This window comes from Streptomyces sp. NPDC111656 (genome assembly GCF_055656965.1).
In genome coordinates, this window is record NZ_JBVKCA010000006.1 from 455,011 (window position 1) to 511,352 (window position 56,342).

Annotated in this window: 54 protein-coding genes, 1 pseudogene and 1 riboswitch (2 of these 56 only partly in view); of the genes and pseudogenes, 44 read left to right on the top strand and 11 right to left on the bottom strand. The window is 69.7% G+C overall.

Going from position 1 to position 56,342, the window contains the following annotated elements; all coding sequences use genetic code 11:
- Positions 1-904, top strand: the 3' portion of a protein-coding gene (locus ACZ7M3_RS21065; protein ID WP_472065066.1) for a UDP-glucuronic acid decarboxylase family protein. The gene continues 152 nt to the left of window position 1, outside the view; the window shows 904 of its 1,056 coding nt (coding positions 153-1,056); its start codon lies beyond the left edge, outside the window; it ends in the stop codon at positions 902-904.
- A 55-nt stretch (positions 905-959) separates the two neighbouring features.
- Here the strand turns inward: ACZ7M3_RS21065 and ACZ7M3_RS21070 are convergent, their stop codons facing one another.
- A complete protein-coding gene (locus ACZ7M3_RS21070) occupies positions 960-1,277 on the bottom strand; it encodes a hypothetical protein (protein ID WP_472065068.1) in 318 nt (105 codons plus the stop codon).
- A 506-nt stretch (positions 1,278-1,783) separates the two neighbouring features.
- On the opposite strand from ACZ7M3_RS21070, the gene ACZ7M3_RS21075 reads away from it, so the two are divergent.
- The 13 genes and pseudogenes from ACZ7M3_RS21075 (at position 1,784) to ACZ7M3_RS21135 (ending at position 12,805) form a co-directional block, all read left to right on the top strand.
- A complete protein-coding gene (locus ACZ7M3_RS21075; protein ID WP_472065070.1) occupies positions 1,784-3,292 on the top strand; it encodes a prenyltransferase/squalene oxidase repeat-containing protein in 1,509 nt (502 codons plus the stop codon).
- A 5-nt stretch (positions 3,293-3,297) separates the two neighbouring features.
- Positions 3,298-3,930 carry a hypothetical protein gene (locus ACZ7M3_RS21080; protein WP_472065072.1) on the top strand — a complete coding sequence of 211 codons (633 nt, stop codon included), beginning with the start codon at positions 3,298-3,300 and terminating at the stop codon, positions 3,928-3,930.
- A gap of 14 nt (positions 3,931-3,944) precedes the next feature.
- Entirely contained in the window at positions 3,945-4,286 is a 342-nt protein-coding gene (locus ACZ7M3_RS21085) for a cupin domain-containing protein (protein WP_351310593.1), read from the top strand.
- A 118-nt stretch (positions 4,287-4,404) separates the two neighbouring features.
- The gene (locus tag ACZ7M3_RS21090) at positions 4,405-4,890 is read left to right on the top strand and encodes a hypothetical protein (RefSeq protein WP_472065074.1); all 486 of its coding nucleotides are present in this window, start codon (positions 4,405-4,407) and stop codon (positions 4,888-4,890) included.
- A 24-nt stretch (positions 4,891-4,914) separates the two neighbouring features.
- Complete coding sequence (locus ACZ7M3_RS21095) at positions 4,915-5,736, top strand: aminoglycoside 6-adenylyltransferase (RefSeq protein WP_472065076.1); 822 nt, start codon at positions 4,915-4,917, stop codon at positions 5,734-5,736.
- A gap of 158 nt (positions 5,737-5,894) precedes the next feature.
- Positions 5,895-6,944: a glycosyltransferase gene (locus ACZ7M3_RS21100; RefSeq protein WP_472065078.1), complete on the top strand. Its 1,050-nt coding sequence runs from the start codon at positions 5,895-5,897 to the stop codon at positions 6,942-6,944.
- A gap of 22 nt (positions 6,945-6,966) precedes the next feature.
- Positions 6,967-7,638, top strand: coding sequence for an O-methyltransferase (locus ACZ7M3_RS21105; protein WP_472065080.1), 672 nt, complete (start codon positions 6,967-6,969; stop codon positions 7,636-7,638).
- A 51-nt stretch (positions 7,639-7,689) separates the two neighbouring features.
- A complete protein-coding gene (locus ACZ7M3_RS21110; RefSeq protein ID WP_472065082.1) occupies positions 7,690-8,481 on the top strand; it encodes an ATP-grasp domain-containing protein in 792 nt (263 codons plus the stop codon).
- 56 nt (positions 8,482-8,537) lie between these two features.
- Positions 8,538-8,636: pseudogene (locus ACZ7M3_RS21115) on the top strand (ribonuclease domain-containing protein); the annotation flags it as partial.
- Positions 8,633-9,019, top strand: coding sequence for a barstar family protein (locus ACZ7M3_RS21120; RefSeq protein ID WP_351310605.1), 387 nt, complete (start codon positions 8,633-8,635; stop codon positions 9,017-9,019). The pseudogene ACZ7M3_RS21115 and the gene ACZ7M3_RS21120, both read left to right, overlap by 4 nt.
- 107 nt (positions 9,020-9,126) lie before the next feature.
- Entirely contained in the window at positions 9,127-10,569 is a 1,443-nt protein-coding gene (locus tag ACZ7M3_RS21125) for a GuaB1 family IMP dehydrogenase-related protein (protein ID WP_472065243.1), read from the top strand.
- 306 nt (positions 10,570-10,875) lie between these two features.
- A complete protein-coding gene (locus ACZ7M3_RS21130; protein ID WP_472065084.1) occupies positions 10,876-12,342 on the top strand; it encodes an amino acid permease in 1,467 nt (488 codons plus the stop codon).
- 10 nt (positions 12,343-12,352) lie between these two features.
- On the top strand, positions 12,353-12,805 hold the full coding sequence (locus ACZ7M3_RS21135) for an Lrp/AsnC family transcriptional regulator (RefSeq protein WP_015661832.1): 453 nt from the start codon (positions 12,353-12,355) through the stop codon (positions 12,803-12,805).
- An 85-nt stretch (positions 12,806-12,890) separates the two neighbouring features.
- On the opposite strand, the gene ACZ7M3_RS21140 is transcribed toward ACZ7M3_RS21135, so the two are convergent.
- On the bottom strand, positions 12,891-13,631 hold the full coding sequence (locus ACZ7M3_RS21140; RefSeq protein WP_472065086.1) for a GntR family transcriptional regulator: 741 nt from the start codon (positions 13,629-13,631) through the stop codon (positions 12,891-12,893).
- A 212-nt stretch (positions 13,632-13,843) separates the two neighbouring features.
- Between ACZ7M3_RS21140 and ACZ7M3_RS21145 the strand changes: the two genes are divergently transcribed.
- The 10 genes from ACZ7M3_RS21145 (at position 13,844) to ACZ7M3_RS21190 (ending at position 25,468) form a co-directional block, all read left to right on the top strand.
- Positions 13,844-15,001: an ABC transporter substrate-binding protein gene (locus ACZ7M3_RS21145; protein WP_472065088.1), complete on the top strand. Its 1,158-nt coding sequence runs from the start codon at positions 13,844-13,846 to the stop codon at positions 14,999-15,001.
- Positions 14,998-15,909 carry an ABC transporter permease gene (locus ACZ7M3_RS21150; RefSeq protein WP_351310612.1) on the top strand — a complete coding sequence of 304 codons (912 nt, stop codon included), beginning with the start codon at positions 14,998-15,000 and terminating at the stop codon, positions 15,907-15,909. Before ACZ7M3_RS21145 ends, ACZ7M3_RS21150 begins: the two co-directional genes overlap by 4 nt.
- Positions 15,894-16,772: an ABC transporter permease gene (locus ACZ7M3_RS21155; protein ID WP_472065090.1), complete on the top strand. Its 879-nt coding sequence runs from the start codon at positions 15,894-15,896 to the stop codon at positions 16,770-16,772. Before ACZ7M3_RS21150 ends, ACZ7M3_RS21155 begins: the two co-directional genes overlap by 16 nt.
- Before the next feature lie 3 nt (positions 16,773-16,775).
- Positions 16,776-17,852 carry an ABC transporter ATP-binding protein gene (locus ACZ7M3_RS21160; RefSeq protein WP_472065092.1) on the top strand — a complete coding sequence of 359 codons (1,077 nt, stop codon included), beginning with the start codon at positions 16,776-16,778 and terminating at the stop codon, positions 17,850-17,852.
- Positions 17,853-17,897: 45 nt separating this feature from the next.
- Positions 17,898-19,373: an HAD-IA family hydrolase gene (locus ACZ7M3_RS21165; RefSeq protein ID WP_472065094.1), complete on the top strand. Its 1,476-nt coding sequence runs from the start codon at positions 17,898-17,900 to the stop codon at positions 19,371-19,373.
- A 140-nt stretch (positions 19,374-19,513) separates the two neighbouring features.
- Positions 19,514-21,826, top strand: a complete 2,313-nt coding sequence (locus ACZ7M3_RS21170) for a sensor histidine kinase (protein ID WP_472065096.1) — start codon at positions 19,514-19,516, stop codon at positions 21,824-21,826.
- Entirely contained in the window at positions 21,816-22,286 is a 471-nt protein-coding gene (locus ACZ7M3_RS21175) for a roadblock/LC7 domain-containing protein (protein WP_472065098.1), read from the top strand. The genes ACZ7M3_RS21170 and ACZ7M3_RS21175 overlap by 11 nt, the downstream gene beginning before the upstream one ends.
- 7 nt (positions 22,287-22,293) lie before the next feature.
- The gene (locus ACZ7M3_RS21180) at positions 22,294-22,674 is read left to right on the top strand and encodes a DUF742 domain-containing protein (RefSeq protein WP_472065100.1); all 381 of its coding nucleotides are present in this window, start codon (positions 22,294-22,296) and stop codon (positions 22,672-22,674) included.
- 252 nt (positions 22,675-22,926) lie between these two features.
- On the top strand, positions 22,927-23,715 hold the full coding sequence (locus tag ACZ7M3_RS21185; RefSeq protein ID WP_472065102.1) for a carbon-nitrogen hydrolase family protein: 789 nt from the start codon (positions 22,927-22,929) through the stop codon (positions 23,713-23,715).
- 58 nt (positions 23,716-23,773) lie between these two features.
- A complete protein-coding gene (locus tag ACZ7M3_RS21190; protein ID WP_472065104.1) occupies positions 23,774-25,468 on the top strand; it encodes a flavin monoamine oxidase family protein in 1,695 nt (564 codons plus the stop codon).
- A 27-nt stretch (positions 25,469-25,495) separates the two neighbouring features.
- Here the strand turns inward: ACZ7M3_RS21190 and ACZ7M3_RS21195 are convergent, their stop codons facing one another.
- A complete protein-coding gene (locus ACZ7M3_RS21195) occupies positions 25,496-26,428 on the bottom strand; it encodes an LLM class F420-dependent oxidoreductase (protein ID WP_261686348.1) in 933 nt (310 codons plus the stop codon).
- A gap of 58 nt (positions 26,429-26,486) precedes the next feature.
- A complete protein-coding gene (locus ACZ7M3_RS21200; RefSeq protein ID WP_472065106.1) occupies positions 26,487-27,191 on the bottom strand; it encodes a DUF5995 family protein in 705 nt (234 codons plus the stop codon).
- Positions 27,192-27,331: 140 nt separating this feature from the next.
- Between ACZ7M3_RS21200 and ACZ7M3_RS21205 the strand changes: the two genes are divergently transcribed.
- Entirely contained in the window at positions 27,332-28,522 is a 1,191-nt protein-coding gene (locus ACZ7M3_RS21205) for a glycoside hydrolase family 6 protein (RefSeq protein WP_472065108.1), read from the top strand.
- Here ACZ7M3_RS21205 and ACZ7M3_RS21210 read toward each other — a convergent pair.
- On the bottom strand, positions 28,504-29,904 hold the full coding sequence (locus ACZ7M3_RS21210) for a uracil-xanthine permease family protein (protein ID WP_472065110.1): 1,401 nt from the start codon (positions 29,902-29,904) through the stop codon (positions 28,504-28,506). The two genes, ACZ7M3_RS21205 and ACZ7M3_RS21210, sit on opposite strands and share 19 nt — an antisense overlap.
- Positions 29,905-30,025: 121 nt before the next feature.
- On the opposite strand from ACZ7M3_RS21210, the gene ACZ7M3_RS21215 reads away from it, so the two are divergent.
- Both ACZ7M3_RS21215 and ACZ7M3_RS21220 read left to right on the top strand, forming a co-directional pair.
- On the top strand, positions 30,026-31,291 hold the full coding sequence (locus tag ACZ7M3_RS21215; RefSeq protein WP_472065112.1) for an alginate lyase family protein: 1,266 nt from the start codon (positions 30,026-30,028) through the stop codon (positions 31,289-31,291).
- A 98-nt stretch (positions 31,292-31,389) separates the two neighbouring features.
- Positions 31,390-31,851: an acyl-CoA thioesterase gene (locus tag ACZ7M3_RS21220; RefSeq protein WP_472065114.1), complete on the top strand. Its 462-nt coding sequence runs from the start codon at positions 31,390-31,392 to the stop codon at positions 31,849-31,851.
- Here the strand turns inward: ACZ7M3_RS21220 and ACZ7M3_RS21225 are convergent.
- Positions 31,811-33,013, bottom strand: a complete 1,203-nt coding sequence (locus tag ACZ7M3_RS21225; RefSeq protein WP_452970691.1) for an MFS transporter — start codon at positions 33,011-33,013, stop codon at positions 31,811-31,813. The two genes, ACZ7M3_RS21220 and ACZ7M3_RS21225, sit on opposite strands and share 41 nt — an antisense overlap.
- Before the next feature lie 129 nt (positions 33,014-33,142).
- Here ACZ7M3_RS21225 and ACZ7M3_RS21230 point away from each other — a divergent pair, with 129 nt between their 5' ends.
- The 10 genes from ACZ7M3_RS21230 (at position 33,143) to ACZ7M3_RS21275 (ending at position 42,418) form a co-directional block, all read left to right on the top strand.
- Positions 33,143-34,372 (top strand): ROK family transcriptional regulator, encoded by a 1,230-nt coding sequence (locus ACZ7M3_RS21230; protein ID WP_472065116.1) that lies wholly within the window; start codon positions 33,143-33,145, stop codon positions 34,370-34,372.
- 316 nt (positions 34,373-34,688) lie between these two features.
- Positions 34,689-34,819, top strand: a riboswitch (FMN riboswitch).
- Positions 34,820-34,972: 153 nt separating this feature from the next.
- Positions 34,973-35,608 (top strand): riboflavin synthase, encoded by a 636-nt coding sequence (locus tag ACZ7M3_RS21235; protein WP_054236274.1) that lies wholly within the window; start codon positions 34,973-34,975, stop codon positions 35,606-35,608.
- Positions 35,605-36,249 (top strand): nicotinamide riboside transporter PnuC, encoded by a 645-nt coding sequence (pnuC, locus tag ACZ7M3_RS21240; RefSeq protein ID WP_472065118.1) that lies wholly within the window; start codon positions 35,605-35,607, stop codon positions 36,247-36,249. Before ACZ7M3_RS21235 ends, pnuC begins: the two co-directional genes overlap by 4 nt.
- Positions 36,246-37,583, top strand: a complete 1,338-nt coding sequence (locus ACZ7M3_RS21245) for a bifunctional 3,4-dihydroxy-2-butanone-4-phosphate synthase/GTP cyclohydrolase II (RefSeq protein ID WP_472065120.1) — start codon at positions 36,246-36,248, stop codon at positions 37,581-37,583. The genes pnuC and ACZ7M3_RS21245 overlap by 4 nt, the downstream gene beginning before the upstream one ends.
- Before the next feature lie 22 nt (positions 37,584-37,605).
- Positions 37,606-38,091: a 6,7-dimethyl-8-ribityllumazine synthase gene (ribH, locus tag ACZ7M3_RS21250; protein WP_452970612.1), complete on the top strand. Its 486-nt coding sequence runs from the start codon at positions 37,606-37,608 to the stop codon at positions 38,089-38,091.
- Positions 38,092-38,125: 34 nt separating this feature from the next.
- On the top strand, positions 38,126-38,398 hold the full coding sequence (locus ACZ7M3_RS21255; RefSeq protein WP_054236279.1) for a phosphoribosyl-ATP diphosphatase: 273 nt from the start codon (positions 38,126-38,128) through the stop codon (positions 38,396-38,398).
- 57 nt (positions 38,399-38,455) lie between these two features.
- Positions 38,456-39,313 carry an ATP phosphoribosyltransferase gene (hisG, locus tag ACZ7M3_RS21260; RefSeq protein ID WP_099940276.1) on the top strand — a complete coding sequence of 286 codons (858 nt, stop codon included), beginning with the start codon at positions 38,456-38,458 and terminating at the stop codon, positions 39,311-39,313.
- A gap of 17 nt (positions 39,314-39,330) precedes the next feature.
- Positions 39,331-39,786, top strand: a complete 456-nt coding sequence (locus tag ACZ7M3_RS21265; protein WP_472065123.1) for a PH domain-containing protein — start codon at positions 39,331-39,333, stop codon at positions 39,784-39,786.
- A gap of 203 nt (positions 39,787-39,989) precedes the next feature.
- A complete protein-coding gene (locus tag ACZ7M3_RS21270) occupies positions 39,990-41,324 on the top strand; it encodes a hemolysin family protein (protein ID WP_351310649.1) in 1,335 nt (444 codons plus the stop codon).
- A complete protein-coding gene (locus ACZ7M3_RS21275) occupies positions 41,321-42,418 on the top strand; it encodes a hemolysin family protein (protein ID WP_095855832.1) in 1,098 nt (365 codons plus the stop codon). The genes ACZ7M3_RS21270 and ACZ7M3_RS21275 overlap by 4 nt, the downstream gene beginning before the upstream one ends.
- Before the next feature lie 188 nt (positions 42,419-42,606).
- Here ACZ7M3_RS21275 and ACZ7M3_RS21280 read toward each other — a convergent pair whose 3' ends face one another.
- Together ACZ7M3_RS21280 and ACZ7M3_RS21285 are read right to left on the bottom strand one after the other, a co-directional pair.
- Complete coding sequence (locus ACZ7M3_RS21280; protein WP_472065125.1) at positions 42,607-44,472, bottom strand: AAA family ATPase; 1,866 nt, start codon at positions 44,470-44,472, stop codon at positions 42,607-42,609.
- 436 nt (positions 44,473-44,908) lie between these two features.
- Complete coding sequence (locus tag ACZ7M3_RS21285; protein ID WP_472065127.1) at positions 44,909-45,652, bottom strand: uridine kinase family protein; 744 nt, start codon at positions 45,650-45,652, stop codon at positions 44,909-44,911.
- Between the two features lie 119 nt (positions 45,653-45,771).
- On the opposite strand from ACZ7M3_RS21285, the gene ACZ7M3_RS21290 reads away from it, so the two are divergent.
- Positions 45,772-47,130 carry a peptidase C39 family protein gene (locus tag ACZ7M3_RS21290; RefSeq protein WP_472065129.1) on the top strand — a complete coding sequence of 453 codons (1,359 nt, stop codon included), beginning with the start codon at positions 45,772-45,774 and terminating at the stop codon, positions 47,128-47,130.
- Positions 47,131-47,179: 49 nt separating this feature from the next.
- On the opposite strand, the gene ACZ7M3_RS21295 is transcribed toward ACZ7M3_RS21290, so the two are convergent.
- The gene (locus ACZ7M3_RS21295) at positions 47,180-48,679 is read right to left on the bottom strand and encodes a M1 family metallopeptidase (RefSeq protein WP_472065131.1); all 1,500 of its coding nucleotides are present in this window, start codon (positions 48,677-48,679) and stop codon (positions 47,180-47,182) included.
- Between the two features lie 246 nt (positions 48,680-48,925).
- On the opposite strand from ACZ7M3_RS21295, the gene ACZ7M3_RS21300 reads away from it, so the two are divergent.
- Both ACZ7M3_RS21300 and ACZ7M3_RS21305 read left to right on the top strand, forming a co-directional pair.
- Entirely contained in the window at positions 48,926-49,072 is a 147-nt protein-coding gene (locus ACZ7M3_RS21300; RefSeq protein WP_351310657.1) for an SCO1431 family membrane protein, read from the top strand.
- Between the two features lie 170 nt (positions 49,073-49,242).
- Positions 49,243-49,902, top strand: coding sequence for a TetR/AcrR family transcriptional regulator (locus ACZ7M3_RS21305; RefSeq protein ID WP_351310659.1), 660 nt, complete (start codon positions 49,243-49,245; stop codon positions 49,900-49,902).
- Between the two features lie 51 nt (positions 49,903-49,953).
- Here ACZ7M3_RS21305 and ACZ7M3_RS21310 read toward each other — a convergent pair whose 3' ends face one another.
- The gene (locus ACZ7M3_RS21310; RefSeq protein ID WP_382141926.1) at positions 49,954-51,201 is read right to left on the bottom strand and encodes a glycoside hydrolase family 18 protein; all 1,248 of its coding nucleotides are present in this window, start codon (positions 51,199-51,201) and stop codon (positions 49,954-49,956) included.
- Between the two features lie 351 nt (positions 51,202-51,552).
- Here ACZ7M3_RS21310 and ACZ7M3_RS21315 point away from each other — a divergent pair, with 351 nt between their 5' ends.
- The 3 genes from ACZ7M3_RS21315 to ACZ7M3_RS21325 all read left to right on the top strand — a co-directional run bounded on the left by ACZ7M3_RS21315 (position 51,553) and on the right by ACZ7M3_RS21325 (position 55,421).
- The gene (locus ACZ7M3_RS21315) at positions 51,553-52,746 is read left to right on the top strand and encodes an acyl-CoA dehydrogenase family protein (RefSeq protein ID WP_472065134.1); all 1,194 of its coding nucleotides are present in this window, start codon (positions 51,553-51,555) and stop codon (positions 52,744-52,746) included.
- 423 nt (positions 52,747-53,169) lie between these two features.
- A complete protein-coding gene (locus tag ACZ7M3_RS21320; protein WP_472065136.1) occupies positions 53,170-54,297 on the top strand; it encodes an Rv3169 family protein in 1,128 nt (375 codons plus the stop codon).
- Between the two features lie 11 nt (positions 54,298-54,308).
- Positions 54,309-55,421, top strand: a complete 1,113-nt coding sequence (locus ACZ7M3_RS21325) for a phosphotransferase family protein (protein ID WP_472065138.1) — start codon at positions 54,309-54,311, stop codon at positions 55,419-55,421.
- A 13-nt stretch (positions 55,422-55,434) separates the two neighbouring features.
- Here ACZ7M3_RS21325 and ACZ7M3_RS21330 read toward each other — a convergent pair whose 3' ends face one another.
- On the bottom strand, positions 55,435-55,872 hold the full coding sequence (locus tag ACZ7M3_RS21330; protein WP_472065140.1) for a hypothetical protein: 438 nt from the start codon (positions 55,870-55,872) through the stop codon (positions 55,435-55,437).
- Between the two features lie 267 nt (positions 55,873-56,139).
- Here ACZ7M3_RS21330 and ACZ7M3_RS21335 point away from each other — a divergent pair, with 267 nt between their 5' ends.
- Positions 56,140-56,342, top strand: partial view of an Lrp/AsnC family transcriptional regulator gene (locus tag ACZ7M3_RS21335; RefSeq protein ID WP_028803629.1) — the 5' end (the start) only. It continues 238 nt past the right edge of the window; the window shows 203 of its 441 coding nt (coding positions 1-203); the start codon lies at positions 56,140-56,142; its stop codon lies beyond the right edge, outside the window.

Here is a 56,342-nt window from a genome sequence, read left to right on the forward strand (position 1 = left end):
GCGACTGACCGTCAAAGTGGCCGACGTCGCGGACGGCTGCGATGTGCCGGGCCCGGTTGACGCAGTGCTGCATCTCGCTTCGCCCGCGTCCCCGACGGACTACCTGAGAATGCCGTTGGCCACCATGAAGGCCGGTTCTTCAGGCACCTTCCACGCACTGGATCTGGCTCGGCGCAAAGGGGCCCGATTCGTGCTGGCATCGACCAGCGAGACATACGGGAACCCACAGGTGCATCCGCAGCCGGAGACCTACTGGGGCAATGTCAATCCGGTTGGCCCGCGCAGCGTGTACGACGAGTCGAAGCGCTTCTCGGAAGCACTGACCATGGCCTGTCACAGGAGCCAGGGCGTCGACACTGCCATCGTCCGGATCTTCAACACCTTCGGACCACGGATGCGTAAGGACGACGGCAGGGCGATACCCACCTTCATCACCCAGGCGCTCGCCGGGAAGCCCATCACTGTTACGGGCTCCGGCACCCAGTCCCGCTCGCTCTGCTATGTGCACGACCTTGTCGAGGGCGTCGTCCGGATGCTCCATTCGGACCTCGCCGGCCCCGTCAATCTGGGCAACCCCGAGGAACTGACCGTCCTGCAGATCGCCGAGCTGGTCAGAGACCTCACGGGATCCAGCTCGCCCATAGTCTTCGTGGATCGTCCCACGGACGATCCCGACGTTCGCTGCCCGGACATCACACTCGCCCAGCGGCGACTCGACTGGGCACCGCGATTCTCTGTCATCGACGGCTTGAAGCAGACCATTGCCTGGTTCCGGGAGAACGAACAGGCTCCGCTGGAGCAGCCCACCGGCCGGGCGCCCTTTCTCATCACGGCCGTTGGTGGCATCGGACCGCTGTCCGATGCCACCGGGACCAAGCCGGAACCTACGTGCGGCACCCCCTGACCGTCAGGCACCTCCCGACCGCCAGGGCATGCGAACTCCGCTGTGCCGTGCCCGGCTACCGCTTCCGATCACCCTGAGACGGGTGCCTGCGGCGACGGAGGCGGCGGGCATTGGTGCGGGGCCTCTTCACGCGGGCTCGCGGAGACTTTCCGGCACGGACCAAGTAACGGACGAGCATGGTGAGTCCGTCCTGGACATTCGGCAGGAGCAGCACCACCACGGCGTCCACCAGTCCGTCCCCGGCCTCGACGCGAGCCATGACGCACAGGGCCCTGATGGCGACCCCGGCAATCCAGCCGATGTCGAAACGGGTCGACATCCGACCGATGCGGCCGCGTAGGGCACGGGCACGTACAGCGATCTTGGCGAGCATGTTCTCGGGTTCCCTTCCATGAGGAGTTGGAAAGGAGGCGCCTCCCGGGAATCAACGTGCCAGGCAATGGCTGGGAATTGCCGGGAAGGTTCGTCGAACTGCGGGAGAAAGCGCCTAGTCCCGGTTGCCGCACAGTCGGTGCCCGACGCCCCCGCGACGGCCGGACCGGCAGGCCGTGTCCGCGCCGCCGACATGATCGCCTGCCGAGCGCACTTGCGCTCACCGGGGACCGAGCGGGCCCGGCGATGACCGCTTCCCGATCTCGTTCGAGACGGCAGATGGGGAGTCAGACATGCCGTAGTGGCTGGTCACAGCTTTCTCGACCGTGCGGAAATGCAGCGCTCTGTCTCAGCAACATCAAACGCCCCGGTGGTCACCTTGAGAACAATTTGAACGAACCGGACTACTTTGAGTACGAAGGGAATCCAACATCGACGATTTCGGGTATAAAGAGCAGACAAGAGTAGGGTCGTGGGGTAACCTCCCGTCAGGAGCTCGAGAGCCGCATGGAAGAGACTCCAGCTGTCGACAACATCGATATACACATAGAGGCCCTGAAAGCGCTCATCTCGCCTGGGGTATATGCGGCTGCGCTGGAGGATTCACCTCTCATCGATCTTCCTGCGGTGGTCAAGAGGGTCGGACTGGGATCCGCTCCGGGAGTGAGAGCCCGAGGGTTCATTGATGTCCTGGAAAGGGTGGTAGCCGAGCAGCTCAAGATGAATGATCGTAAAGCGGCAGAGATGTTGTTCGCCCTTGGGGAATGGACCGGAAAACCTGCACAGGAACGCCGTGTCGCTGTGGCCAAGCTCCGGGACAAGCACTGGACGTGGGAAAAGAATTATCGGAAGGAACCACTCCACCTTGACTTGCGTAAGGTCTACCTGGCACTGAGCCGGGAGGTCGACACCCTCAAGGCCGTGGGCCCGGTCCGGAACCCCCTCCAACCGGTTCACGAAATGGTTCAGGCAGCTGAGGAACCGCACTATCGGAACGTGGACTCGGTTGTTCGACGATCGTGCGCGTGGGTCCAGCGGGTGCAGAACATGGACGGCGGCCTCCCATCCGACAACGAGGGATCCTTGAGCTGTACGTGGACGACCGCTGGTCTGCTCTGGGCCATGGCCGAGGCGGGGGAGGACGCCGCCGCTCTCTGGAGGCAACGTGCCCTGATCTGGGTCCTCGACCACGGAAACCAGGACCGGGGGATTCCGATCGTCGGTAAGGGGGATCCGTCGATTACGGATGCCACCGCGCAGGCACTCCTGGCCATATGCGCCTGTTATAAGTCGACCGGTGATGGTTTCTACCGGGACAAGATGACTGACCTCACGAACTGGCTGGTCCTGCATCAGGAACCTGGTTCAGGATGGGCGTGGAGACCCGGCAGGGAACCAAGCTGGACCGCATCGACCTGCTTCGGTCTGATCGCCCTGGGCGCTGTGCTTCCCCTGCTCCCCGATCAGCGAGAAAATATTCAGGAGTCGATCCGAGTCGCACAGCAGTGGTTGCTGACGACACAGAACAACGACTGCGGATGGGGATCCCATAAAGGTGATCGCTCGCGGGCGGCGATTACCGGAATAGTACTTTTCACGCTGTCACGATTGGCTGCGGTGCCTCAGGTCGATTCCGCCGATCTCATCGGCGGAGCGCTCGATTTCATCGGCGGAGCGCTCGATTTCATCAAAGAGAGCCAGCGGCCGGATGGTACCTGGGCCTCTACGATTGACCGGCCTATGGGGCATACGATAACAAGATTCGGTGACGCCTATTGTCTGCTGGGAATATCAGCGGCGTCGTCAAGGGAATACGAGCCCTCCATACTTCACGGCGTCCGGGCACTCATGAAGTGGCATCGGGGCTCCTATTTCCAGTACGAAGACACCGTCATGCACAGCTGGCCGACAAGAGACGGGATCCTGGCTCTCTCGGCGGCTCGGGAGAGGCTCCGGCCGGAGAAGCGGCCCAATGGGGATGAGAGTGGGGGAGCATGGGATTACGTCGGCAACTGACGAGTATGAACCAGGAGCAGGCCGACTGGGAGGAAGTCGCACAGGTAACACGTAGGCTGGTTGCCCGCGCTGACGCGGAGGACCTTGTAGCCAGATGGCATCCGCTCGGATTCATAGACATTCCCATATCGGAAGGCGTTGCGGCTGCGCGCCGCAAGAGCACCCACACCACGATCCATGTGTGGCATCCGGAATTCTCTCGTCCGCAGGACCCGCCCGATATTTGCCACTCACACGGCTGGCATCTGGACAGCGTGGTTCTTCATGGCAGTTTCGTGAACGAAACATATGATGTGGAGGTCGACGAGGCAGCCCCTTACATGCTGTACGAGGTGTCCTACGGCGCCGGTGTCTCCATTTCGCAATCTACGGGTCGGCGTGTCACCGTTAGGATCGGAAATGAAGAGCGGATGCAGCAGGGGAGGCGCTACCAGATTCCGGCTGAATTCTTTCACTGGACACGAACGAACGGTGACGATCTGGTCATTACCGTGATGTCTAGCAGCAGTTTCACGGGAAAATCGCCCATGATCGTTCGGTCGGCCGAGTCCCGACGCGCCCATGAGTACGAACGCACATTCTGTTCGAATGGGGTGCGAAAAACGGTGTTCAAAGATATCCTGGGCAGGCTTACTTAACAGGCGAAAAAGGGATGAGCATGTACCACTTTCCGCATTCAGACGGTGTGATTCGCCGGTTCGCGGACGTAGAGATCACAAACCTGATCACCGGAGCGGCCAAGTCGGCCTTCAGTCTGTCCGTCGCAACCTTGCGGGGTGTGCACCCGCCGACCGTGAGCCGGCTCAGTGACCGGGCGTACTACATCATCGAGGGCTCTCTCACCTTCACGGTGGCCACAGAGAAATTCCAGGCGGCCGCGGGGGACGCCGTCCTGGTGCCCAAGGGGGCGACACATGCGATGGAAGGAACGGCGCAGTACGTGGTGGTGAACGCACCCCCCTTTGATGCGGCTGCCGAAGATGCAGCTTCATGACCGGGCCCGTGCCTGCTGGCCTGTGGCCATCAAACCTACTGCCGCAACGCGAGAAGGGTCGTGTTACCGCTGCCCGGACAGTGCCTTCGTCCCGGATCGCGGAACGATGAGGCGATTGGTGCGCGCCTGGAGCGATACGGCTGAGACGTCCGCGGCGGGCATCGTTGCACGAGGCGAGGACATCTGTCAGCGCCTGAACATCAACATTCTCGGCGGGGTGTTCCTGGCATTTCTGGAGGAACATCATGACCTGGCATTTTCGCGCCTTCTCACCGCGTATGTGGACGAGCGCAGGTCAGACATCATCAGGTTGCTTTACGCGGATCTGGACGACCATCCTCCGGGCGACCCGAGAAGTCGCCGGGTCTACCGGAACAACCAAGGCCGCTTCCTGGTGCTCCAGGCGGAGACGCGCCGCTTGGAGGTGTCTGTTCTGGCGCGCCTGCTGAACGAGGAGAAGAGGCGGTATCGGAAAGCTGTGATCACGCACGTGCCACGACGGGACACGACGGCGGGCGATCACCTGATACATGTTCCGAATGATTGCGACGAAGCCGTTCATCATGTCGGAGCCCTCGCATCGGCTGTCGCGGAATTCCCCTAGCCACGCACCACCCCAGGAGACTTGATGCCGTCCAACTCTCTTGAGCGGCTGGTGGATCGCCTTGTGCGAACTGTCGGCGAAGACCTGCCGCTTTGGATCGAATCCGCGTCAATCGCGGGATCGTACGCACGTGATGAACGCGATGAGCACTCGGATCTCGACCTCTTCTTCCTCATCGCACCAGGCAGCGACGTTACCGTGAACCACGCTGCCGACACCCTGATCGCCTGGGTCGGTGATGTGGTACTCCGTCGCGGTCCGGTCTTCGTCCCACACTTCGGTCACTCGATCACCGCTGTCCTGCCGGATCTTGCGGTATGTCAGATGAATGTCAACACCAGGGAAACAATCGAGCTCAATCCGATGAGGTCTGCCAGCCGGATCGTGCTGGACCGGGATGGATACATGACTTCGTTGGTCGAACAATCGAAGTCGATGTTCGTCGATATCTCGAAGGTGTACCACGAACACTTCTGCTACTTCTGGATAAGGGCGTTGTATGCATTTCGCAGCGCCCAGAGGGGGGAGTTGTGGCGGGCGATCGAGTATCTGGCTGACATGCGCAAGGCGATGCAGCAGATCATTCGCATCCAACATGGAATTTACAGCCCGGTGGTGGGCCCGTACCATCCTGCCAAACGGTACGAAGAGCAGATCGGTGCTGACGAGGCCCGAATACTTGAGTTCAGTCTCCCCGAATACTCCAGGCAAAGCGTTCTGCAGAGCATACTCGAGTCCGTCGAATGGTTTTCTCGGGCAACCCAGGACACTGCTGATTTTCCGATCGAGCCCGACATGCGCGGCTCTGCGGAGAAGATCGAGCGTGTTGTGCGGTGTGGAGTGTGAGCAGCCACATCATCGCTTGCGGCCCAAGTGGCTTTGCCGGTGCGGGCCGAATCATGTGCAACGGTCTCCAGAACGCCGCCGAGCACGGCGGAAGATGCACCTATGTCGGGCCGGTCACACCCTTCCCATGGGCACGGGGTGGAAGCGGGGACGTTGAGGTGACGTGGCGAGACGACCCGGTGAGGTCTGGCGCCATAGGGGCCGGTGCCGCCATCGCCAACGAGTCCGTACTGCTGCCGCTGGAACTGGCGGATTCCTTGATGAGGGCAGCGCGGTTGTCCGCTGCCGAAGGAAATGAACCCGTCATATGGGCGCACTATTTGTTCCCCTATGGCGCGGCCGGACTGATGGCCGCCGCTCTCCTGCGTGGCAGCGGTGTACCGGTGAGGCTTTGGCTGAACCCGGCCGGCTCCGACATCTGGGAGGTGGGCCCCCAGCTCAGAGAGCTTGCCACCGGTCTCCTCCGCGATCCGGGGGTGGAGCGTATCGTCACCTACTCCTCATCCTTCGCCGCCGAAATCTCGGACCAGTACGGGGTCAACCGGCCCATTGACGTGCTGAAGCCCTGCCTCGGCGGTGGGTACCGCCCGCTGTCGGCCGTGGACCGTGCTGCTGCCCGGCGCAGACTGGGGCTGCCTGCCGACGCGTTTCTCATTTCCATGCACAGCAACATGCGGCCGGTGAAGGCGTCGGAAGACGTCCTGTGTGTCGCGCGCCGAGCGGCCTCCCTGGCCGACTCGAGGAACGTGGTTCTCCTTCTGGCCGGACCCGCGCCCAGTGTCCCGAGGGACCTGTCACCCCTTGACATCCGATTGCTTGGGCTGCTCAGCGATGTGACCGAAGTTCTGCAAGTCTCGGACGCGGAACTCAACCTCAGCCGTCACGATTCGTTCAATCTGAGCCTCGCTGAGGCGATGGCGTGCGGCGTTCCGGTGGTCACCACCGATGTGGTCGGTATCGCCCCTGACATTCACGTCTGTGAGGCGGGTGCCACCGTCCCCCTGGAGCCTTCCGGCCCGCGCGATCCGCGCCGGTGCTATCGGGAGGCGGTTGACGCGCTGTGCCGATTCGCTTCGCGGGAGGATGAACGATCGGCCGCCGGTCGGCGCGCGGGCGAGCATGCTGCGGCTGTCTTCTCCGGCGCGGCGCACTGGACGCGACTTCGTTCGTTGCTGTCCGCCGAGTTCGCCGGGGCTTCGCAGCCATGAGCCACGACCGTCTGGGGGAGTCATGGAGTTCGAGCAGGCAAGAGCTGTCGTCGATAAACTGCCCGGACCCCGTATCCGGGCCCATCGCGGCCGCATGTTGTACGACCACATCAGGCAGTGGCGGCCCACCCGTGTACTGGAACTGGGGACAGCACGTGGTGGTTCCGCGGTTTTCATCGCGGCCGCGCTCAGGGCCAACGGAGCCGGATGTCTCACGAGTGTGGATTCATGCCGCAGGGAATGGAAAGAGCCCTCTGCGCAGGAGACTCTGGAGAGAGCCGACCTGACTGATCTGGTGGTGCTCGACCGAAGTTTCTCCACGTACACCTGGTTCCTGAAGGTGCAACTGGAAAGACGCCTCAATAGTGGCGGAGACCTCGCTTCTGCCTACGACCTGATCTTTCTCGACGGGGCTAAGGAATGGTCGGTCGACGGCTTGGCCGTAGTGCTGGCGGAAAGGCTCCTCGCTCCGGGGGGATGGCTTGTGATGGATGATCTCGGATGGAATTATGAGGAGCATTCATACGGTCCCAGACACTATGAAGTGGAAATCTCCGGACTGAGCGAGACGGAGCGCCGCACGCCTCATCTGCGTGCCGTCTTCGACCTGCTGGTGAAAACGAACCCGGCGTTCACCCGAGTGATCGACGAGGACGGCTGGTGGGGCTGGGCGCAGAAAAAGGAAGCCAGTTAGCGGGTTCTGTCGAACATCCACCGTGATCGCTCCGGAACTGGAGGCTCGGCATTGCATGACATTGGATACTTCCTCAGGTGCGCTGCGGAAGATCTGGGTTGGGACTACCAAGTGCTGCGGGGTGGCTGGCTGCATGAACTGCGGAAGGGTGGCACGAAACACTATGTCATCGGCTACTCCTTTCCGCATAATTCGAATACCGCTGCCAGAGTCGCCATGGACAAGGTGGCGACGTACACAGTCCTTTCGGCCGTCGGCATCGACGCCGTCCAGCACTTCCTGGTGCTGGCCAAAGGGAGAAGCCGACGGGAGATTCGGCGGCTTTGTCACGAGCAGCTGAGACTGGCCGGGCTGTCCGCCTCGGAAGTGGTCCTGAAACCCGTGACGGGAAGCAATGGCCGGGACGTCGAGCGAGCGGCCACATTCCGTGCCGCCCAGAAAAAGCTGCACCTGTTGTTGGGGCGCTACGACGGAGTGGCTGCTGTTTCTCCCTACCTGAACCTCCGGCGCGAGGTTCGAGTGATCGTCCTGGACGGCCGACCGCTGCTGATCTTCGAGAAGATCCGCAATGCTGACTGGCGACACAACCTCGCGTTCCGTGCCACACCGAAATTACTGTCCATCCATGAAAATGAGCGGTTGATCACCTGCGCCCTTCGTGCCTGCGAGGTCATCGGACTCAGGCTGGCCGCCGTCGATCTGGTGGAGTCCGACGATCTGATGTGGCGGATACTCGAAGTGAACGAAGGAATCAAACTGGGGTCTGAGTTTGTCGGACAGGGTGCCGAGTATCTACGAGCTGCGGCAGCCGTGTATCTCGCGATTGTGCGCGCTCTTGAATGACGCGCGATCGGCGGCAGCACACGGGGCCGCTCCGCCCCGGCCTTGATGTCCGGACATCGCACGATCGGGGAGCCCGTCGCATTGTCACCGGGCAGGGCGGTGAGATCTACTACACCGGTGATCACTACAAGTCGTTCAGGGCGGTGCTGAGATGACGGACGGCCCGTTGGCGGAGGTGTTCCGCGCGGCGCGCGCGGTCGGATGGCAGGTCAGCGTCCTCGACCTCACCGGAGTCTCGGACAAGGCGGCCTTCATGGAACGCTGCGTCCGTGCCCTCGACCTGCCCGAATGGTTCGGCCGGAACTGGGACGCCCTCGCGGACTGCCTGGGCGACCCCGACTGGGGGCCCGCCAGCCCGGGCCGCGTCATCCTGGTGAGCGGCTGGCGGCACTACGCCAAGGCCCGCCCCGACGAGTGGGAGATCGCCCAGGAGGTGCTGGAATCGGCCGCCGGGCACTACCAGGAGCACGACGCCACGCTGTCGGTCGTCCTCTCCCTTGGAGGATCCGACCAACTGCCCCCTGACCAGCCTGGATGATCTGTCCGGGCATCACATACAGGTCGCCATGGGACAATGAAGTACGTGCTCTTCCCCCTGGCTGACCTGTCCGGGGGCCACCTCTGATCGACTGGGATGTGCAGCACGTGCGTTTCCTCAACGACATCCAGCCCCCGTACGACCTGACGTACGACGACGTCTTCATGGTCCCCAGCCGCTCCGCGGTCGGCTCCCGGCAGGGCGTGGACCTCAGTGCCCCGGACGGCACGGGCACCACGATCCCCCTGGTCGTCGCCAACATGACCGCGATCGCGGGCCGCCGGATGGCCGAGACCGTCGCCCGCCGGGGCGGTCTCGTGGTCATCCCGCAGGACATTCCGATCGAGGTCGTCACCGAGGTCGTCTCCTGGGTCAAGGGACGCCACCTGGTGCTCGACACCCCCATCGTCCTGGCCCCCCACCAGACCGTCGCCGACGCGCTGGCGCTGCTGCCCAAGCGTGCCCACAACGCGGGCGTCGTCGTCGACGAGGACGGCCGTCCGATCGGCGTGGTCACCGACGCCGACCTCACCGGCGTGGACCGGTTCACGCAGCTGGCCGAGGTCATGTCCCGGGACCTGTTGCTCCTCGACGCCGACATCGAGCCGCGCGAGGCGTTCAACACGCTGGACGGCGCCAACCGCCGCTACGCCCCCGCCGTGGACGCCGAGGGCAAGCTCGCCGGCATCCTCACCCGCAAGGGCGCCCTGCGCGCCACGCTCTACACCCCGGCCACCGACGCCGACGGCAAGCTGCGCATCGCGGCCGCCGTGGGCATCAACGGCGATGTCGCGGGCAAGGCCAAGCAGCTCCTCGACGCGGGCGTCGACACGCTCGTCATCGACACCGCGCACGGCCACCAGGAGTCGATGATGAGCGCGGTCAGGACCGTGCGCGCGCTCGACCCGCAGGTCCCGATCGTCGCGGGCAACATCGTCGCCGCCGAGGGCGTCAAGGACCTCATCGACGCGGGCGCGGACATCATCAAGGTCGGCGTCGGCCCCGGCGCCATGTGCACCACCCGCATGATGACCGGCGTCGGCCGGCCGCAGTTCTCGGCCGTCCTCGAGTGCGCCGCCGAGGCGAAGAAGTACGGCAAGCACGTGTGGGCCGACGGCGGTGTCCGCCACCCGCGCGACGTGGCCATGGCGCTGGCCGCGGGCGCGTCCAACGTGATGGTCGGTTCCTGGTTCGCGGGGACGTACGAGTCCCCGGGCGACCTCCAGCAGGACGCCGACGGGCGCCTGTACAAGGAGTCGTTCGGCATGGCGTCGGCACGCGCGGTCCGCAACCGTACGAGCGAGGAGTCGGCGTACGACCGCGCCCGCAAGGCCCTCTTCGAGGAGGGCATCTCCACCTCGCGGATGTTCCTCGACCCGGGCCGCCCGGGCGTCGAGGACCTGATCGACTCGATCATCGCGGGTGTCCGTTCCTCCTGCACCTACGCGGGCGCCGGCTCCCTGGAGGAGTTCACCGAGAAGGCGATCGTCGGCATCCAGAGCGCGGCCGGCTACGCGGAGGGCAAGCCCCTGCACGCCAGCTGGGGCTGACCCCTTCCACCGTCGTACGGCCCCCGTGGTGCGCCCACGGGGGCCGTCGGCGTACCTGCCGAGGATCGCCGTGCGGGGGCGTGCGCAACCATCGAAAGGCCCCGCGCAACGAACACGCGCCGAGGTGCGATGAACGCAACGATCTTGCGGAGATGCGCAAGGTTGCCGCATTACGCCCGTGAAGCCCGGACTCATAGGGTCAAGCGCTGTACATGGCGTGGCGGGGACCCCGCTCGGTGGGTCCCTGCTGCCAGGGGTGCCGCCGGTTCCCGCCGTATCGACCGGCAGCGATGAAGGAGCCACCGCGTGCTCGATCAAGGCGCACCCCCGCAGTCCCGCACAGAGTCCGCCGCACCGTCCCCGGGTGTCGGCGCGCGCCTCATGCGCCGCAAGCCCGTGGAACGCCTGGTGGCCGAGGGCGGCCAGGGTGAGGGAGGCTCGCTCAGGCGCTCCCTCGGGCTGTGGCAGCTCACCATGATCAGCATCGGTGCCACCCTCGGCACCGGCATCTTCGTGGTCCTCGGTGAGGCCGTCCCCAAGGCCGGACCCGCGGTCACCCTCTCCTTCGTGATCGCCGGCCTCACGGCGCTCTTCTCGGCCCTCTCGTACGCCGAGCTGGCCGGCACCATCCCGGTCGCCGGCTCCTCGTACTCGTATGCGTACGCAACGATGGGTGAGTTGATCGCCTGGATCTGCGGCTGGTGTCTGGTCCTGGAGTACGGCGTGTCGGTGGCCGCCGTCGCGGTCGGCTGGGGCGAGTACCTCAACGAACTGCTCGACGGCACGATCGGCGTCACCATCCCGAACGCGCTCTCCGCGCCTCCCGGCGACGGCGGCATCTTCAACCTGCCCGCCCTGATCGTCGTCCTGCTCGCCATGGCCTTCCTGCTCGGCGGCGCCAAGGAGTCCGCACGCGCCAACACGATCATGGTGGCCGTGAAGATCGTCGCGCTGCTGCTGTTCTGCGCGATCGGTATCCAGGGCTTCAAGTCCGGCAACTACGAGCACTTCATGCCGCTCGGCATGGCGGGCGTCAGCGCCGCCGGTGCCACGCTGTTCTTCTCGTACATCGGCTTCGACGCCGCCTCCACCGCGGGTGAGGAGGCCAAGAACCCGCAGCGCGACCTGCCGCGCGCGATCATGCTCTCGCTGGTCATCGTGACGGCGCTGTACGTCGTCGTCGCGGCCGTCGCCGTCGGCGCCAAGCCCTGGCGGAAGTTCAACGACTCGGAGGCCGCGCTCGCCGAGATCATGAAGAACGTCACCGGGCAGACCTTCTGGGGCACGCTGCTCGCCGCCGGTGCCGTCATCGCCATCGCCAGCGTCGTCCTGACCGTGCTGTACGGCCAGACCCGCATCCTGTTCGCCATGTCCCGCGACGGGCTCGTGCCCAAGGTGTTCTCGCGCGTCCACCCGAAGACCGGCGCGCCCCGCGCCAACACCGTGATCGTCTCGCTGTTCTGCGGTGTCCTCGCCGCCGCGATCCCGCTCGGTCAGCTCGCCGACGCCACCAGCATCGGCACCCTCTTCGCCTTCGCGCTGGTCAATGTGGCCGTCGTGGTGCTGCGCCGGACGCGCCCGGAGATGCGGCGCACCTTCCGGGTGCCGTTGTCGCCGGTGCTGCCCGCGATCGGTCTCGCCCTGTGCGTGTGGATGATGGGCAGCCTTTCGGCCGTCACCTGGGTGGTCTTCGGAGTCTGGATGGCCGCCGGGCTCGTGTTCTACTTCAGTTACGGCTACCGCCGCTCCCGTCTCGCGCCATCAGAAAAGTGAAACACCCGCAGTGCTGAACGATCTCGACGAACGCATCGTGCACGCCCTCGCCGAGGACGCCCGCCGCTCCTACGCCGACATCGGCCAACTGGTCGGCCTGTCCGCGCCCGCCGTGAAGCGCCGGGTGGACCGGCTGCGGGCCACGGGGGCCATCACCGGGTTCACCGTGCGGGTGGATCCGGCGGCGCTGGGGTGGGAGACGGAGGGGTTCGTCGAGATCTACTGCCGCCGGAACACCTCGCCGGAGACCATCCAGCGGGGGCTGGAGCGGTATCAGGAAGTGGTGGCCGCGTCCACCGTCACCGGTGAGGCGGATGCGGTGGTGCAGGTGTTCGCTTCTGACATGCGGCATTTCGAGCGGGTGTTGGAGCGGATTGCGGGCGAGCCGTTCGTGGAGCGTACGAAGTCGGTGCTGGTGTTGTCTCCGTTGCTGCGGCGGTTTTCGTCGGGGTCGCCCACGTAGGCGCTCCGCTGGGGTGCGGTGTTCGGGTGCGGGCTGGCTGTGGCTGGTCGCGCAGTTCCCCGCGCCCCTTTCGGGGCGCTCCAGCTCACTCCGCTGTTTTGCGGGCCAGCGCGTTGTTGCCGATCGAGTTGTGGACGCTGAAGCTGACCGCGTCCGAGCGGTAGCGGTCGTCGGACCATTCCACCGGGCGGCCTTCGCGGGTGGTGGTGACGCGGCGGACCCTCAGGAGGGGACTGGTACGGCGGACGCCGAGGAGGTCGGCGTCCTGGGCGCCCGCCGCCACCGCGTCGATGACGTGCTCGCCGTAGGCGAAGACCAGGCCGGTGTCCTCGTAGAGCCGCTGGGTGACCGAGGGGCAGTCGGGCTCGATGGCCTCGACGGCGGGGGAGATCCAGTCCGCGTACACGGTCCGCTCCAGGAGGACCGGCTCGCCGTCCAGGCCGCGGACCCGCAGGACGTGCAACACCGGCGTCTTCTCGGGGAGTTGGAGGCGTACGGCGTCCTCCGTGGTCGCCGGGCGGCGCTCCTGCTCGACGACGTGTCCCGTCGCCTCCCGGCCCATCGCGCGGGCCCACTGGGCGAAGCTGCGCAGTTCGGCGAAGCTCTGGCTGCGGCGGCTGGCGAGGACCACCCGGCGGGCGCCCTGGCGGGAGCCGATGAGGCCCTCGGCGGTCAGGGCCGCGACGGCCTGGCGGACCGTGCCGCGTGCCACGCCGTACTGGGCCGCGAGCTCCGTCTCCGCGGGCAGCAGACTGCCCACCGTGTACTCCTCGCGGTCGATCGCCCGCCGCAGCTCGTCGGCGATCTCCTCGTGTCGCGCCGGCATGCTTCCCCTCTGATTCGACTGCTGTGCACAGCGTGACCAGCCTAATCGAGATCGGACGGTGATCTGTGCGCCCCGGGATTGTGCAGGGAATCGGGGCCCAGCGTTTCGCCAGTGTTTACGAACAAGACACCAGCAGCGGGCCTACTGAGGCCAACTTGTTCAGACAAGTTCTCCGCACTACCCGAACCCTCGCGCGTACTACTGGAGAGACCGTGACCGTGTTCCTGCCGAGGACCGCCGTCCTCACCGGCGGCCTCGCCGTCGCCGCCGCCCTCGCCCTCAGCGCCTGTGGCGCGGCCCCCGACGACAAGTCGACCACCGCCGACGGCAAGAGCGCGGCCACCGCGACCTCCGCCGCGGACCTCGGCGGCCTCGACGCCCTGGTCAAGGCCGCCAAGAAGGAGGGCACGCTGCACGCGATCGCGCTGCCCCGTGACTGGGCCAACTACGGCGCCCTGATCGACGGCTTCAAGAAGAAGTACGGCATCAAGATCGAGGTGGAGAACCCGGACGGCTCCAGCCAGGACGAGATCAACGCCGTGACGTCGAGGAAGGGGCAGGACCGTGCCCCGGACGTCCTCGACCTGGGCAGCTCGTTCGCGCTCAGCGCCGCCCAGCAGGGGCTGCTCGCGCCGTACAAGGTGACCTCCTTCGCCGACATCCCCGAGGGGCAGAAGGACGCGCAGGGCCGCTGGTTCAACGACTACGGCGGCTACATCTCCATCGGCTGCGACGCCAAGAAGGTCAAGGAGTGCCCGAAGACCTTCAAGGACCTGCTCAAGCCGGAGTACAAGGGCCAGGTCGCCCTCAACGGCAACCCCACCAAGTCCGGTTCGGCCTTCGGCGGTGTCTACGCGGCCTCGCTCGCCAATGGTGGATCGTTCGACGACATCCAGCCCGGCCTGGACTTCTTCGCCAAGCTGAAGAAGAACGGCAACTACACGCCCGTCGAGTCGACCCCGGCCACCGTCGAGAAGGGCGAGACCCCGATCAGCATCGACTGGGACTACCTGAACGCCGGTTACGCCGACGAGTTCAAGTCCAAGGGCGTCGACTGGACGGTCACGGTCCCCTCGGACGGCAAGTTCTCCCAGTACTACTCCCAGGCCATCAACAAGGGCGCCCCGCACCCGGCGGCCGCCCGCCTGTGGCAGGAGTACCTCTACAGCGTCGAGGGCCAGAACCTCTGGCTCAAGGGCTACGCCCGCCCGTCCCTGATGACCGCCATGCAGACGGCCGGCACCCTCGACAAGACCGCCGCCGCCAAGCTCCCCGCGGTCTCCGGCACGCCGAGCTTCCCGACCGAGGCCCAGCAGGCCAAGGTCAAGACGGTCCTCGCGCAGGGCTGGGGCAAGGCCGTCTCCGGATGACCACCGTCCTCACCGAGGCCGAGGCCGACGTGACGCCCGCCGCTGCCGCTTCCCAGCGGCGGCGGCGCCGCGCCCCCGGCTGGCTCGCCGTGCTGCCGCTGCTCGTCTTCGTCGCGATCGCCTTCGGCATCCCCGCCCTGGCCATGCTGAACGGCGCCTTCACCGTCAAGGACCAGACGACCGGCGCCACCTCGTACACCACGGCCAACCTGACCGACTCGCTCCAGGGCGCCTACTTCACCGCCCTGATCGGCAGCGTCAAGCTGTCCGCGGTATCCGCGGGCATCGCGACCGTCCTCGGACTGCCGCTCGCCCAGGCCGTGGTGACCTCCCGCTTCCGCGCCCTGCGTGAGGCGGTCCTCACCGCGTCCGGCGTCCTCGCCAACTTCGGCGGCGTCCCGCTGGCCTTCGCGTTCGTCGCCACCCTCGGCAACGCGGGTGTCCTGACCGAGCACCTGGGCCTGAAGGACAAGGGCTGGAACCTCTACAGCTTCTGGGGCCTGGTCATCGTCTACCTGTACTTCCTGATCCCGCTGATGGTCCTCACCATCACGCCCGCCCTGGACGGCCTGCGCTCCCAGTGGCGCGAGGCCGCACAGAACAACGGCGCCACCGGAATCCAGTACTGGCGGCACATCGCCCTCCCCGTCCTCACGCCCTCCCTGCTCGGCGGCCTCGTGCTGCTCTTCGGCAGCGCCTTCGCCGCGTACGCCACCGCGGCGGCCATGGTGGGCAGTGCGGTCCCGCTGGTCACCCTGCAGATCGCCGACGCCATCTCCGGCAACGTCCTGGTCGGCCAGGAGAACGTGGCGCTCGCCCTCAGCCTCGACATGGTCCTCATCGCGGGCCTGGTCATGGCCGTGTACCTGCCCCTGCAACGACGGAGCGCGCGATGGCTGGAAGCCTGAACAATCCCGCTCGGGTCCTGAAGCCCGCCCGCGGGGCGAACAAGTCCGTACGCGTACGTCCCTGGCGCGGGGTCGTCCTCGTCTGCGCCGGGCTCTACTTCCTGGTCCCGCTCGCCGCGTCCGTGGTCTTCACGGTCGACGTGCCGAACCAGGGGATCACCTTCGACGCGTACCGCCAGATCGTCTCCGCCGACGGCTTCGGCTCCAGCCTGCTGCTCTCGCTGGAACTGGCCGCCGCCACCATCGCCGTGGTCCTGCTGCTGATGGTGCCCGCGATGGTCGCGCTGCGGCTCGGCGCCCCGAAGCTGCGGCCCGTGGTGGAGGTGATCTGCTCGCTGCCGCTGGTCGTTCCGCCGATCGCCTTCGTCGCCGGGATCGCCACGGTCCTCAAGTGGGGACCGGAACACCTCTCCCGCACCCCGCTGTTCGAGACGTTCGTGGCCCTCCAGAACCCCGACTTCCCCGCAGTGCTGGTCCTCGCGTACGTCGTGATGGCGCTGCCGTTCGTGTACCGGGCCCTGGACGCCGGGCTGCGCGCCGTCGACGTGCGCACCCTTGTCGAGGCCGCGCGCAGCTGCGGGGCGAACTGGCCGCAGGCGCTGGTACGGGTCGTGCTGCCCAATCTGCGCGGGGCGCTGCTCAACGCCTCCTTCCTCACGCTGGCCCTGGTGCTCGGCGAGTTCACCGTCGCCCAGCTGCTCGGCTTCCAGCCCTTCGCCGTGTGGATCTACAGCGTCGGCGGCTCGCAGGCCCAGCTCTCCGTCGCCGTCTCCGTGCTCAGCCTGCTCGTCACCTGGGCCCTGCTCCTCTCGCTCGCCGGGCTCGGTGGGCGCTCCCGTTCCGCTTCCGCCTCCCGGGGATGAACCATGACCGTCACCACGCTTGAGAAGGCCGCCGACGCCAAGGCCGCCACCGTTGAATTCCGTGGTCTGCGGCGGGAGTTCGGCCCGACCGTCGCCCTCGACGGCCTCGACCTGACCGTCCGGCCCGGCGAACTCCTCGCCCTGCTCGGCCCCTCCGGCTGCGGCAAGACCACCGCGCTGCGCATGCTCGCCGGGTTCGAACACCCCGACTCCGGCGAGGTGCTGGTCGACGGCGAGGACGTCACCCGGGTCCCGGCCCACCGCCGCGACGCGGGGATGGTCTTCCAGTCCTACAGCCTCTTCCCGCACCTCAGCGCCCTCGACAACGTGGCCTTCGGGCTGCGGATGCGCAAGGTGCGTACCGCCGAACGGCGCTCCCGCGCGGCCGAGTTGCTCGACCTCGTGGGCCTCGCCGACAAGGGCGAGCGGTTCCCGCACCAGCTCTCCGGCGGCCAGCAGCAGCGCATCGCGCTGGCCCGCGCGCTCGCCCTGCGTCCGCGCGTGCTGCTGCTCGACGAGCCTCTCTCCGCCCTGGACGCCAAGGTGCGGCTCACCCTGCGCGAGGAGATCCGCCGGCTTCAGCAGGAACTCGGCATCACCACCCTGTTCGTGACGCACGATCAGGAAGAGGCGCTGTCCATGGCGGACCGCGTCGCAGTGATGCGGGCGGGGCGCCTCGAACAGTGCGCCGCGCCCGCCGAGCTGTACGGGCGCCCCGCGACCGCCTTCGTCGCCGAGTTCGTCGGCACGATGAGCCGGATTCCGGGGCGGCTGGAATCCGGCGTGGCCGAGGTGCTCGGACAGCGGCTGCCGGTCGACGGGGACGCGCCCGCCGCGACCGAGATCGACGTGCTCGTACGGCCCGAGGCGGTGCGGGTACGGGCCGACGAGACCGGAACCGCCCGTGTCGTCGCCACCGCCTTCCTCGGCGCCGCCACCCGCGTCACCGTCCGGCTCCCGGACACCACCGAGGTCAAGGCCGACCTGCCCACCCACGAGGCCGCCGGGCTCGGCTCGGGCGCCGCCGTGACGGTGAGCCTGCCGGAGCGGCCGGTGCTGGTCGCCGAGCGCACGCAGTAACCGACGCATCCCCCCACTGAGTTACGCCGAGTGAAAGAGAGCACCGTGACCCTCCGCACCACCTCCCCCCACCTCCCCCTCCAGGCCGTCCTGTTCGACATGGACGGCACGCTCGTGGACACCGAGCGGCTGTGGTGGGAGGCGGTGGAGCAGGTGGCCGACGGGCTCGGGCGCCGGCTGACGGAGGCCGACCAGCCGGAGGTGCTCGGCCGGCCCGTCGAGCACACCGCCGCCTGGCTGGGCGGGATCACCGGCGCCGAGGTGGGGGAGATCGCCACCGAGCTGCACCGGGAGTTCGCGCACCGGGTCCGCACCGACATCGTGCCCCGCCCAGGTGCGCTGCGGCTCCTCGGCGAACTGGTCCGCGAGGGTGTCCCCACCGCCCTCGTGACCGCGTCGCCGCGCGCGGTCGCCGACACCGTCCTCGCGGCCCTCGGCGCCGAACACTTCGCCGTCTCCGTCACGGCCGACGACACCGAACGCACCAAGCCCGCCCCCGACCCCTACCTCGCCGCCTGCCGCGCCCTCGGCGTCGATCCCGCCGCGTGTGTGGCCGTGGAGGACACCGAGACGGGTGTGGCGTCCGCCGAGGCCGCGGGGTGTGCCGTTCTCGCCGTGCCCTCGCTCGCGCCGATCGACTCCGTACCCGGACGCACCGTCCTGACCAGCCTGGAGGAGGTGACCCCGGCCCGGCTGCGCGCCATGGTCGCGCCCCGCGAGCTGCGGGTGATGAGCTGGAACCTCTGGTACGGCGGGACGAAGATCGACGACCACCGCGCGAAGCAGCTCAAGGTCATCGCCGAGACGGGCGCGGACGTGGTCGGCCTCCAGGAGACGTACGGCACCTCGGCACAGGAACTCGCCGAGGCCCTCGGCTGGCACCACCACCGGGCCGGCGAGAACCTCGGCGTCATCAGCCGCTACCCGATCACCGCCCGCCACGGCGACCCGGACGTCGGCTTCTACGGCGGCACCGGAGTGCGCGTCCGGCTGGACGGCGGCCAGGAGGTGGACGTCTGGAGCGCCCACCTCGACTACACGCCGTACGGCCCCTACGAGGCCCGCTTCGACGGGCTCCCGGCGGCCGAGCTGATCGCCCACGAGGGCGTCCGGCTGGAGCAGATGCGGGAGATCCTGCGACGGATCAGCGAGTCCGCCGCCGAGGCGGTCCCCGTGGTCCTGGTCGGTGACTTCAACGCGCCCTCGCACCTGGACTGGCCGGACGTCGATTGGCCCGTGACCAGGGCCGCCGAGGAGGCCGGCCTGCGCGACTCCTACCGCGAGGCCCACCCCGACCCCGTACGGGAGCCCGGACACACCTGGTCGCCGGTCCACGTGGAGCACGAGGACGGCAGCGGGCGGCCCGAGCCGCAGGACCGCATCGACTTCGTGCTGCACCGGGGGCTGACGGTGCTCGACTCCCGGGCGCTCGTCACCGGCACGCCGCGCCCCTGGCCCGAGGTCGCCGGCAACGACTGGCCCTCGGACCACGCCGCGGTCGTCACCACCTTCGCCGTCTGAACCGAGCGGCGGTCCAGGAAACCATTGCGGTGCGGGCGCGCCATCACGTAGGTTGATCCGCGCCCGCTACCAGCGAGTAACACCGATGGGTAACCAACCGTCGCCCGGCCACCCGACCGTCCTGTCGTCCTGGGGAGTCCATGCGCTGGTCCTTCGGCCGTCCCACCACGGTCCGTACGCGCATCGTGGCGCTCGCGCTCGCGCCGGTGGTCGCCCTCATGGTGCTGTGGAGCTTCGCCATGGTGTCCGTCACCGGCGAACTGCGCGCGCTCGTCCGGGTCCAGGGGGTGTACGGCGACTTCGGGACGCCCGTCGACACGGCGGTCGGCCAGATCCAGATCGAACGGCGGCTCGCGGCCGCCTACCTGGGCGCGGACCACGGCACGGCGGCGGCCCTCGACCTGATGGAGCAGCAGCGCCGCACCGACCGCGCCGTGACCGCCATGCGGACGGAGATCCGGGACGGCGACCGCGACAGGCTCTCCGGCAGGCAGCGGCAGGTGCTCGACGCCGTGCTGCGCTCCTTCGACGGGCTGGAGGGGCTGCGGGAGCGGGTGCTGTCCCGCGCCATCAGCTGGGACCGGGCGGTCACCGAGTACGGCGCCCTCGTGGAGCCGGGCTTCGACGTCCAGTCCGCCCTCACCGCGCTGCAGGCCGGACAGCTGGCTCGCGAGGCCCAGGTCGTCATCGAGCTGGTGCGGGTGAGGGAGTTCGTCTCGCGGGAGGACGCCCTCGTCGCCGGGGCGCGGGCCGCCGGATCGCTCACCGACCGCCAGTACGACACGCTCACCGCGACGATCGAGGACCGCCGGGTCTTCGAGCGGACGTATGTGCCCGACCTCCCCGCCGACTCGCGCGCCCTCTTCGAGGAGTTCCAGCGCGGCTCCCTGCACGGGGAGTTGACCCGGGGTGAGGACGCCCTGCTGCGGGCGGGCGCACGGGGTGCGGGGGAGGCCGTCGCGGCCGGCTCCTGGCGCACCACCACCGACCGGGCCGTCAAGCGGTACATGCAGCTCTGCACGCGGTCGGCCGTCAACTCCGCCGAACGCGGACGGGCCTTCGCCTATCGGGAGCTGGCCAAGGCGGCGATCGTCGGTGTCCTCGGACTCGCCGCCGTGGGACTGTCCCTGTGGTTCGCCGTGCGCGGCGCCCGGCGCATCTCGCGCCGCCTGGAGACCCTCCGGGACGCCGCCGACCTCCTCACCACCCGCCAACTGCCCGACGTGATGCGGCGGCTCGGCGCGGGTGAGGACGTGGACGCCGCCACCGAGGCACCGCCCCTGGCCGACGGGGAGGCGGGAGCCGACGAGATCGGCCAGGTCGGCCGGTCCTTCAACACCGCCCGCCTCGCGGCCGTCGAGGCCGCCGTCAAGCAGGCCACCCTGCGCCGCGGGCTGTTCGCGGTGCTCCTCAACATCGCCCGCCGCAACCAGGCGCTCGTCCACCGCCAGCTCAAACTGGTCGACACGCTGGAGCGGCGCACCGACGACCCGGACGTCCTGGACGACCTGTTCCGGATCGATCACCTCACCACCCGGATGCGGCGCCACGCGGAGAGCCTGATCATCCTCTCCGGCGCGGCGCCCGGCCGCAGGTGGCGCAGGCCCGTACCGGTCGCCCGCGTGGTGACGTCCGCGGTGAGCGAGATCGAGGAGTACGCGCGCGTCGTGGTCCCGCCGATGCCGGAGGTGGGCGTGGCGGCGGACGCCGTCGCCGACGTCGTCCATCTGATCGCCGAACTCGTCGAGAACGCCACCGTGTTCTCACCGCCCCAGACCCAGGTCACCCTGCGCACCGGCCGCGCCAGGGGCGGGTTCGTCCTGGAGATCGACGACCGGGGCCTCGGTCTCGAACCCGAACAGATCGAGGAGGCCCACCGCACCCTCACCACGCCGGACGACTTCGACCCGACCCGGCACGACCGGCTCGGGCTGTACGTGGTGGGGCGGCTCGCCGCACGGCACGGCATCGAGGTCACGCTGTGCCGGTCGCCGTACGGCGGTACGACGGCGGTGGTGCTGCTGCCCGAGGCGGTCCTCGCACCGGTCGACCCCGAGCGGCCGGAGCCGGCGGCGGACACGGACCCGCGGGCACTGCCGTCGCGCTCCTCCCGGACCTCCGAGGAGACCTCCCGGAAGGGCACCGCGGTCCTCGAGAAACAGCGGGAGGCACCTGAGCGGCACGCGGACCGTGTGCCGAAGAGCGCTCCCGCCACGAGCCCGCCCGCGCTGCCCACCCGCGTCCGGCAGACCTCCCTCGCCCCCGAACTGCGCACCGAGGGCCCGGCCGCCGACGAGCCGCCGGAGCGCGAGGTCACCGCCGAGGAGGTCCGCGCGGTCTTCGGCGCCTTCCAGCGCGGCCTCGACCGTGGCCGCAAGGGCCTGCCCACCGGGCCCGGATCCGGGCGGCGAACCGACACCGAGGAAGGGACGGACGCCGACGATGCTCCGTGACCAGACCCCCGAGCACTCCGACCGGGCCTCCGAGCCCCAGGGCAGCAGCCCCGAACCGTCCGGCACGGACCTCGGCTGGCTGCTCGACGACCTCGTGGCCAGGACCGACCACGTCCGCCAGGCCGTGCTCCTCACCGCCGACGGCCTCCCGCTGAGCTGCTCGGACGGCATGCGCCGACGGGACATCGAGCACCTCGCCGCCGTCTGCTCCGGCTTCCACAGCCTGGCCCGCTCGGCCGGAGAACGCTTCGCCGCGGGGGAGGTGCGCCAGACCATGGTGATGCTCGACGACGCCTACCTCTTCATCACCCCGGCGGGCGACGGCAGCCGGCTGGCCGTCCTGAGCGAGGTGCAGACGGACGTCGGACAGCTCGCCCACGAGATGGCCTTGCTGGTCCGCCGCGTCGGCCGCCACATGGCCGCCGCCGTACGGTCGGCCGCCGACCCCGCGGGCCCCTGACCCGGCCGTGACCGACGACCACTGGTACGAGGACGAGACCGGGGCGATGGTGCGGCCCTACACCGTGACCCGGGGCCGGACGCGGCCCTCGGACCGGCACACGATCGATCTGATGTCGCGGGTCACCGCCCTGAGGACGGAAGAGGGCCGGCCGGCTGTCGACCACGCAGGCGCCGCCCTGCTGGCCCTGGTGCGCCACGGACCCCGGCCGGTCGTCGAGCTCGCCGCCGACGCCGACCTGCCCCTGACCGTCGTACGCGTGCTGCTCGGCGATCTGGCCGAGGCCGGTCTCGTACGCATCGACGCGCCGCGGCGGCCGGAACCGGGCGGCCCGACGGCCGATCCGGAGCTGCTGCGCGAGATCGTGGAGCGACTGCGCGCGCTGTGAGAACGGGACGCGGGCCGTGCGGCCGGGACGGCTCGTCACGGCGAGGACGCGACGGCTCGACACGACGTCTGTGACCTGCGCCTCAGGGGTTTCGGGCCCCTCCCGAGGGCGCGCAACGAATCGCCGCCGGAGGCAGGGCGCACGCAACGATTCGTCCACCGGCGCGCAACGGCTCCTCCTTGTCCCCCCGAGCCCCCCGCCCGTACCGTCTAGACAGTCCCCGACACCCCTCCGTACCCGTGAGGACCACGCATGCGCACAGCCCTGCTCCAGAGCTCCGGCCGCCCCGGCTCGGTCGTCGAGAACCTGAAGGTCCTCGACGAGGCCGCGGGCCGCGCCGCCGCTGCCGGCGCCGGGCTCGTGGCGGCGCCGGAGATGTTCCTCACCGGGTACGCGATCGGCGACGACATCGCCCGCCTCGCCGAGCCCGCCGACGGGGACTGGGCCGACGCGATCGCCGGGATCGCCACCCGCCACGGCGTCGCCGTCGCCTACGGCTACCCCGAGCGCGAGGGCGAGACGGTCTACAACTCCGCGCAGCTCATCTCCGCCGACGGCACCCGCCTCGCGAACTACCGCAAGACCCACCTCTTCGGCTGCTTCGAGCGCGACCACTTCACGCCCGGCGAGCAGCCGGTCGTCCAGGCGGAGCTGAACGGCCTCCGCGTCGGCCTCATGATCTGCTACGACGTCGAGTTCCCTGAGAACGTCCGGGCGCACGCCCTCGCCGGCACCGACCTCCTCGTCGTGCCGACCGCGCAGATGCACCCCTTCCAGTTCGTCGCCGAGTCCGTCGTCCCGGTGCGCGCCTTCGAGAACCAGATGTACGTCGCGTACGTCAACCGGGTCGGCCCGGAGGGCGAGTTCGAGTTCGTCGGACTGTCCACGCTGGCCGGCCCCGACGGGATCGCCCGTACCCGGGCCGGACGCGGTGAGGAACTCGTCCTCGCCGACGCCGACCCCGACTTCCTCGCGGCCTCGCGCGAGGCGAACCCGTACCTGAAGGACCGCCGCCCCGGCCTCTACGGGTCGCTCGTCTGACACCCGGCCGCCCCCGGCGCCTCCCCTCACCAGCTTTCCCGCAAGGAGTCCGTACCCCATGACGTCCACGGTGCCCACCGCCGTCCAGCACGCCGACGCGCAGCAGCCGCCGATCACCATGTTCGGCCCGGACTTCCCGTACGCGTACGACGACTTCCTCGCCCACCCGGCGGGCCTCGGCCAGATACCCGCGACCGAGCACGGCACCGAGGTCGCGGTCATCGGCGGCGGCCTGTCCGGCATCGTGGCCGCCTACGAGCTGATGAAGATGGGTCTCAAGCCCGTCGTCTACGAGGCCGACGAGATCGGCGGTCGCCTGCGGACCGTGGGCTTCGAGGGGTGCGACCCGTCGCTCACCGCCGAGATGGGCGCCATGCGCTTCCCGCCCTCCTCCACCGCCCTCCAGCACTACATCGACCTGGTGGGTCTGGAGACCCGGCCGTTCCCCAACCCGCTCGCGGAGTCCACTCCCTCGACGGTCGTCGACCTCAAGGGCGAGTCGCACTACGCGACCAGCGTCGATGACCTGCCGCAGGTCTACCGCGACGTGATGAACGCCTGGAACGCCTGCCTCGAAGACGGCGCCGACTTCTCCGACATGAACCAGGCCATGCGTGAGCGCGATGTGCCGCGCATCCGCGAGATCTGGGCGAAGCTCGTCGAGAAGCTCGACAACCAGACCTTCTACGGCTTTCTCTGCGACTCGGAATCCTTCAAGTCCTTCCGGCACCGCGAGATCTTCGGCCAGGTCGGCTTCGGCACCGGCGGCTGGGACACCGACTTCCCGAACTCGATCCTGGAGATCCTGCGCGTCGTCTACACCGAGGCCGACGACCACCACCGCGGCATCGTCGGCGGCTCCCAGCAGCTGCCGCTGCGCCTGTGGGAGCGCGAGCCGCAGAAGATCGTGCACTGGGCCTACGGCACCTCGCTCGCGAAGCTGCACGACGGCGCCCCGCGCCCGGCCGTGACCCGGCTCAACCGCACCGCGGGCAACGGCATCACGGTGACGGACGCGAACGGCGACATCCGTACGTACAAGGCGGCGATCTTCACCGCGCAGTCCTGGATGCTGCTCTCCAAGGTCGCCTGCGACGACTCGCTCTTCCCGATCGACCACTGGACCGCCATCGAGCGGACCCACTACATGGAGAGCTCCAAGCTCTTCGTGCCGGTCGACCGGCCGTTCTGGCTGGACAAGGACGAGCAGACCGGCCGTGACGTCATGTCGATGACGCTCACCGACCGCATGACCCGCGGGACCTACCTCCTCGACGAGGGCCCGGACAAGCCCGCCGTCATCTGCCTCTCGTACACGTGGTGCGACGACAGCCTGAAGTGGCTGCCGCTGTCCGCGAACGAGCGGATGGAGGTCATGCTGAAGTCGCTCGGCGAGATCTACCCGAAGGTCGACATCAGGAAGCACATCATCGGCAACCCGGTGACCGTGTCCTGGGAGAACGAGCCCTACTTCATGGGCGCGTTCAAGGCCAACCTGCCCGGCCACTACCGCTACCAGCGCCGCCTGTTCACGCACTTCATGCAGGACGCGCTGCCCGAGGACAAGCGGGGCATCTTCCTCGCCGGCGACGACATCTCCTGGACGGCCGGCTGGGCCGAGGGTGCCGTGCAGACCGCGCTGAACGCGGTCTGGGGCGTCATGCACCAGCTGGGCGGGGCGACCGACCCGACCAACCCCGGGCCCGGCGACGTCTACGACGAGATCGCGCCGGTGGAACTGCCCGAGGACTGAGCCGGGCGGCCTTCGTGGGGCGGCCGGTCAGATTCCGGCTGCCCGCGCCGCCGCGTACACCTCGGCGGCCAGGTCCTTGAGCTCCTCGGCGTCCCGCGGGCCGTCCTGGAGGTCGACGAAGTACTCGTCGAGGCCGATCTCGGCGTACGGGACCAGGTCCGACACGATCTGGTCGACGTTGCCCTGGAAGGGCTGGCGGTCCGCGCCGTCGTAGGCCTTGGCGGAGTAGCGCGTGTTGATCCGCGCCACCGACTGGATGGGCTCGGTGCGCCCGCGCTCGGCCGCGAAGTCCTGCACCTGCCGCCACTGGGCGGCGAGTTGGTCGGCGCCACCCTGGGCCACGGGCTGCCAGCCGTCGCCGCGGTCCACGAGCCGGGTCAGCGCCTTCTTGCTGAAGGCGGGCAGCAGGATCGGGATCGGCCGGGCCGGCTTCGGGGCGACCACGGCCGACTCGATCTTGGTCAGGCGGCCCTCGTACGACACCGGGTCCGGGCCCCACACCGCGCGGCACACGTCGAGGACCTCGTCCAGGACCCGGCCCCGCTCCTCGAACGGCGCCACGCCCGCCGCCGCGTACTCGTCGAGCGACCAGCCGGTACCGAGGCCCGCCACGACCCGGCCGCCGCTCGCCGCGTCCAGCGTGCCGAGGGCCCTGGCCAGCTGGAACGGGCCGTGCAGCGGGGCGACCAGGACGCTGGTGCCCAGCCGCGCCCGCTGCGTGGCCGCCGCGGCCAGCGTCAGGGTCACCAGCGGCTCGGCGACACCGCGGTAGGAGTCGGGCCAAGGCAGGTTCGGGACGCCGTACAGCCCCTGCGTGGCGGGGTCCGGGAACAGGGCGCGCTCGAACACCCACAGGCTCTCGTAGCCGATCTCCTCAGCCGTGCGCGCCACGTCCGGGACGTCTCGACCGATGTCGTACTGGCGTGTTTGAGGAAGACTCAGACCCAGCCGAGCAGCCATGCTTGTGCTCCTTCGCGTCAGGCACTTGAATCGCGAACGTATCGCGTATGAGAGTGAATTACCTGCCGTATGCGACGATATGGCCGGATTTGTCCCCCAAGGGTGTGAGCAGCATCCGGCCCGCGAGACCGACCGCGGCGCCGAGTCGGTCGGCGAACTCCTCGGCGAGGTCGGGGAGTCCGCGCAGCGCCCACAGGGCCCGCGCCGCCGACCAGGCCGCGTCGCGGGCCCTCTCCAGGCTCCACGAGCCGAGCAGATGGGTGAGCGGATCGGCGATCTGGAGGAGGTCGGGGCCCGGCATCAGATCTTCACGGACGCGCTCCTCCAGCGAGACGAGGAGGTCACCCACGCGCTCGAACTCGTCCTCCAGGTCGGCTGGTTCGCAGCGCAGCGTACGGCAGGTGTCCACGACGGCGAGCGCCAGATCGTGTCCGATGTGCGCATTGATGCCCGCGAGCGCGAACTGCAGCGGGCGTACTCCCGGATGGCGCCGGAACTGGAACAGCGGGCGCCAGCAGGCGGGCGGGGACCCCTCCTCGGCCACGCGCAGATAGCGCTCGGCGAACCGTACATCCAGCGTGACCGCGGCCTTCCAGTCCCGGAATTCCCCCGCGTCCAGGCGCCGTTCGACCTCCTCCGTGACGGTGAGGTAGACGCGGTTGAAGACTGCGATTCCGTCCCCCTCCGGCAGGGTCGCCGCCAGGGTGCGCATCCGGGAGGCGATGGCGTCGACGGGGGTGGTGAACTGTTCCAACTGCGTCATGGGGGCAGGTTCCCAGTCCTAGGCTGATCGGAGTCGCCGCCTGGCCGGGCGCATACCCAGAACGGGGGAACACGCCCGTGTCGGGAGGCGCGGATGTGGCCGGGAGTGGCGGAAACGTGGTGGGAACCGGGGGGAGCTACGTGTCAGGCTTACGTGCGCAGCGCCTGGCCGCACGCAGGGCCGAGCGCAGGCGGGTGGCCCGGCGCGCCGCCATGGTCGCGGCGGCCTCGGTGGTCGTGGCGGTCGGCGCGGTGACGGGGATGATGTCCGCCGTCGACCGCGAGCGCCCCTCCGACGACGCCCATCCGCTGGTGACCCGCTCGCCCGGCCTCCGCCCGCCGCCCGCCGCGCCGACTCCCTCCCCGCCCAGGACCTCCGCCGCGCCGTCCCCGTCCTCGCACTCCCCGTCCCCGAAGCCGAGCCCGACGCCCTCCCCGAGCAGGAAGGAGCCGGCGACCGTGGCCGCCCCCGCCCTGCTCTACAGCCACCCCGACTCCCAGGTCCTGGACTGGGTCGCGTCCCACCCCGGCGACCACCGGCGCGCGGTCATCGAGTCCCGGATCGCCGACCGCCCGGCCGCCGTCTGGTTCGCCGACTTCACCCCCGCCACCATCACCGCTCGGGTCAGGGCGGTGACCGCGGGCGCCGCGGCCGAGGGCCGGGTCCCGGTCGTCGTGCCGTACGCCATCCCGCAGCGCGACTGCGGCGGGGCCTCACAGGGCGGCGCACCCGACCTCGCCGCGTACGACGGCTGGATCGACGACTTCGCGGCGGGCCTCGGCGACGACGAGGTCATCGTCGTCCTGGAGCCGGATTCGGTCGCCCAGGCCGACTGCCTCCCCGCGACCGACCGGGCCGCCCGCTTCGCCTCGCTGGCCCGCGCCGGCCGCGTCCTCAAGGCCGCCGACCCCCGGGCCCGCGTCTACTACGACGCCGGCCACTCCGCCTGGAACCCGGCCGCCGAGCAGGCCGCGCTCCTCGCACGGGCGGGCGCCGCTTCGGCCGCCTCCTCCGACGGTGTCTTCACCAACGTGTCCAATTTCCACCGTACGAGCGAGGAGATCGCGTACGCCCGGCAGGTGCTGTCCGCGCTGGGCGGCCCCGCCAGTCTGGGCGCCGTCATCGACACCAGCCGCAACGGCAACGGCGCCCCGGCCGACGGGGAGTGGTGCGATCCGGCGGGCCGGAAGATCGGCCGGGCGCCGACCCTGGACACCGGGGAGGCGAGGATCGACGCCTATCTGTGGGTGAAGCTGCCGGGGGAGTCGGACGGGTGCAAGGGATCGCCCGGGACGTTCTCGGCGGAGTACGCCTATGAGCTGGCGCGCTGATCGTCGGCCTCGTCGGCCTCGTCGTACGAGGACGTGCCGGAGTCCAGCAGTGGCTCCGTCTTGAGGTGGGCCGGGGCCATCGCCCGCAGCGCGTGGTACCCGGTGATCACGATGAGCGTGCCGAGCGCGATGCCGCTGAGCGAGAAGTTGTCCGTGAACTTCAGGGAGACGCCGCCGATGCCGATGATGATGCCCGCGGCGGCCGGCACCAGGTTCAGCGGGTTGCGCAGGTCGACCCGGGCGTTGAGCCAGATCTGGGCGCCGAGCAGGCCGATCATGCCGTACAGGATGACGGTGATGCCGCCGAGCACGCCGCCCGGGATCGCGGCCACGATCGCGCCGAACTTGGGGCAGAGGCCGAAGAGGAGGGCGAACCCCGCGGCGGCCCAGTAGGCGGCCGTGGAGTAGACGCGGGTCGCGGCCATCACGCCGATGTTCTCGGAGTACGTGGTGTTGGGCGGGCCGCCGACCGCCGTGGAGAGCATGGAGGCGACGCCGTCCGCGGAGATCGCGGTGCCCAGCTTGTCGTCCAGCGGATCGCCGGTCATCTCACCGACGGCCTTGACGTGGCCCGCGTTCTCGGCGACCAGCGCGATCACGACCGGCAGCGCGACGAGAATCGCCGACCACTGGAAGGACGGGCCGTGGAAGGACGGCAGCCCGATCCAGTCCGCCTTGCCGACGCCGGAGAGGTTCAGCCGCCAGTGGTCGGTGAGCTTGCCGCTCGCGTCCACCGAGTGGATCCTTCCGAAGATCCGGTCGAAGACCCAGGAGATCCCGTACCCGAAGATCAGGCCGAGGAAGATCGCGATCCGTGACCAGAAACCGCGCAGGCAGACGACCGCCAGGCCGGTGAGCAGCATGGTGAGCAGGGCCGTCCACTGGTCCTGCGGCCAGTACGTGGACGCCGTCACCGGCGCCAGGTTGAAGCCGATCAGCATGACGACCGCGCCCGTGACGATCGGTGGCATCGCGGCATGGATGATCCGCGCCCCGAACCGCTGCACGGCCAGGCCCACCAGGAACAGTGCGACGCCGACGACGAACACCGCGCCGGTCACCGTGGCGCTGGTGCCGCCCTGCGCGCGGATCACCGCTGCGACGCCCACGAATGAGAGCGAACAGCCGAGGTAGCTGGGCACCCGGCCGCGGGTGGCGAGCAGGAAGATGACCGTCGCGAAGCCGGACATCATGATCGCGAGGTTCGGGTTCAGACCCATGAGCACGGGTGCCACGAACGACGCCCCGAACATCGCCACCACGTGCTGGGCGCCGAGCCCGATCGTGCGCGGCCACGAAAGGCGTTCATCGGGGCGGACAACCGCTCCGGGCGCGGGCGTCCGCCCGTCGCCGTGCAGTTTCCAGCGCACGCCGAGGTCCATGGTGAGTTTCGCTTTCTTCGTACGTGAAACTTTGTCCGGACCATTGTCACGGGTACCTGGCGGTTCTACGCTCGCACGGTCTTACTCATGAACTGCGTTCACATTCATGATCGGAGGCTTGATGAGTGCAAGACCCCGTCTGGCGGTCCTCCTCGCCGCCGTGGCCACCTTCGCGGCGGTCGTCGTCCCCTCCGCCTCGGCCCACGCGGCGCCGAAGGCCCCCCGGACCGCCGTCCTCGACGGCACCCGGCTCCAGCAGACCCGACTCCGCCTCGACCACGGGGATCCCCAACTGAAGCGCACGCTCAAGGACGTGACGGCCCGCGCCGACAACTGGCTGCCCCAGGGCCCCTGGACGGTCGTCGACAAGCCCAAGCCCGCCCCCGGCGGCGACGTCCACGACTACCTGAGCCAGGCCCCGTACTGGTGGCCCTCCCAGCCGAAGACCGCCGACAACCCCTGGGGCTGCCCGTACGTCCAGCGCGACGGCCAGCGCAACCCCGAGGTCGACACCGGCACCGACCGCCAGGACGTCGAGAAGGTCTTCGACTCGACGTACGACCTCGCCCTCGCCTGGTACTACACCGGCAGGAAGCAGTACGCCGAGAAGGCCGCCACCGTCCTGCGCACCTGGTTCCTCGCCCCGGCCACCCGGATGAACCCGAACCTCGACCACGGGCAGTTCATCCCCTGCAAGTACGACGGCCGGGCCATCGGCATCATCGACTTCTCGCAGTCCTACACCAGCGTCCTGGACGCGATCGCGATCCTGGAGACGGGCGCCCCCGGCTGGTCGAAGAGCGACCGCACCGCCATGCGCGCCTGGAACACCGACTTCCGCGACTGGCTGGAGAACAGCGCCTTCGGTGGTGAGGAGGGCGCCGCCCAGAACAACCACGGCACCTTCTACGACATGCAGCTCGCCGCCTTGGCGTACGCGACCGGTGACGAGGACCTCGCTCGCCGGACCGTCCTCGGCGCGGAGTCCAAGCGGATCGACCCGCAGGTCGCCGCGGACGGCAGCCAGCCCCAGGAGCTCACCCGCACCCGCAGCTGGCACTACTCGACCTTCGACCTCGTCGCCTACACCCGCCTCGCGGCCATCGGCCGGCACGTCGGCGTGAACCTGTGGCGGTACACGGGGCCGGACGGCCAGACCCTGGCCGAGGCGGTCGACTATCTGCTGCCCGCCGCGACGGGCGCCGCGCCGTGGCCCCACCCGGAGCTGGAGTTCCACCGCTACGCGGCGAGCGACATCGTGCACGCGGCGGCCGACGCGGGGGACCGGGCGGCCCGGGCCGCGGTGCCGAAACTGGAGACACCGCCCGGCGGCGACCTGTGGACACTGCGGCCCGCCGCCGAGCAGCTGGACTCGATCGCCGGCTGACCGGGGGCCTACGAACACCCTGATCAGGGGCTCCTGAGCGGCCGCTTAGGATGGAGGTGTCCCCACCGTCTCCACCGGCACCCTCAGGAGCCCCGCCCGTGACCGCCGAAGCCCCCGCAGCCCCCGTCCTCTCCTACGGGCGGCTCCTCCCCGTCACCGTCCACTTCGACGACCTGGACGCACTCGGCCTGCTCCACAACGCCCGCTACCCGGTCATGGTCGAACGCGCCTGGACGGCCCTGTGGAACGACCAGGGCTTCCTGGCCTACGAGGGCGACTGGGAGGCGGCGGGCGACTTCTGCAACGCCGTCAAGGAACTGCGGATCAGCTACGAGGCCCCGATCAACCGCCCCGGCGAGTACGCCGTCCACCTCTGGCTGGAGCGCCTGGGGAACACCGGAGTGACGTACGGCTTCCGCTTCTGCTCGGCCGACGGCGCGCTCACGTACGCGCACGGCACGCGGGTCCTCGTCCGGCTCGACGCCGCGACGCTGCGTCCCACTCCCTGGAGCGACCGCTTCAGGGCCGTGGGTCGGGAACTGCTGCGGTCGCGGGACTGACCTTGGGCCGGTCCCGCTCGCCCGCGCGCAGCACCCCCGCGAACGCGGCGAGGCCACACGCCAGCACCGTGACCAGCCCGAACGACACCACCAGGCTCGTCGCCTGTGCCAGCGTGCCGATCGCGCTCGGCGCGACCAGGCCGGAGGTGTACGTGATGGTGGCGACGCCCGCGATGGCCTGACTGGGGTTGGGGCCGCTGTGCCCCGCCGCGGCGAAGCAGAGTGGGACGACGACCGCGATGCCGAGACCCATCAGGGCGAAGCCGCTCATCGCCACGGCGGGGTGGTTCGCGACGACGACGAGCAGCCCGCCGAGCACGGCGAGAGCGCCGCCGGCCCGCACCGTGCGCACCGCGCCGAACCGATTCACCACCGCGTCGCCCACGAGCCGGGCCAGCGCCATGGTCAGCATGAATCCGGTTGTCGACGCCGCCGCCAGGCCGGCCGAGCTGCCCAGCTCGTCCTTGAGATAGACCGCCGACCAGTCCAGACTGGCGCCCTCCGCGAACACCGCACAGAAGCCGATCGCGCCGATGAGCAGGGCGGACTTGGGTGGCAGCGCGAAGCGCGGCGGCGGGGCCTCGTCCTCGGTCGGTCGTAGGTCGAGGACCCACCGGCAGGCGGTGAGACCCAGGACCGTCAGGACCCCGGCCGCCAGCGCGTGGTGCAGGCGCGCGTCCGAGCCGAGGTGCGCGGCGAGGGTGCCGCCCGCCGAGCCGACCAGGGCGCCCGCGCTCCACATGCCGTGCAGCCCCGACATGATCGACTTTCCGAGGCGGCTCTCGATCTCGACGCCCAGCGCGTTCATCGCCACGTCCGCCATGCCCGCCGACGCGCCGTAGACGAAGAGGGCCGGGCACAGCGTGTAGATGTTCGGCGCGAGGGACGGGAGGATCAGCGACAGGGTCCACAGGGACAGCAGCCCGCGCAGCGCGGTACGGGCGCCGAAGCGGTGGCTGATCCGGCCCGCCAGCGGCATCGCCAGGGAGGCCCCGATCGCCGGGAACGCGAGGGCCAGCCCGAGCTGGCCGGTGCTGACGGACGCGTGGTCCTGGATCCAGGGGACACGGGTCGCGAACGAGCCCGTCACCGCTCCGTGCACAGCGAAGACGGCGGCCACGGCGTACCGCGCCCGCTTCACCTCACGCAGGTCGTAGACCATGTAACCCATCTTTCCCGCCCCTCCAGGCTCCGCTCCCGGCGCTGCCGCCGTAAACTATCAGGAACCCTGCCTGATAGATAGATGATTTACTGGCCACCGACTGAGCGACTGATCTGGGAGGATCCCGGCATGCCCGCATCACCGAGCACCGCCCGGGCCATCAACGACCGCGTCGCACTGCGCCTGCTCCAGCAGGAAGGCCCCCTGACCGCAGGGCAGTTGAAGCAGCTCACGGGACTGTCCCGGCCCACCGTCGCCGACCTCGTCGAACGCCTCACGGCCGCCGGACTGATCGAGGTGGTGGGGGAGTCGGGGGAACAGCGCCGTGGCCCCAACGCCCGTCTGTACGGGATCGTCGCCGACCGGGCCCATCTCGCGGCCCTGGACGTCCGCACCGAGGGCGTCTCGGTCGTCGTCTGCGACCTCCTCGGCAGGGAACTGGCCCGGGCGTCGGTGCCGATCGCGGACGACACCGGCACCGGGCCCGCCGTCGAGCAGGCGGTCACGCTGGTCGAACGCGCGGCCAAGGAGGCCGGGGCGGAGCGCCTGCACACGGTCGGCGTCGGGGCCCCCGGCCTCATCGACCCCGCCACGGGCGAACTCCGCGACTCCTCCGGCCTGCCCGAGTGGCACCGCCGGCTGGTCGCCGCCCTCCAGGAACGGCTGCCCGCCCGCGTGATCGTCGAGAACGAGACGAACCTCGCCGCCCTCGCGGAGCAGCGTGACGGCGCCGCCCGCGACCGCGACACGTTCGTCCTGCTCTGGCTCGGCCACGGCACCGGTGCGGCCGTCGTCCTCGACGGCAGACTGCGTCGCGGTGCGTCCGGCGGCACGGGCGAGATCGGCTTCCTGCCGGTACCGGGCACGTCGACACTGCCCTCGGCGACGGACTGCGAGGGTGGGTTCCACTCCCTGGCGGGGTCCGCCGCGATCGCGGAACTCGCGGCCGGCCACGGGTTGGTGGCGACAGCGGTGTCGCCCGGCGAACCGGAGGCGGCGGCGCTGGTGAGACAAGCGGTGGCGACCCTCTCCTCCGCTCCCTCCCCTTCTTCCTCACCTTCCCCGTCGGCTTCCTCCGGAGCCGACCGCTTCCTCTCCGCCCTCGCCGACCGCCTCGCCATCGGCGCGGCGTCCGTCGTGGCCGTTCTCGACCCCGGGTGCGTGGTGCTCGGCGGTGAGGTGGGGCAGGCGGGCGGGGAGGTACTGGCCACGCGGGTCGGCGAGCGACTCACCCGGATGTCCCCGCTGCCGGTCGAGGTACGCGCGAGCACGCTGGGCGGCGGCGCGGTACTCCGCGGAGCTCTCCTGACGGCCCGAGAGTCGGCCCAGGACGACCTCTTCGCGCCGCGCTCCCGGTGATGCGATGCGGGCGCGCCCCGGATGGGGAGACCCGGCGGCGGGGCAAGGGCCTCCGTCACCGCCGCCGGGTCGCTCAAGGGGCGAGTGCGACACCTCGGCTTCGACAAACCATTGATCATGGACCTTAAGTGGACTAGACCAGGGCGGTCAATGGGTACGGACCAAGGGGCGATCGGGTCAAGCATGAGGAATCTCGCGGGAGTTGACCTCCCGTGATGCGCCGGAGAAGTCCATCCGGACGACCTGTGAGGCACCCCACAGGCGTTCGCCCGCATGGACGTGGATCAGACGTGGCACACTGATGCTGTACCAGAAGCAGCGCACTCCGGGGTCGGTGAAAGTCCGAACCGGCGGTTATAGTCCGCGACCCGGTCGCTTCCAGCGGCCGGTTGACCAGGTGGAATTCCTGGACCGACGGTTAAAGTCCGGATGGGAGGCAGTGCGCGGCGGGCGGGCATTCGTGCGCGTTGCCGTTTGTTTCGGCGCGTCCTTTGGGACGTGTCGCCCCATGCGGCTCGCTCCCGGTGCCGCAGTCCGCTCATTCTGTCGTCATCGACAGGCCCCGGAGTCCGTGCCCCATGAGGCAGGAGGACCCGGGAAGTGTTCACCGGAATCGTCGAAGAGCTGGGTGAGGTCACCGCCGTCGAAATTCTCGACGACGCCTCCCGTTTCCGTCTGCGCGGCCCCGTTGTCACGCAGGGCGCACAGCACGGCGACTCCATCGCCGTGAACGGCGTCTGTCTCACGGTCGTCGAACACGAAGGCGACGAATTCACCGCCGACGTCATGGCCGAAACGCTGGACCGCTCCAGCCTCGGCGCCCTGACCGTCGGCTCCCGCGTCAACCTGGAACGCCCGATGGCCGTGGGCGAGCGCCTCGGCGGCCACATCGTCCAGGGCCACGTCGACGGCACGGGCACGGTCATCGAGCGCAAGCCGTCCGAGAACTGGGAGATCGTGAAGATCTCCCTCCCCGCGGACCTCTCCCGCTACGTGGTCGAGAAGGGCTCCATCACCGTCGACGGCATCAGCCTGACGGTGGTCGACGCGGGCCCGGACTTCTTCACCGTCAGCCTCATCCCCACCACCCTCGACCTGACCACGCTCGGCCACAAGCAGGCAGGCGACCCGGTCAACCTCGAGGTGGACGTCATCGCCAAGTACGTCGAGCGACTGCTCGGCGCCCGTGGCGAGCAGCCGGTCGCGCTGCCCGACACCCAGGGGAGCGGTCGGTGAACTGGCTGAACTCCGAGGCGTTCACGCTCCTCGGACAGCACATCAAGTGGTCGGACATGATCGGCAACATCATCGGTCTGATCGGCCTCGCACTCGGCTGGCGGCGCTCCATATGGAGCTGGCCCGTACAGCTCCTGTCCGGCGTCGTCCTCTTCGCGGCCTTCGCCAGCGGCCATCTCTCCGGCAGCGCCGGCAAGCAGGTCGTGGTCATCGTCGTCGCCGTGTGGGGCTGGTGGCAGTGGAACCGCGGCAAGGCGGAGGGCCGGGGCGGCCACATCTCCGTACGGTTCGCCACCTGGCGCGAGCGCGCCTACATGGTGGGCGCCGCCGCCGTCGGCACGCTCGCGGTCAGCGGTCTGTTCCACGCGTACCCGACCCTGTCCTGGGACCCCTGGCCGGACGCGTACATCTTCGTCGGCACCATCGTCGCCATGTACGCGCAGGCCCGCGGCATGGTCGAGTTCTGGTTCGCCTGGCTGCTGGTCGACGTGGTGGGCGTGCCGCTCAACTTCGCGAACGGCTACGCCTTCTCCGGTTTCGTCTACGTCGTCTACGGCGCGCTCGTCCTGTCGGGCATGCGCGACTGGTGGCTGCGCTCCCGCAAGGCCGGGCAGCCCGTCCTGGAAGGAACCCCCGCATGACCACGGCACCCGTCTGGTACAGCACCGGCCACGATGAAGATGCTTCGGACTTCGCGCTCGACCCGGTCGAGAGGGCCATCGCCGACATCGCGGCGGGCCGACCGATCGTGGTCGTCGACGACGAGGACCGGGAGAACGAGGGCGACCTCGTCATCGCCGCCGAGAAGGCGACCCCCGAGATCATCGCGTTCATGATGAGCGAGTGCCGCGGACTGATCTGCGCCCCCATGGAGGGCGACGAACTCGACCGCCTCCAGCTCCCCCAAATGGTCGAGAACAACACCGAGTCGATGAAGACCGCGTTCACCGTCTCGGTGGACGCCTCGGCCGCCCACGGCGTGTCCACCGGCATCTCCGCGGCCGACCGCGCCACCACACTGCGGCTGCTGGCCGGCGGCGAGGCCGAGGCGGGCGACTTCGTGCGCCCCGGCCACATCTTCCCGCTGCGCGCCAAGCCCGGCGGTGTCCTCGTCCGCAACGGCCACACCGAGGCCGCCGTCGACCTCGCCCGGCTCGCGGGCCTGCGCCCGGCCGGCGCGATCGTCGAGATCGCCGGGGAGGACGGACGCATGCTCCGTCTGCCCGAGTTGATCCCGTTCGCCCGCAAGCACGGTCTGACGATCATCTCCATCGAGGACCTGATCGCCTACCGCCGCTCCCCCAAGCTCTCGACGTCGCTCGAGCAGGGGGCACCCCCGTCCGAGCCCACCGTCCGCCGCGAGGCCAAGACACAACTGCCCACCGCCTTCGGTGAGTTCACGGCGTACGGCTACCGCTCCACCGTCGACGGCGTCGAGCACGTCGCCCTGGTGCACGGCGAGATCGGTGACGGCGAGGACGTCCTCGTCCGTGTCCACTCCGAGTGCCTCACCGGCGACATCTTCCACTCGCTGCGCTGCGACTGCGGCCCCCAGCTCCAGACCTCCATGGAGCGCATCCAGGCCGAGGGCCGGGGCGTCGTGGTCTACCTGCGTGGGCACGAGGGGCGCGGCATCGGCTTGTTGTCCAAGCTGCGCGCCTACGAGCTCCAGGAGCGCGGCCGCGACACCCTCGACGCCAACCTGGAACTCGGCCTGCCCGCCGACGCCCGGGACTACGGCGCGAGTGCGCAGATCCTGGAGGACCTCGGCGTCCACAGCCTGCGCCTGCTGACCAACAACCCCGACAAGACCGACGCGCTCGTCCGGCACGGCCTCAAGGTCACGCGCCGGGAGCCGATGCCCGTACAGGCGGGCGAGCACAACCTCCGGTACCTGCGCACCAAGCGGGACCGGATGGGTCACGACCTGCCCTGGCTCGACACGGCCACCGTGTCCGCCTGCGGCAACCAGTAACAAGAAAGCACTGAGGAGAGACGTGAGCGGCAAGGGTGCACCTGAACTGTCCGTACGCAACTGCGGCGACCTGCGGGTCGCGGTCATCGCGGCACAGTGGCACGAAAAGGTGATGGACGGCCTCGTCAACGGCGCGCTGCGCGCCCTGCACGAGCTCGGGATCGACGAGCCGACCCTGCTCAGGGTCCCCGGCAGCTTCGAGCTGCCGGTCGTCGCCAAGGTTCTCGCGGGCCGCGGCTACGACGCGATCGTCGCGCTCGGCGTCGTCATCCGCGGCGGTACCCCGCATTTCGAATACGTGTGCCAGGGCGTCACCCAGGGCCTCACCCAGGTCTCGATCGACACCGGCGTCCCCATCGGCTTCGGCGTGCTGACCTGCGACACCGAGGAGCAGGCTCTCGACCGTGCGGGTGTCGAGGGCTCCAACGAGGACAAGGGACACGAGGCGGTGACGGCCGCCGTGGCGACCGCGGCCACACTGCGCTCAGTATCCGAACCCTGGCACTGAGGCAGGGGCGGTAGCGCGTAGGGTGGGCGGCATCATGTCCAAGAAGACGTTCGAGGAGCTCTTCACCGAGCTCCAGCACAAGGCCGCCACCGGCGATCCCACCACTTCGCGTACCGCCGAACTGGTCGGCAAGGGCGTCCATGCCATCGGCAAGAAGGTCGTCGAAGAGGCCGCCGAGGTCTGGATGGCCGCCGAGTACGAGGGCAAGGACGCCGCCGCCGAGGAGATCTCGCAGCTCCTCTACCACGTTCAGGTGATGATGGTGGCGCGCGGGATCTCCCTCGATGACGTGTACGCCCACCTCTGAGCCGTAAACCCCGCAATCCCGTACGTATCGTACGCACGAACGAAGGAAGCCGACCTCATGCTGCGCATCGCCGTCCCCAACAAGGGTTCCCTGTCAGGCCCTGCGGCGGAGATGCTGCATGAGGCCGGCTACCAGCAGCGCCGGGAGTCCAAGGAACTGCGCATCGTCGACCCGGGCAACGAGGTCGAGTTCTTCTACCTCCGCCCCCGCGACATCGCGATCTACGTCTCCTCCGGCCGCCTCGACATCGGCATCACCGGCCGCGACCTGCTCATCGACTCGGGCGCCAACGCGGAGGAGATCCTCCCGCTCGGCTTCGCCCGCTCGACGTTCCGCTTCGCCACCAAGCCCGGCACCGCCAAGGGCATCGAGGACCTCGGCGGCATGACGGTCGCCACCTCCTACGAGGGCATCGTGGCCAAGCACCTCGCCGACAGCGGCATCGACGCCTCCGTCGTCCACCTCGACGGCGCCGTCGAGACCGCGATCGAACTCGGTGTCGCCGAGGTCATCGCGGACGTCGTCGAGACCGGCACCTCGCTGCGCAACGCGGGCCTCGAGGTCTTCGGCGACCCGATCATGAAGTCCGAGGCCGTCGTCATCCGCCGGGTCGGGGCCGACACCTCCGAGGACGCCGAGACCAAGGTGCAGCAGTTCCTGCGCCGCCTCCAGGGCGTCCTGGTCGCACGGACGTACGTGATGATGGACTACGACTGCCGCGCCGAGCACCTGGAGAAGGCCGTCGCGCTCACGCCCGGCCTGGAGTCGCCGACCATCTCCCCGCTGCACAACGAGGGCTGGGTCGCCGTCCGTGCCATGGTGCCCGCCAAGGAGGCCCAGCAGATCATGGACGACCTGTACGCGCTCGGCGCGCGGGCCATCCTGACCACGGCCATCCACGCCTGCCGCCTCTGAGGACCCCGACCGAAGCCATGCCCGACCTTCCCACGCTCCCCGTCACGTTCCGGCCGTCCCTCACCCGGGCCGTGCTGCTCACCGCGGGCGTCGCGATCTTCGTCGTCATAGCGACGGTCGCGATGCTCCTCGAACAGCTCAGCCCGGGGGAGAAGCTCAGCTTCATCTTCATCGGCGCGCTGCTCGCCGGTGTCCTGCTGATGCTCTCGCGGCCCAAGGTCGTCGCCGACGAGACCGGCGTCACCGTGGTGAACATCACCAGCAGGCGACACCTGGAGTGGGCGGAGATCCTCCAGGTCAACCTGCGACCCGGCGACCCCTGGGTGTTCCTCAACCTCAGCGACGGCACCAGCCTGCCCGTGCTCGGCATCCAGCCGGGCATCGCCAAACAGCGCGCGATCCAGGACGCCCGGGCCCTGCGCGCGCTCGCCGAGGCCCGCTCCATCGGCGACCGGGAGCAACATCACGGCTGACTCTCGGCCTTCCACCCTGCCGTACGGGCCCATGTCTTGATTAACCTGTTGGCGGAGGCGTTTTCGTTGCGCCTCCGCCGCTGATGTCGCACCTGGTGACTCAGAGGCCCCCTGCTACCCGAGGAGTGACTCCCTCCAGCGATGGACGGATCGTCCTGTAGTACCTGCGCCGCCCCCTCCCGACCTATCGAGGCGGCGGCATCATGACCATCCCCCTGCTGCTCCTTGGGGCGGCGTTCCTGCTGATTCTCGCCAACGGCTTCTTCGTGGCGGCCGAGTTCGGCCTCGTCACGGTCGAGCGACCCGACGCCGAGAAGGCGGCGGCCGAAGGCGACCGACGGGCCGGTACGGTCGTCGAATCGCTGAAGGAGCTGTCCTTCCAGCTCTCCGGCACCCAGCTCGGCATCACCATCACCTCGCTCGTCGTCGGCATGCTCGCCGAACCCGCGCTCGCCGAACTGCTGCACGGACCCTTCACCGCGATCGGAGTGCCCGAGGGCGCCGTGTCCGGTGTCGCCGTCGTGGTCGGCATGCTGCTCGCCGCGGCCGTGCAGATGGTGATCGGCGAACTCGTTCCCAAGAATTGGGCGGTCTCCAAGCCGCTTCAGGTCGCCCGCTTCGTCGCGGGCCCGCAGCACGTCTTCTCCCGCCTCTTCCGGCCGGTGATCGCCGCGCTCAACACGGTCGCCAACCGGCTCGTACGGGCCTTGGGTGTCGAACCCGCCGAGGAGCTGGCCTCCGCCCGCACGCCCGGCGAGCTCGTCTCCCTGGCCCGGCACTCGGCCCAGGCCGGCGCCCTGGAGCAGGACACCGCGGATCTCTTCGTACGGACCATCTCGCTCGCCGACCTGACCGCGCAGCACGTCATGACCCCACGGGTACGGGTCAGCGCGCTCCAGTCCTCCGCCACGGCCGAGGATGTCGTCAACCTCACCCGCGCCACCGGCCTCTCCCGCTTCCCCGTCTACCGGGAGCGGATCGACGAGATCGTCGGCATGGCGCACCTCAAGGACGCCCTGGCGATCCCCTCCCAGGACCGGCTGCGCACCCCCGTCGGCCGGATCGCCCAGGCCCCGCTGCTGGTCCCGGAGACGCTGCCCGTGCAGCCCCTGCTCGAGCAGCTGCGCAACCAGCAGCCGATCGCCGTCGTCGTTGACGAGTACGGCGGTACGGCGGGCGTGGTCACCCTGGAGGACATCGTCGAGGAACTCGTCGGCGAGGTCCGCGACGAGCACGACGCCAAGGACCTGCCGGAGCTCGCCGCCGTACCGCCCGAGGACGGGCGGCCCGCCTGGGACGCCGACGGCAGCTGCCGGGTCGACGTCCTGCAGCGCATAGGCCTCGACGTGCCCGAGGGCCCGTACGAGACCGTCGCGGGCCTCGTCGCCGATCTGCTCGGCCGGATCCCGGCCCCCGGCGACAAGGCCGAACTGCCCGGCTGGCGTCTCTCGGTACGCCAGGTCGGGCACTACCGGGCCGAACGGGTCAGGCTGGTCAGGACCGCCGACGCGGTTGCCGCGCCGGAGGCCGTCCGATGAGCGTGCTCCAACTTCTGTTCGCCGTGTTGCTGGTGCTCGCCAACGGGTTCTTCGTCGGCGCCGAGTTCGCGCTCGTCTCCGTACGGCGCAGTCAGATCGAACCGCTCGGGTCCGCGCGGGCCCGCCAGGTCCTGTACGGCCTGGAGCGGCTGCCGCAGATGATGGCGGCGGCCCAGTTCGGCATCACCGTCTGCTCGTTGACGCTCGGCGCGGTGGCCGAACCGACGGTGGCGCATCTCCTGGAGCCGGTCTTCGAGGCGGTGCACCTCCCCGAAGGGGTGATCCACCCCCTCGGATACGTCATCGCGCTCGCCCTCGTCGTCTTCTTCCACCTCGTCATCGGTGAGATGGTCCCGAAGAACCTGGCGATGGCCGCGCCCGAGAAGACGGCGCTGTGGCTGAGCCCCGGCCTGGTGGCCTTCGCGCGCCTGTGCCGTCCCGTCACCGTCGCCCTGGGCGCCTGCGCCCGCCTCATCCTGAAACTCTTCCGGGTCGAACCCAAGGACGAGGTCGAGGCGGTCTTCACGAGCGAGCAGCTCAACCGGCTCGTCGAGGACTCCGGTCAGGCGGGCCTGCTGGACCCCAAGGAGCAGGAACGCCTCGAAGACGCACTGGAACTCGGCTCCCGCCCGGTCACCGACGTCCTCCTGGACCACGGCTCCCTGGTCACCGTCGGCCCCTCCGTCACCCCCGGCCAGGTCGTCGCGCTCACCGCCCGCACCGGGTACTCCCGGTTCCCGGTGGTCGCGGAGAACGGCGCCTTCATGGGCTATCTGCATGTGAAGGACGTACTCGACCTGGAGGAGTCCGAACGGGCGGTTCCCCAGCACCTGTGGCGACACATGACCACCCTGAGCTCCGAACTCCCGCTGGACGACGCCCTGACCGTGATGCGCCGCGCCGCGACGCACCTCGCGCAGGTCGCGGACGCGTCGGGGAAGGTGCTGGGTCTCGTCGCGCTGGAGGACGTCCTGGAGCTGCTGGTGGGCGAGGTACGCGATCCGGCCCATCGGGACGTCGGCGCTGCCGCTGTGGCCACGCCGCTGAAGGAACCCCGCCTCAGCGAGACCCCCGAGCAGGCCCTGGCAACCTGACGCCACCGTGTGGGGAGCTGCCCCCGCAGCTCCCCACACCGCCGGACTTGATGGTTCGGCCGCGGGCCGGTGGGGCTTGCTCGCGCAGTTCCCCGCGCCCCTGAGGGCCTCGGTGCCGTTGAGGGGGTCTGGGGGCGTAGCCCCCAGGGAGGGGAATGGGTAGGGGCGGCGGGGGCGAGGGGCGTTGGTTACATTGCTGACGGATCCTGGGGGCCCCGGCCCGACAGCACCTCCCCGTACGCCTGCATGAGGTCCGGCAGCCGGAGTGTCGACAAATCGTCGCGGGAGGGCGTGTTCGGGTAACCGGAGAGACGCAGGTCCCGGTACGCGCAGCTCTTCTCGTACAGGGTGCGCAGGAACCGGCCGTTGCCGAGTTCGTCGATCCAGCCCTGATCGACCACGTGCCCGGCGATGGAACGGAGTTCGTCGAGCGCCTCCTCGTCCCAGATGTCACCGTTCTCGGCGGCGAGCACCTCACCGATGGAGGTGAGTTCCAGGGGGCGGTAGGAGGGGAAGTCGACCCGGGTGGTGAAGCGGGAGGAGAGGCCGGGGTTGGCGGCCAGGAGGCGGTCCATGCCCTCCGGATAGCCGGCGAGGATGACCACGAGGTGGTCGCGGTTGTCCTCCGCCCGCTTCAGCAGCACCTGCAGCGCCTCGTCCCCGTACGCGTCCCCCTTGCCGTAGCCCGAGTTCGACAGCGCGTACGCCTCGTCCACGAAGAGGACCCCGCCGATCGCCGAGTCGATCAGCTCGTTGGCCTTGACGGCGGTCTGGCCCAGGTACTCGCCCACGAGGTCCGCCCGCTGCGCCTCCACGAGGTGGTCACCGCCGAGCAGGCCGAGCGCGTAGAAGACCCGTCCGAGAATGCGAGCCACCGTGGTCTTGCCGGTGCCCGAGGGGCCGGAGAAGACGAAATGGCGCTTCGGCGGCTGGACGGGCAGACCCTGTCCGGCCCGCAGCCGCGCCATGTTCAGCTGCGCCGACAACGCCTTGACCTGGCGCTTCACCGGCTCCAGCCCCACCATGCGCTCCAGTTCGGCGAGCGCTTCGTCAAGTAAGGCGGGGTCGGTCGGCCCGGCCGGCAACGGCTGCACCGGCACCACGGCCTTCTCGCGCACCACGTCGGTCTCCGGCGGCAACGCGCCCGGCGGGAGAGGATCGGGCTCCGAGAGTTTCAGGTCGCGGCCCTCGACGCCGAAGAGGGGATCGATTCCGTCGGGGCCGTCCATGACGTCCTGCCCGACCCCGGCCAGGGTGATCGCCGCGAGGTCGGCGGCGGCATCGTCGTACCCGTCGCCCTCGGAGATCGCGGCCAACCTGGCCGAGGTGTCCATGAAGGCCGGGTCGACGCGGTGCACCGCCCGGTACAGAGGCAGCGCGGCGGCCGACCGCCCGGTGCCCTCGTGGGCCCGCGCGAGCCAGTACCGCAACTCCTTGCGCTGGGGCTGCTCGCTGCGGCAGCGCATCAGCGCGGAGGACAGGAGCGGCTCCGCCTGGCCGAACATCTCCAGGCGGACCCGGGCCATGCCGCCGAAGAGGCCGGCCTCTATACCCAGCATGGGGTCGTCGATCAGCGGATCCGTGTGCCGGACCAACTGCTCCCAGTCCTTGACCAGATAGGCTCGGCAGGCGTGCAGAAACCGCACCTGATGATCGGCGTCGACCGGCGGCAGCCCCGCGAGCGCCCGGTCCAGCTCGGGCACATGGCGGCCGTCCAGCCAGTGCGAGGCGTGCGCGAGCAGCAGATCGCGCGGGCTCTCCAGTACCGGCTGCACCCACCAGCCCAGCCAGTACCAGGAGTTGAGCGTGCGCCGGTGGCGCGAGCGCTGCTCACCGAAGCGGTCCCGGTGCCGGAACATCCGCAGCAGCGCGGTCGTCGTGTCCACCCGCAGCGCGTGCAGTCCGAGCCAGCCGTCCGCCATGCCCGGGTCCATCCGGACCGCGGTGCGGAACTCCTCCTCCGCCTGCGGATAGGCGCCCATGGTGTAGGCGTCCACACCTCGCATCCAGGCGAGGTCGGCCGGGGCGTCCGGGCCCTGCATGCCGAAGTCCATCACGTCCCCCACAAACCGTGCCCCCGATGCTTCTCCGAACGGGCCGGTGCCCGTCGGCAGCTTTGGTCGAACCCCTGTGCCGCGGACGGGAGTTGCAGCGGTGCGCAGAGCAGCCGTCCGAAGGTCGCACCGAGAGGCATCGTACCTGCGGTTCATGGGCGTGCCGAAGGGTGCCGCACGCCCCCGTTCCACGAGGTGGAAGCAGATGGGGCGCACTCGACTCGGTGACCGAGGGTGAGCGAATCGCGGCGCCGAGCGCCCGAAAAGAGAGGGTGTGGGCAGAACGAAGCCCCCGATCACGGGGGAACAACCGGGGGCTTCGCGACTGCGGGCGGCTTCGAAAGGCCGCACATTCAGAACGTAAGTCCTGTACGGCCCCCCGGTCAAGCCGAGTTGAGGCACTGAGGGAACTTCCCTCGCGAGGCTCTTCACAAGTTCAGCACATTGCGGATGATCCGTCACCGTGAGTGAGGGGCTGGTCCGGTCCAGCGGTCCCAGGGGGTCCCGAAAGCACCTCGTATCCCTCAGAACACTGCCGCACCAGAAGATCGGCAAAGGGTTTTGAGGGATCCTCGACGAAGTGCTGACGCTCGGCGGCGACCCACCCGGCCCAGAACGCGCTCTGCGCCTCGCCGTCCCGTCGCCGCCCTCGCGTCCAGGCCTCGTCGCGCGCCAGTTCCATCCACAGCAGCCGCGCGAGATACGGGCGCAGCGCCCGGCGCCCGGCGCCGACCCCCTCCAGCAGGATCACGGGCGCGGGCGGCAGTTCGCGGACCGGACCGAAGGCGCGGGCGCCCCAGTCGTACGGGACGTAGCGCGCCGTCTCGCCGCGGCTCAGCGGCTCGACCACCTGGCGCAGCAGTCGCCGGGTCCAGCCGAACAGCTCCTCGTGCGTCGCGATGTCGTCGAGGTGCAGCACGGGCGCGTCGCCCAGCGCCGCGGCCAGCCGCCCGGCGAAGGTGGTCTTCCCGGAGCCGGCGTGCCCGTCGACACCGATCAGGCGGACGGGTCCGCAGGAGGGCGGCAGGGCACGCAGGCGCGCGGCGAGGTCGCGAATGACGGTTCCCGAGGTGCGGCGAGATGCGGGCGCATCCGCCCGGCGGGCACACGCACCCCTGTACGGGGAACACTCTAGTGGCGGCGGGCGCGCCCCCACCGGAACCGAGGCCGCGCAGGTCATGCCAGTGGTTCCGACCAATATTGGTGGGCGCGGCACAGGTCGAAGTGCTGGCAGGAGCCGCCTTCCACCGTCCATAGTGGGGAGCCGCCGCTTCCGGACGAACTGGGGGTTCCCCACCCATGACCAGAGTTTCAGAGCCGTCCCGCAGAGCCCTGCTGGCCGTGGCGGTCGCCGCCGCGGCGACCGCCACGGCGGGCTCCGCGGCCGCGGCCACGCCGGCCGGGGCGGTGCACAGGTACGCGGGTCCGGGTCTCGTGGACAACCAGGCCTGGACCTCGTACGCCGACTGGCGGACCGGCACCGCGAAGGGCACGCGGGCCCTCGCGGCAGCCCGTCCCGGCCTGGTGATCGAGACCCCCGCCGGCACCACGAACTACACCGACCCGCACACCGGGAAGACCGCGACCTGGGAGTACGCGACCTGGACCTCCCCGGTCCACCGGCTCGCCGTCCCCGCCACCGAGGCCATCGCCTCCTGGAACGCGCACACCCCGGCGGGCACCTGGCTCCAGGTCGAGCTCACGGGCACGTACTCCGACGGCACCGCCACCCCCTGGTACGTGATGGGCCGCTGGGCGGCCGGCGACCAGGACATCAAGCGGACCTCCGTGGACGGCCAGAAGGACGGCAGGAGCAGTATCGGGACGGACACCTTCGCGATCGACGACGCGGCCTCGGGCCTGCGCCTCGTCTCGTACCGGCTCCGTCTCACCCTCTACCGCACCCCGGGCTCCGGGCTCACGCCCACGGTCTGGCGGCTCGGCGCGATGGGCTCCGACATCCCCGACCGCTTCACCGTCCCGGCCTCCACTCCCGGGCTCGCGAAGGAGTTGCCGGTTCCGCGCTACTCCCAGGAGATCCACGCGGGCCAGTACCCCGAGTACGACAACGGCGGCGAGGCCTGGTGCAGCCCCACCTCCTCGCAGATGATCATCGAGCACTGGGGGCGCAGGCCCACGCCGGAGCAACTCGCCTGGGTCGACCCGTCCTTCGCCGACCCGCAGGTCTGCCACGCGGCCCGCTTCACCTACGACTACCAGTACGGCGGCTGCGGCAACTGGCCCTTCAACGCGGCGTACGCGGCGACGTACAAGGACCTCCAGGGGGTGGTCACCCGCCTCCGCTCGCTCACCGACCTGGAGACGCTGATCGCCGCCGGCATCCCGGCCATAACGTCCCAGTCGTTCCTGAAGTCCGAGCTGACGGGGGCGGGGTACGGCACCTCGGGCCACCTCATGACCGTCATCGGATTCACCGCGGGCGGCGATGTGATCGCCAATGACCCCGCCTCGCCGGGCGACGACGCCGTGCGCCGGGTCTACAAGCGGCGCGAGTGGGAGAACATCTGGCTCCGTACCAAGAGGTACAACGCCTCCGGGAACGTCGTCTCCGGTACGGGCGGGGTCTGCTATCTGTACTTCCCGGCGAATCCGTCGGCGGGGCAGAGCGAGGCGCTCAAGGCGGTCGGAGTCCGTTGAGCGAGGGGGCGACCCCCGTGGTGCCGCCCCCTCACTCGGCCTTGGGCCCTCAGCCCTGGACCGGGTTGACCACCCAGTCCGGGTGCTGGGGCATCGGCGGAGTCTTGGCACCGTAGAGCCACGGGTGCAGGAAACCGTCGAGGTCCTGGCCCGCGACCTTGGACGCCAGGTCGACGTAGTCCTGGGTACTGGCGATCTTCCCGCGGTACTCGGTGACCCAGGCCCGCTCGATCCTCCCGAACGTCTCCTGGCCGACCTTCTCGCGCAGCGCGTACAGGACGAGCGTCGAGCCGTCGTACCGCATCCGTTTGAAGAGGTTCGGTTCGGTCGGTTCGGCGGGGGCGCCGTAGTCGTGGCGCCACTGGTCGTGGCTCGCGTACGCCGTCTTCATCGCGGCCTCGAAGCTGTCGCCGCCGTGCGCCTCGGAGTACAGCCGCTCGTAGAAGCGGGCGTGGCCCTCGCTCAGCCACAGATCGGACCAGGTCTTGATGCCGACGCTGTCGCCGGTCCACTGGTGGGTGAGCTCGTGCACCAGGTTGCGCTCGGCGCCGACCCGGTCGCCGAGCAGGTCGGCCTTCGGGATCAGGGAGAGCGTCTGTGTCTCCAGGGCCACGCCCAGGTCGGTGTCGCCGACGAGGAGGCCGTAGCGGTTGAAGGGGTAGGGGCCGAGCCGCTCCTCCAGCCACGCGATGTGCGCGGCCGTGAGCTTGCGGTACTGCTCGGTGGAGGCGACCAGGCCGTCCGGGACCACGTCGCGGATCGGCAGCCCGTGCGGTCCGGTGCTGTCGACGAAGGTGAACCTGCCGATCGCCAGCTGGGCGAGCTGGGTGGCGAGGGGCTGTCCGGAGTCGTACGTCCACTTCACGCGCCCATCCGCCTGCTCGGCGCGGCCGGTGAGCTCGCCGCCCGCGACGGCCGTGAGGCCCGGCGGGGTGGTGATGCGGAAGGTGATCGGGGCGCGCTGACTCGGGTGGTCGTTCGACGGGAAGATCATCTTGGCGCCGTTGGGCTGTGGGTACAGCACCGTGCCGTCCGGCGTGGGGATCCAGCCGTAGTCCTCGATGGCGTCGTCGCGGTGCCGCATCAGGGTCGGGTCGGCGGTGTAGGTGACCTTGACCGTGAAGGACTTGCCCTTGGCGAGCGGCTTCGCCGGGGTGATCACCAGCTCGTCGCCGTCACGCACGGCCTTGGCGGTCGCCCCGTCCACGGCCACCGTGTGCAGGGTGTTGCCCGCGAAGTCCAGGTCGAAGCGGGACAGGGCCTGGGTGGTGGTCGCCTTGACCGTCGTGGCGGCCTCGAAGGGCGTCCTGGGTGCCTGCCAGTCGAAGTCGAGGACGTAGCGGTCCACCCTGTATCCGCCGTTGCCGTCGAGCGGGAAGATCGGGTCGCCGAGGCCCGGCGCACCCGGGGAGGGCGCGACGGACGGGGACGTGGGGGCGGACGGGGAGCCGGCGGCTTGCGAGACCGGTCCCGTCAAGGCGACTGCCACCGTGATCGCCGCCGCCGGAGCGAGGCGGGCTCTGCGGCGAGGCGTCCGGAACGTGCTCATCGAGGACCTTTCGGTTGGCTGACCACTGTCCTGTGAGGAGACCCACACCCCCTGCGCATCGTTGCCGAAAGGCGAGGTATTCGAAGGTGGTCGAAGTGTCCGGCGTGTCCCGTCGAGGTGTTCGAGGTGTCCGGGGTGACCCAGGTCTCTACCGCTGGCACCCGTCCCGGTGGCAAGGTGGTCGGGTCGGTGGGGAGCCGGCGTGAGGCGGGGGATGTCACCGCACCACTACGTCAGCGAGAAACCATGACCACGAGCTCCGCCACCGCCACCCGACTCCGCGCCCGCACCGGCGGTCCCAAGGACGACGGCCCCAAGATCCTCGAACACGTCGCGGGCTGGACCTTCGTCGTGGTCCTCGCGATGCTCGTCACCCAGCTCGGCCTGCTGTGAACCGAACCGGCGGACCTGCCGTGAACTGAACCGGCGGACGCCGGCGCGAGCTGAGCCCACACGACAGTTTCCCCCAAGACCGCGCCCGGTCGATCAGAGTCGAACGAGTGGGTGGTACCGGTCTGCCATACTGCCAACGTCCCGCTGGCAGTCGGAGACTAGGGCTGGAATTGAATCATAGTCAACAGCGCGCCGTCGACCGCCCCCGGGCGCGCGGCACCGATCGCTCACTGGCGCGCCGCGCCGAACTCATCGCCATCGGGCGGAAGTTGTTCGCCGACACGTCCTACGACGCGCTGTCGATGGATGACATCGCCCGCCAGGCGCATGTCGCCAAAGGGCTGATCTACTACTACTTCAAGTCCAAGCGCGGCTATTACCTCGCGATCGTCGAGGACTCGGTCGCGGACCTGGTCTCCCGGGCGGCGAGCGGTCTCGAACTGCCCCCGGTCGAGCGGGTGCACCGCACCATCGACGGCTATCTGCGCTACGCCGAGCACAACCAGGCCGCGTACCGCACGATCATCACCGGTGGAGTCGGCTTCGACACCGATGTGCAGAGCATCCGCGAGGGTGTGCGCGAGGTCATCGTCGAGACCATCGCCGAAGGGGCTTACGGGAGACGCAAGATAGCGCCGCTGCCCCGTATGGCGCTGCTCGGCTGGCTCTACAGCGTCGAGGGTGCGACCCTCGACTGGATCGGCAACCCGGACCTGCCGCGCGACACGGTCCGCGAGCTGCTGGTGAAGATGCTGGGCGGCGCGATGCGCGCGGTCGAGGAGGTCGACCCCACCTACCCGGCCCCGCGGCCGGCCCGCCGGGAGTCCTGAGCGAGGGGCGGGGGCAACCGAACCCCCGCCCCGACTCACTGACGAAACCGGCTAGTTGATCGCCTTGATCAGCTCCCCGTTCGAGGTGTCGCCGCTGAGCTCCCAGAAGAAGGTGCCGCCCAGGCCCTGCTGGTTCTTGTAGGTCATCTTCCCCGCGATGGTCGACGGGGTGTCGTAACTCCACCAGTTCGTACCGCACTTGGCGTACGCCGTGCCGCCGACCGTACCCGTTGCCGGGCACTTCGTCTTCAGCACCTTGTAGTCGTCGATGCCCTGCTCGTACGTTCCCGCCGCCGGTCCGGTGGCCGTGCCGCCGGGGGCCGCCTGGGTGACGCCGGTCCAGCCGCGCCCGTAGAACCCGATGCCCAGCAGCAGCTTCGAGGCCGGGATGCCCAGGCCCTTGAGCTTCGCGATCGTGGCGGAGGTGTGGTAATCCGCCTTGGGGATACCGCTGTACGAGTTCAGCGGGGAGTGCGGAGCCGTGGGGCCGGCCGCGTCCCAGGCGCCGAAGAAGTCGTACGTCATCGGGTTGTACCAGTCGACGTACTGCGCGGCGCCCGCGTAGTCCGCCGCGTCGATCTTGCCGCCCGCGGTGGCGTCCGCCGTGATCGCCGCGGTGACCAGGTTGCCGGAGCCGAACTTCGCCCGCAACGCCGCCAGCACGTTCTTGAAGGCCGCCCTGCCGCTGGTGTCGCAGGTGTTGCCGCAGGCGTTCGGGTACTCCCAGTCGATGTCGATGCCGTCGAAGACGTCCGCCCACTTGGAGTTCTCGACCAGGTCGTAGCAGGACTGCGCGAACGCGGCCGGGTTCCTGGCGGCCTCGCCGAATCCGCTCGACCAGGTCCAACCGCCGAAGGACCAGAGGACCTTGAGGTTCGGGTGCTTCTTCTTCAGCTTGCGCAACTGGTTGAAGTTGCCGCGCAGGGGCTGGTCCCAGGTGTCGGCGACCCCGTCCACCGACTGGTCGGCGGTGTACGCCTTGTCGGTCGCCGCGTAGGCGTCGCCCAGGGCGCACTTGCCACCGGTGACATTGCCGAAGGCGTAGTTGATGTGGGTGAGCTTGGCGGCCGAGCCGGACGTCTCGACGTTCTTGACGTGGTAGTTCCGGTCGTAGACGCCCCATTCCGTGAAGTAGCCGACGACCTTGGAACCGGCGGCCTGCTGGGCCGAGGGGGTCGCGGTGGTCGCGGTGGCGGTGCCCGCGCCGGCGAGCAGCGTGGCGCCGAGGGCCGCGCAACAGGCGGCGGACAGGAGCGCTCGGAGACGGGAGCGGGAGCGGGGGCGGTGCGGTCGGAGCATCGGTTCTCCTCGTGGGGGAGGGGAGTGTGGGGGAGGCATGCTGGGACCTGCGCGTGCTGTTTGGCATGAACGCGGTGAGGCGTTGACGGAACAGTAGGAGGACTAGACCAGTGCGTCAATGGTTCGGACCAATTGGGCGGAGCGGTCGGACCGGTCCCCCTTTCTTTCGGTAAGCGGTCGTTAACTGGTGACTCGGTGCCCCCGAGCGGGCATACTCACAGCGCCACAGCCGCTGATCAGGCCGTTCTCCACCCAGGAACGACAGCATCGGCTGGGCCGTGAGACCCGGCGACGCCGCCCCACCCCTGGCGCGCGTGCGCCGACGCGCCCGACAGGGAGGAGAGCGTCGCCATGCCCGACCGCGCCCCGCAGCCGGTGGACCGTCAACTGCCCACGGACGAGGCCCGGGATCTGATCTCGCTCGTCCGTGACATCGCGCAGCGCGAGATAGCCCCGAAGGCGGCCGAGGAGGAGGACGCCGGACGCTTCCCGCGCGAGATCTTCGGCCTGCTCTCCGATTCCGGCCTGCTCGGACTGCCGTACGACTCCGAGTACGGCGGCGGCGACCAGCCGTACGAGGTCTACCTCCAGGTCCTCGAAGAGCTCGCCATGGCCCGTCTCACCGTCGGCCTCGGCGTCAGCGTGCACACCCTCTCCTGCCACGCCCTGGCGAACTACGGCACCAAGGAGCAGCGGGCCGAGTACCTGTCCGCGATGCTCGGCGGCGGCCTCCTAGGGGCCTACTGCCTCTCGGAGCCGGCCTCCGGCTCGGACGCCGCCTCCCTGCGGACGAAGGCCGTCCGGGAGGGTGGGGGAGAAGCCGAGAGCGGGGGAGACTGGGCGATCACGGGCACCAAGGCCTGGATCACGCACGGCGGCGTGGCCGACTTCTACACCGTGCTCGCCCGCAGCGGCGGCGCGGGCCCGCGCGGCATCACCGCGTTCCTGGTGCCCGGCCACGCCGAGGGGCTGAGCGCCGCCCCGCCCGAGAAGAAGATGGGCATGAAGGGCTCGCCCACCGCGCAGATCCACTTCGACGGCGTACGGGTGTCCGACGGCCGGCGCATCGGTGAGGAGGGGCAGGGCTTCGCGATCGCCCTCGCCGCGCTCGACTCCGGCCGGCTCGGCATCGCGGCCTGCGCCATCGGCGTCGCCCAGGCGGCCCTCGACGAGGCCATCGCGTACGCGACCGGGCGCGAGCAGTTCGGTCGGCCGATCTCCGACTTCCAGGGCCTGCGCTTCATGCTCGCGGACATGGCGACGCAGATCGAGGCGGGCCGGGCGCTCTACCTGGCCGCGGCACGGCTGCGCGACGCGGGGCGGCCCTTCGCCAAGCAGGCCGCCATGGCGAAGCTGCTGTGCACGGACACGGCGATGAAGGTCACCACGGACGCCGTCCAGGTGCTCGGCGGGTACGGCTACACCGCGGACTTCCCGGTCGAGCGCTATCTGCGCGAGGCCAAGGTCCTCCAGATCGTCGAGGGCACCAATCAGATCCAGCGGATGGTCATCGCGCGTCACCTCGCGGGGCCGGAGTCACACTGAACTGCCCGTAGCCGTACAGGACCGGCGGCGCCACCAGCCGGACCCACTCCGGGTCGTGGCGCCCCGGCAGCGTGCGGCCGCGGTCGGCCCAGGCGCGGATCAGTGCGCGGTAGATGGGGGGATCCTGGGGCGCCGGCGCGGCTGCTGCCGGCCGAACCGATTCTGCCGGAACCGGTACGAAGATCCGGCGAGGCCGCTCGGTCGCCGCGTATGTGGGGGTCATACCGGGGCAACGCGCGGGCGATTGCGCAGGTCACCCGCCCGCGTAATCGAGCGTGGGTTCGCGGTGGGCCCGTACGGGGGGCGCCCCCGACGTGCAGGTGTCTGGCCCCGGGCCGCCATCTGACGTACCGTCAACTGGCGCCGCCGGGGGCCGCACCCCTCCGGGTGACGTCAACAGCCGTGCCCCCAGGGAGGCCTGCCGTGCCCGACGACCGCCCCGTTGCCCTCGACGAGTACCCCGTGCACCAGGTGCCCCTGTCCATGAAGCACCTCGCGACCGGGGACCGGAACGCGTACGACCGCTGTATCTTCCACGTTTTCGACCACCAGGGCCGGGCGCTGCTGATCCTGGGTCTCGGCGTCTACCCGAACGTCGGGGTCGTCGACGCCTACGCCACCCTGCGACTCGGCGACCGCCTGCACGCCGTGCGCGCCTCGGACGCGCTAGGGGACGACCGGATGCGCCTCGCCGTCGGCCCGCTGCGCATCCTCGTCGAGCGCCCCCTGAGGACCTTCGTGCTGAGCTGCGCGGCCGATCCCGCCGACCCGGAGGGACTGTCGTACGAGATCACCTGGACGGCGGACTTCCCGGCCCTGTGGGAGCCGCACCACCTCCAGCGGCGCGGCGGCCGGCTCACGCTGGAGGGCAAGCGCTTCGTGCAGGCGGGGCACTGCGAGGGCTGGATCCGGATCGGCGGCGAGGAGATACGCCTGGAGCGCGGCCGCTGGACCGGCACCCGCGACCGCAGCTGGGGCGTGCGCCCGATCCCGGGGGAGGAGGGCGGCCGGCTCGCGGAGGAGAACCCGACGGAGGGCTTCCACTGGCTGTGGTGCCCGGTCCGGTTCGAGGACCGGTTCCTGATGGTCGTCGTCCAGGAGGACGGCGACGGCTACCGGACGCTGAACGACGCGACACTCGTACGCAACGCGGAGCGCGATCTGCAACTCGGCTGGCCCCAGGCCGACATCACCTATCGCCCCGGCAGCCGCCACCCCACGTCCGCCGTCATCCACCTCACCCGCCCGGGCGACCGCAAGCCCATGGAGCTGGACGTGGAGGTGCTCACCTCCTCCCCGCTCGCCGTCGGCGCCGGCTATCCGCCCGCCGACGACTGGCAGCACGGCACCTGGGTCGGGCGCGACTGGACCGACCGCCGCGCCTACGACCTCTCCGATCCGTCCGCACACCCCCGCGCCGCATACGGGGTGATCGACCACGCGGCCCGCTGCACGCTCGACGGGCAGGTAGGCCACGGGATCTTCGAACACGGCTCGTTCGGCCGCCACGATCCGAGCGGCTTCACCGGCTTCGACTCGGTCGCGCCCTGAGGGGGAACGAGATGGCCACGGCACCGCGCCCGCGCACGACCACCCGCGACCCGGAGGAACTGGGCCGACGGTTGACCACCTGGCTCACCGCCCGCCTCCCGGGCGCCAGGGCGGCCAACGTCACCGTCCCCGAGTCCAACGGCATGTCCAGCGAGACCCTGCTCTTCGACATCGAGCACCCCGAACCTCCGCTGACCGCCTGCGCGTTGAGGCTGGCGGCGGACCCGGCGGCGTACACCGTCTTCCCCGTCTACGACATGCCCCGCCAGTACCGCACGATGAGACTGGTCGCCGAGCGCACCGATCTCCCCGTGCCGCGGGTGCTGTGGCTGGAGGAGGACCCCGCCCCGCTCGGCGCGCCGTTCTTCGTCATGGAACGGGTCGAGGGGCGCGTGCCGCCGGACGTCATGCCCTACACGTACGAGGGGAACTGGCTGCACGCGGCGAGCGACCAGGAACGCGAACGGCTGGAGGCGGCCTCGGTGGGGCTCCTCGCCCGGCTGCACGACCAAGTCTCGCTGCCGGAAGCCGACTTCCTGACCTTCCCGGGTGAAGGCAGCCCCCTCCGTCGCCATGTCGAGACCCAACGCGCCTACTACGCATGGGTGATTGACGGGCTGCCACGCTCACCCCTGATCGAGAGCGCGTTCGACCGTCTGGACGAGCTGTGGCCGCGTGACGAGGGCGATGCGGTGCTCAACTGGGGCGACGCGCGCATCGGGAACGTCGTCTACGACGGGTTCGCCCCCGCGGCCGTCCTCGACTGGGAGATGGCGGCCCTCGCCCCGCGCGAGGTCGACCTCGGCTGGACGGTCTACCTGCACCGCTTCTTCCAGGACCTGACGGCGAGCTTCGGCCAGCGCGGACTGCCCGACTTCCTGCGCCGTGACCGCGTCGAGCGGCGCTATGCCGAACTCACCGGCCACACACCCCGGGACATGGACTTCCACACGCTGTACGCGGCCCTGCGGCACGCGATCGTCATGCTGCGCGTCGCCTACCGACAGGTGCACTTCGGCGAGGTCGCCGTACCGCCGGACCCGGACACACTGATCCTGCACCACGGCAGCCTGCGCGCCATGGTGCAGGGCAGTTACTGGGAGGGTCCGGCCGCCGGTCGCTGAACGCGAGGGCCGGTCAGGCGGCCTGACGGCGCGTCTCGGGGACCCGCATCGGGCGCGAGGCCGGGCCGCCGACGTGCGAGAACGGCTGCGTCCGCCAGTCGAGTCCCTGAGGGAGCGTCAACAGGAGGGCGGTGTCCTGCTCCTGAGGCTCCACCGACTCGTCGGCGGGGCGGGCGTCGCCCGCCGCACGGCCCGTGCCGGCACAGACCGTCAGCCCGAAGGGGTTCCACGGCGAGGCGCACAGCGCGTGCTCGGGCAGGCTCTCCTCGTCCGCGAGGAGCGCGATGGGCTGGGCGCAGTCCGGGCAGATCACCCGGTACATCTCGAAGGTGTCGTAGGCGTCGAACTCCTCACCGTCGACGGCGTCGGGTTCGACGCCCTCCGGCTCGGGTTCGACGACCAGCTTGGGCCGGCCGGATGCGGGACGACCAGGGCGCTTCAGACTCTGCATGGGATTCTCCCCCTCGGGTGGGCCGACAAGGCGCTGCGGCCTCGACCACAGCAAGCATTTCCCGTCCCGTCTCTGCGGTAATCACGAGAACATCACGGACCCGGTTGCGGCACTGTGTCGTTCGTCACATGCCGCCCGCAGGTGCCCGGCGTGGTGGATTTGTCCACCAGGCGGTTCACAGTCAGCACTCTGCCACATCACAAAGCGGGTATGACCTGCACCGCTGAGGTATCCGACGAGATCAAGGGCCCTGTAGGTTCTTGCGTCATGGAGGAGCTGGACCGACAGATCGTGCAGCTGCTCGTCGCAGACGGGCGGATGAGCTACACCGACCTGGGCAAGGCCACGGGCCTGTCCACGTCCGCCGTGCACCAGCGGGTGCGCAGGCTCGAACAACGCGGTGTCATCCGCGGCTATGCGGCGGTCGTGGACCCCGAGGCCGTCGGGCTGCCCATGACCGCCTTCATCTC

Bases quoted from the DNA above. Each gene is read 5' to 3' on its own strand.
- ACZ7M3_RS21070 (WP_472065068.1), bottom strand. From the start codon at position 1,277: ATGCTCGCCAAGATCGCTGTACGTGCCCGTGCCCTACGCGGCCGCATC.
- ACZ7M3_RS21075 (WP_472065070.1), top strand. From the start codon at position 1,784: ATGGAAGAGACTCCAGCTGTCGACAACATCGATATACACATAGAGGCC.
- ACZ7M3_RS21080 (WP_472065072.1), top strand. From the start codon at position 3,298: ATGAACCAGGAGCAGGCCGACTGGGAGGAAGTCGCACAGGTAACACGT.
- ACZ7M3_RS21085 (WP_351310593.1), top strand. From the start codon at position 3,945: ATGAGCATGTACCACTTTCCGCATTCAGACGGTGTGATTCGCCGGTTC.
- ACZ7M3_RS21095 (WP_472065076.1), top strand. From the start codon at position 4,915: ATGCCGTCCAACTCTCTTGAGCGGCTGGTGGATCGCCTTGTGCGAACT.
- ACZ7M3_RS21105 (WP_472065080.1), top strand. From the start codon at position 6,967: ATGGAGTTCGAGCAGGCAAGAGCTGTCGTCGATAAACTGCCCGGACCC.
- ACZ7M3_RS21120 (WP_351310605.1), top strand. From the start codon at position 8,633: ATGACGGACGGCCCGTTGGCGGAGGTGTTCCGCGCGGCGCGCGCGGTC.
- ACZ7M3_RS21140 (WP_472065086.1), bottom strand. From the start codon at position 13,631: ATGCCGGCGCGACACGAGGAGATCGCCGACGAGCTGCGGCGGGCGATC.
- ACZ7M3_RS21150 (WP_351310612.1), top strand. From the start codon at position 14,998: ATGACCACCGTCCTCACCGAGGCCGAGGCCGACGTGACGCCCGCCGCT.
- ACZ7M3_RS21155 (WP_472065090.1), top strand. From the start codon at position 15,894: ATGGCTGGAAGCCTGAACAATCCCGCTCGGGTCCTGAAGCCCGCCCGC.
- ACZ7M3_RS21160 (WP_472065092.1), top strand. From the start codon at position 16,776: ATGACCGTCACCACGCTTGAGAAGGCCGCCGACGCCAAGGCCGCCACC.
- ACZ7M3_RS21170 (WP_472065096.1), top strand. From the start codon at position 19,514: ATGCGCTGGTCCTTCGGCCGTCCCACCACGGTCCGTACGCGCATCGTG.
- ACZ7M3_RS21175 (WP_472065098.1), top strand. From the start codon at position 21,816: ATGCTCCGTGACCAGACCCCCGAGCACTCCGACCGGGCCTCCGAGCCC.
- ACZ7M3_RS21185 (WP_472065102.1), top strand. From the start codon at position 22,927: ATGCGCACAGCCCTGCTCCAGAGCTCCGGCCGCCCCGGCTCGGTCGTC.
- ACZ7M3_RS21190 (WP_472065104.1), top strand. From the start codon at position 23,774: ATGACGTCCACGGTGCCCACCGCCGTCCAGCACGCCGACGCGCAGCAG.
- ACZ7M3_RS21195 (WP_261686348.1), bottom strand. From the start codon at position 26,428: ATGGCTGCTCGGCTGGGTCTGAGTCTTCCTCAAACACGCCAGTACGAC.
- ACZ7M3_RS21200 (WP_472065106.1), bottom strand. From the start codon at position 27,191: ATGACGCAGTTGGAACAGTTCACCACCCCCGTCGACGCCATCGCCTCC.
- ACZ7M3_RS21210 (WP_472065110.1), bottom strand. From the start codon at position 29,904: ATGGACCTCGGCGTGCGCTGGAAACTGCACGGCGACGGGCGGACGCCC.
- ACZ7M3_RS21215 (WP_472065112.1), top strand. From the start codon at position 30,026: ATGAGTGCAAGACCCCGTCTGGCGGTCCTCCTCGCCGCCGTGGCCACC.
- ACZ7M3_RS21225 (WP_452970691.1), bottom strand. From the start codon at position 33,013: ATGGTCTACGACCTGCGTGAGGTGAAGCGGGCGCGGTACGCCGTGGCC.
- ACZ7M3_RS21230 (WP_472065116.1), top strand. From the start codon at position 33,143: ATGCCCGCATCACCGAGCACCGCCCGGGCCATCAACGACCGCGTCGCA.
- ACZ7M3_RS21245 (WP_472065120.1), top strand. From the start codon at position 36,246: ATGACCACGGCACCCGTCTGGTACAGCACCGGCCACGATGAAGATGCT.
- ACZ7M3_RS21255 (WP_054236279.1), top strand. From the start codon at position 38,126: ATGTCCAAGAAGACGTTCGAGGAGCTCTTCACCGAGCTCCAGCACAAG.
- hisG (WP_099940276.1), top strand. From the start codon at position 38,456: ATGCTGCGCATCGCCGTCCCCAACAAGGGTTCCCTGTCAGGCCCTGCG.
- ACZ7M3_RS21265 (WP_472065123.1), top strand. From the start codon at position 39,331: ATGCCCGACCTTCCCACGCTCCCCGTCACGTTCCGGCCGTCCCTCACC.
- ACZ7M3_RS21270 (WP_351310649.1), top strand. From the start codon at position 39,990: ATGACCATCCCCCTGCTGCTCCTTGGGGCGGCGTTCCTGCTGATTCTC.
- ACZ7M3_RS21275 (WP_095855832.1), top strand. From the start codon at position 41,321: ATGAGCGTGCTCCAACTTCTGTTCGCCGTGTTGCTGGTGCTCGCCAAC.
- ACZ7M3_RS21280 (WP_472065125.1), bottom strand. From the start codon at position 44,472: ATGGACTTCGGCATGCAGGGCCCGGACGCCCCGGCCGACCTCGCCTGG.
- ACZ7M3_RS21285 (WP_472065127.1), bottom strand. From the start codon at position 45,652: ATGACCTGCGCGGCCTCGGTTCCGGTGGGGGCGCGCCCGCCGCCACTA.
- ACZ7M3_RS21290 (WP_472065129.1), top strand. From the start codon at position 45,772: ATGACCAGAGTTTCAGAGCCGTCCCGCAGAGCCCTGCTGGCCGTGGCG.
- ACZ7M3_RS21295 (WP_472065131.1), bottom strand. From the start codon at position 48,679: ATGAGCACGTTCCGGACGCCTCGCCGCAGAGCCCGCCTCGCTCCGGCG.
- ACZ7M3_RS21300 (WP_351310657.1), top strand. From the start codon at position 48,926: ATGACCACGAGCTCCGCCACCGCCACCCGACTCCGCGCCCGCACCGGC.
- ACZ7M3_RS21310 (WP_382141926.1), bottom strand. From the start codon at position 51,201: ATGCTCCGACCGCACCGCCCCCGCTCCCGCTCCCGTCTCCGAGCGCTC.
- ACZ7M3_RS21315 (WP_472065134.1), top strand. From the start codon at position 51,553: ATGCCCGACCGCGCCCCGCAGCCGGTGGACCGTCAACTGCCCACGGAC.
- ACZ7M3_RS21325 (WP_472065138.1), top strand. From the start codon at position 54,309: ATGGCCACGGCACCGCGCCCGCGCACGACCACCCGCGACCCGGAGGAA.
- ACZ7M3_RS21330 (WP_472065140.1), bottom strand. From the start codon at position 55,872: ATGCAGAGTCTGAAGCGCCCTGGTCGTCCCGCATCCGGCCGGCCCAAG.